This is a genomic window from Paenibacillus sp. TAB_01, assembly GCF_043945595.1.
Lineage (GTDB): Bacteria > Bacillota > Bacilli > Paenibacillales > NBRC-103111 > Paenibacillus_S.
Map to the genome: position 1 here is coordinate 4,414,226 of NZ_JBIFNP010000001.1, position 57,671 is coordinate 4,471,896.

Genomic DNA, 57,671 nt, shown 5'->3' on the forward strand with positions numbered 1-57,671 from the left:
CTACCGCTATCGTCCCGTCCGGCTTCGGGCCGACGTTTAATAAATAGTTGCCGCCCATCGCCATAATCTTATCGATGCTCTGCATAATGAACTTGCAGCTGTAATAATCCTCGTCCGCCTTATAGCCCCAGCTTTCGCGTCCCAAGGCCTGGCAGGCCTCCGTCGGCTTCGTAAACGAGCCGCCCTCGGGCACATGCCTCTCCGGCGTGCTGTAATCGCCTTTGCCGGGACCGCGGTCGTTGATGAGAATGCCCGGCTGCAGCTCCCGGATCATTTCATTTAAGCTGGCATCCTGGTGCTCCGCGACATTGACATCCCAGAACAGCTGGTAAATCGGGCCGTACTTCGTGCACAGCTCCGTAAGCTGATTGCGGACAAAAGCGTAATATTTGTCGATATCCGGCTCATCTCCCGGACGGGGGCCGAACATTTCATGATGCCTGCCCAGATTCGGATAGTTCGGATGGTGCCAGTCCGGGCAGGAGTAATACAGGCTTAGCGGGAAGTTTCTCCGGCGGCACGCCTCGGCCAGCATACCGAGAATGTCTTTGCCATAAGCGGAATTCATGACGTTGTATTCCGTATACTGCGTATCCCACATGCAGAATCCGTCGTGATGCTTGGTCGTGAAGCAGATATACTGCATGCCCGCCTGCTCCGCCATGTCGAGCCATGCATCCGGGTCGAAGCTGACCGGGTTGAACCGGTGGATCAGCTGCTCGTAATCCTTGCGCTTCATCTCGCCCCGCCACAAGATTTGTTCATGCCACGCGGGGATGGCATACAATCCCCAGTGGACGAACAGGCCGAACCTTCTTTCGAAAAAAACGTCGCGCGCATCCTTAAACCTTGGAATCATAGGGTGGCAAGCTCCATTCCTTATTTTTTCTTAAAGCTGGCATCGTAAGCGGCCTGATAAATTTCCAAATAACGCTTGAGATTCATATTATCCAGGTTTTTCACATAAGCGTCCCAGTTCTTGTCGATATCGGAATCCCCGGTAATGAAACGCGCCATCATCTCTTTCACGTGATCCAGAATCGTCTTCTCCAGGTCCGCAATCTCCGAAGCCTGATCGGCCGTGAAGAACACCGGCGGCATGACCTTATCGATGTTCATTTGGTAAGGCTCCATCCGCTCCTTCGTCTGGTTATACAGAATGACCTCAAGCGGCTGCTCCGGATTCTGCGCTTCGCCCAACCGGAAGTCGTTCGAGCGGTAGCTCGGCCCGGTTTGGCCCCAGTTGACGTTCTGAACGCCGCCCCATGGCGTCAGCTGCTTCCAGATCGCCGGCTTGCCGTTGATGCCGATTTCGCCTTTTTCCGCATAGCGCCATTCTTTGCCTTCTACGCCCGCATACCATCTCAGCGCCGTGTCCGGGGAATTGAACAGGAAGTCCGCCAAGCGGAACGCCGCTTCCGGATTTTTTGCATTTTTCGTAATAATGTACTGCCCATTGCCCACCACATACGGATGATAAGCCGCCGTTTGGAAGCCGTTTGGTCACTTTCAGCGGCGGTACCGCTTCATAGGTCAGCCATCTGCCGCTCGAGGCGCCGAGCGTGGTCAGCGAGCCCATATTGTGGCCGGAGGAAGCGCCGAGAATAACCGTATCGGGATTCTCGCCCAGCTTTTTCAACTGGTTATTGTCCTGCGTCAGAGCTTGCGGATCGATCAGCCCCTCGGCGTACAGCTTATGGATGTATTTGAGCCCTTCTTTCCATTCGGGCTTATTGTATGGCACCGTGACTTTGCCGTTGTCCAGATACAGCTTCCGGGTGTCATGGTCATAGATAAACGCGTTCATCAGGAACGAATCCAGCATTTGCGTATCGAACAGGTTGCTCGCGGAAGCTTGAATGGAGCCGGAGAGCGGAATTTCGTCGGCCTTGCCGTTTCCATTCGGATCTCTCGTCTTGAACGCCTTCAGCACCTCATAAAACTCGTCGGTCGTCGTCGGCATCTTCAGGCCGAGCTTATCAAGCCACGGCTTGTGAATCCACATTCTCTGCTTATACATACAGTGATAGCACTCATTAACCTGCGGCAGCGCATAAATGTTGCCGTCCGGCGCCGTAATCAGATCCTTATAGATCGGATTTTCCTTAAACATTTTCTGAATTTCCACGCCATACTTGTCGATCAGGGAGTTCAGCGGGAGAAAGACGCCCTGGCTGCCGTTAATCATCATTTGGGTTGGCGAAACGCCGAAGCCCATAATGACGTCGGGATAATCGCCGCTCGAGAGGACCAGATTCAGCTTCTCCGTTGCCGATTTCTCCGGCGCCACCTCCCAGTCGATATGAATGTTCGTTTTCTGCTCCAGCCATTTCGTAAATTCATTCGTCGCGAAATCCTCAACCGAAGCGCTGCCCTTCATCAGCACCTTGATCGTCGTCTTCTCGCTCGTAATCGGGAACTGGCCCGCCGGACTAACGGCTGCCGCCGAGGACTGGGAAGCATCGTCCTTGCCGCTGCCTTCCGGATCGTCTGCCCCGCTGCAGCCGCTTAAAGCGGCTCCCATGCCGAGCGTTAATGCGAGCAACCCTATCGAAATTTTTTTCAAATGAACCCCTCCTGAGAGTTTGAGTTGCACCGGTTATCCTTTTAAGGATCCGATCATAATCCCTTTGACAAAATATTTTTGGACGAACGGATATACAATCATTAGCGGCAGCGTTGCGACGATAATCAGGGAGTATTTCAACAGTTCGCGAAGCCCTTCTCGTTTCGCCGCTTCCTGCACATCCACAAGCATGTTCATGTCCACATCGTTCTGGACGAGAATATCCCGAAGCACCAGCTGCAGCGGAAAAAGCTTCTGGCTCTTCAAATAAATCAGCGCATTGAAGAAGGAGTTCCAGTGACCGACGGCATAGAACAAAGTGATGACCGCGATAATCGGGCCGGAAAGCGGCAGCACAATTTTCATCACAAATTGGAAATCGTTACAGCCGTCCAGCTGGGAAGCTTCCAGCAGCTCGTCGGGAATTGTCGTCTGGAAATACGTACGGGTGATGATCATATTCCAGACCCCCAAGGCGCCCGGCAGCACCATTGACCAAGTGGTGTTCAGCATCCCCAGATCTTTGACCAGCAGATAGGTCGGAATCAAGCCGCCGGAGAACATCATGGTGAAGACGAACAGAAACATGAACGTATTTTTGCCGAAAAAATCTTTCCGCGACAACGGGTACGCCGCCAGAATCGTCATGACTACATTAATGAGTGCCCCACTACGGTGAAGTAAATCGAATTCATGAATCCGCTTACAATTAGCTTGTGCTTAAAAACCGCTTCGTACCCCATCAGCGTCGGCTGCACCGGCCACAGCCATACACGGCCCGAGATGACCGCCTCCGAGCTGCTGATCGATGCGCTTGTAATATAAATGAGCGGGTACAGAATCGTAATAAGAAATAAGGAGAGAATGACATAGTTGCCTATGGTAAACAGCCGGTCCATTCTCGTTTCTTTAATTGTCGAGTGCTCCATGGCGCGCTCCTTCCCGTTCCGTTACCATAGGCTGGCCTGCTTCGTCTTTTGAGCGATTTTGTTCACCATCAACAGCAGAATCAGATTGATCACCGATTTAAACAAGCCAATGGCGGAGGAATACGAATAATTCATTGCCTGCGACGCTAAACCGACCTTGTACACGTACGTATCGATAACCTCGGACGTCCTCAAATTCAGAGGGTTCTGCATCAAGAGCACCTTCTCAAAGCCGACGTCCAGCATATGCCCTGTGTTCATAATCAGCATAATGATGGCGATGGGCATAATGCCGGGGATATCGATATGCCACATCCGCTGAAGCTTATTCGCCCCGTCGACGACCGCCGCTTCATGCAGGGAGGGATCGATGCTGGCGAGAGCCGCCAAATAGATGATACAGGAGAAGCCTACGCTCTGCCATATGCCTGACCAGACGTAAATGGACTTGAACAGCTCCGGCGTTCCCATAAAGCTGATCGGCTCAAAGCCCAAGCCTTTAATAATCGTATTGACAATTCCGTTTCTCGGATCCAGCAGCTCCAGAATAATGCCGACCATGACCACCACAGAGATGAAGTGTGGCGCATAAGTGATCATTTGCACCGATTTTTTGAAAAACTCGTTCTTCACATAATTGAGACTGAGCGCCAAAATAATCGGAAACGGAAAGCCGGCGACCAGGCTGTAGACGCTGAGCACGATGGTATTGATCATCAGCCTGCCGAAATCGTACGAATGGAAAAACCGGATAAAATATTTAAACCCGGCCCACTCGCTGCCCGTGATCCCCTTGGTGACGACAAAATCCTTAAAGGCGATTTGGGCGCCATACATCGGAACGTACTTAAAAATAATAATGTACAGAAGCGGCAGAGCTATAAGCACGTAGAGCCGCCATACTTTGCGGATTTTTTTGAGCGGTGACGGACTGCTCACTCTTGCTGCTGCTTTGGATTCGATGCCTGCCGTTTGTTTAAGCGCTTCCAAATGGTCACCTCCTTTAGCTCTGGCTTGGCTATTCCTCAGGAATAACCCTCAACAACCCTGCTTGCCTCCTTTCTTCAAAAGCTTATGCAGCTAACGATAACCCGGCGGCGATATTCCCGTAAATGTGAAAGCGTGCAGCTTTGTGTGCACGCCTTCAGAAACCGGATGTGCAATTGCGATTCCAATGTGCAATCATTAAGAATGCGCTTTCAATTTAGCGTTTAAACGGCGGTATTCCGTTGTGCTCACCGCATGGATCCGCTTGAATGCCCGGCAGAACGTATTGGAGGAGCTGTAGCCGACATGGCTCGCAATCTCGTATACGGCCATATCCGTATGAGCCAGCAGATCCTTGGCCTGCTCCATGCGCAGCTGCTCCAGGTAATCGGAGAAATTGACCCCTTTCTGCTCCTTAAAAAACTGGGACAGGTATCCCTTGGAAATATTCATCCGCTCCGCGACGGAATCAAGGCACAGCTCATGTTGGCCGTATTCTTCATGAAGCAGCCCGACGATCCGCTCCAGCAGCTCCTGGTTCTGGCTTTTTTTATGATCATGGACATATTCGCATATTTTCGAATACACAGCCTCAAGCGCGCGGTAATTTTTCTCCAGTCCTTCCAGAGAGGAAGGATCGCCGGACTGTCTCATCAGCTCCAATACCGTATCCTCCTCAATCCCTACCTGCGGGAGCAGCTTGATAATCGTGCCCCACATCTCGTTCTTGAACAGCCTCAGCATCGGTACCGTCAGATGCCGTTCCTCAAAATTAACCCGGTACAGCTCTTCCAGCAGGCCAGATACCGCCCCCTGCTCGCCTGCCTTCGCCAAATTGCCGAGCCGCTGCTCCAAATCGGACGGATAATAATAGCCGCTGCTTTCCTTCGGCAAATCTTCAAAGCGCATCATGCCGTTCATATTCCGCCAAGCCAAATATTCCAAGGCCCGCTTCGCTTCCTCGTACGAGCGCGAAACATCCAGCAGCCCGTCGTACATGCCGCCCAGGCCGAACCGTACCGTCATATCGAGCCGGGAGCGGATGACATCCCCCACATCGCCTATCAGCTCGTCGATATAAGCCTGCCGGTGGTCCGGACTTCCCGCCGCGTTCAACGCAAACACGAGAGCGATCTGATCCTCGGCCACATCGTGCCACCGTACCCTGCGTCCGATCTCGTCGCGCACAATGTCTTTGACCATCACCCGCTTGATCGCGAGCTTCTCCAGTTCGTCGCGGTCCAGTCCTTTGTCATAGCCTCTTAATTGAATGATCGCGGCCATAAAATAATCCCCTTGCATATCAATGCCGACATGCTGCATCAATACGGGCATATCATTCTGCGTCACAAATTCGCCCTTGAGCAGCCGCTCCATCAGCGCGGCCTGCAGCAGCGGCGCCTGCTTCTCCATCTTTTGCTGCAGCTCCTCGTTGTTGTCGAGAAGCCGGGATACCGCGCTGCGGATATAATGGAAGCCGTCAGAGCCGTTATAGCCTTCCCCGTTCGTCCGCTCGATGATCGTCTCCATGATGCTTTTCAGCGGACGGCTGTTCCGGTAGGCGAGGAAATAGGAGAGCAGCAGGCCGACTGCCAAAAAGACGAACGCCATGGCAAACGTCATTTTTTTGATATAAAGCACTTTTTTGAGCACAACATAAGCCGGCTGGGCAACCAGATAAGTCCAACCGTTATATTGGGACGTCGTATACGTCACCATCATCTTTTCTCCGCCGATCTCCTGCAGCATGCTTCCGCGCTTGCCCGCCAGGCTGCTTCGGTCGATCCAGTGCATCTGTGATCCGGGCGCAGATATCGAGCTGACCACCTCGCCGGCTTCGTTAATGATGTACGCCCAGCCGCCGCCGGACAGATCCAGCCCGCCCAGCAGCTTCTGAATCTCACGGTTGTCCACCGTAATCGCGATCGCTCCCTGCGGATAGCCCGGATAGCCCAAGGATTGGATATAGGTCAGCAGCGAATAAGGAGTCCCGTTCACCGTCACGTCCTGTGCCGGCAGCACCCTGCGCTGGTAATCATCCCCGATAAACAAGCTGCGCCAGGCTTGGGAGTCGAGACGATTATATGAAAAGTAAGACTGAAACTGCGGCAGCAGATAGGTCGAGCTCTCCGCCAGGACCAGCTCGCTGTTCTTGTATACGATAAAATAACTGAAAATAAAATTGTTCGATAAGCTGAAATTATAAATGCTTTTGCGGGTATCCAGCACCCGGAACGTATTCGCCCCCTCAAAGGGCTTGGTCACCGTGGTCAGCTGCATAATTCTCGTATCGTTAGCCAGCTGCAGCGCAATGGCCGATACTTCAGCCAGCCTCCGGTCCAGGATGTCTCCGGTCTGCTGAAGCAGATGCAGATTGGCGGTCGTCACTTCCTTCTCCATTTCTACCAGCGTTTTGTTATAAAAGACATATCCGATGGTAAGCGCCACGAGCAGCAGCAGCATATTCGGCACCAGCAGACGCACAAAAAAGCCATGCCCGCTCGTTTTGCCCGGTTTCCTACTCCACATATCGGTTCCCCCCAACACTGAAGCTTGATACCATTGTAAATGACTTCCTTTAGGGCAACAACGTTAGATAATGTCGTATTTTGTCTGTTGTAGAGGTTGAAGTACAGAACTGTATGCGTTTGTGCGCGAGGAGGGAATGGGGGGACGGCTAATTGGGACACAAAAAAGGCTCTCCGGCAGGAGAGCCTCAGGCTGTCGAGAAACCTTAAGTAAAAAAGGAGCACAGACGCAGGGAGGCCACTGAAAAAGGTATCGCTCCTAGTACGGAACATTCTTCCGATCGCTGTTGTCCCTGGATTTCTTTGATTATATACCGCTTGTAACGGTTGAAATCCAAGGACAAAGGCGAACGCATTCGCTTCTACAGAACGATTCCGCACTCTCCGCTAGTTTTTCAGTCGCCTCGACGCAGGTTGGGTATCTAAGCTTACGAAGCCCGTTTTTCTCCGAAAACGCTTAGTTTACGTCCGCCTTTGAAATCCGTGATCCTAACGCTAGATCAAGCTCCGCTCTTCGGCCTTGTCAGGCCAGCAGCTTGATTCCGGCCAGCACCAATCCGATCAGAAAACCGCAGATGGCTCCGTTGACCCGAATCCACTGCAAATCTTTCCCTACCTTGTCTTCCATCAAGGAAATAAGCGTCTCATCGTCGAACCGGTCGATATTTTCCTTAATCAGGGCGCCGAGCTTGTGATGATTGGCCTCGATCCAGCGCACGATCTGCTCCCGCAGCCCAAGCTCCAGCTTATTGAGCAACTCGGGGTCTTCCTCAATTCTGCGGAACAGACCGGACAAGAACGGAAGCACGGTCTCTTTCGCAAAACGTTCCTCGTTCACCCAGACCAGCGCCTGCTCTTGCACGCGCTGCAGCAGTCCGAGCAGCCGCTCCTCCAACTTCCAGCTTGCCAGCAGCTGCTCCTTCCAGCCCTCCAGCTCGGCGGACATGCGCTCTCTATGCTCCGGCTGGTTCAGCCAGTGGCGAACCGTCCGCATGACCGCTTGGCGATTCGCGTTGTCCTCCTGTCTCAAGCCTTCGATGCCCGACAGCATAAACTGCTGAATAAGGTTCCCCAGCTTCTCCTCATTGAAAAACCCGACAAACGCATTCAGCGCAAATTGCATCAGGCCGTTCGTATTCAAGCCGGTTAACGCTTGAGCAGCCATCTGTCCCATCCGGTCCCGAATTTCGTCCTTCGCTACAAGCTGCTGAGCCAGATCGAGCACAAAGTCAAATGCTTTCTCATCGTATTGTCTGGCGTACACCTGCTCCAACGCCTGTTCCAGCACATTGCGCATTTCTACGCTTTCGATCAGCTTCCTCAGCTCCCGCTCGGCGAATGCCGCGACCTTCTCAAGCGGGATTTGACGAATAACATAATCGCTTAGTGCAGCGATTCCTTTCTGCGCACTGTCAGAGGCAAGCTGCTCTTCCGCTCCACGGAGCAGCTTGGCCGCCAAAGGCAGCTGGGCCAGCTTGTCCGTAATACTCCGCTTGCTCAGCAAATCTTCCTGAATCGTCGTCACCAGCGCCTTGGATACCTTCTCCCGATTCTTCGGCAAAAGCGCCGTATGCGGAATCGGAATGCCAAGCGGATGACGGAATAAAGCCGTCACTGCGAACCAATCGGCCAAACCGCCGACAAGCCCCGCTTCAAAGCCGCTTTGAATAAACCGCACCCAAGGGGTGCCCTCCACAAATAAGGTACCGATAAATCCTGCCGCCATTACCCCAAGGGAAACGGTAGCCGTATGTTTTGAATTTCCGCTCACTGCCCTAATCTCCTCTGTCTGCAGCCATCCGAAATTTGGCTCGGTTCTAATGTCTCTATTATAGAACATATTAGGGGGCGAAAATCAAATAAAAGCAAGATTTTTGTCGAGCAGCTGTGACAGCGGCTGCCCGTATCTTGGAATAAACTAGTATAAAATGAGTACAGAGCATTTAGGCTAATTTGGTTAAGGAGGCGGTGTCATAGCACAATAACGACGGACGAAAGCCGGGCTGGACGGGGCGCTTACTTCGCCAAGCGTGCAGCAGGCGCTGGATGGTGCAGCTCAAGCGGCCCAGGCTTAGGCCGTCGAGCCCAGCCTAAGCCGCCTGATTGGTTTGGCTTTTCACCCTGTATTTCTTCTCCAGGTTGACGCCGTAGGCTGCGGCAAGCAGCTGCTGGAACAGCATCCCTGCAATAACAGGCAGCGCTACAGGCGGAGGGAAGAAGCTGATGGCGAGCACAGCCCCTGCGCTTAGATTACGCATGCCGGAATTGAAGGTCAGCGCCACCGTCACATCCCTTTCCCATCCCATCATCCTCGATGCAACCCAGCCGAGCACGTAACCGACGGCCGCACAGACAAGGGCGACGATAATAATCGTGACCAGCTTGAAATTAACCTGCTTCAAATAAGGCGCAACGACAGAGCTGTTGATCGATACGACGACGAACAAACCGATTTTCGTAAAGGGGGCGAGCCGCGGTCCCCATACGGTTTTAATTCTGCCTTTCGTGTATTGGTTAAGGAGCATACCGATAATGGAAGGAAGAACGACCATCCAGAACAGCCCCTGCATCAGCCCCCAGCTGTCCAGCTGCACCTTGGCTCCTACCATCAGCGACAGACTTAGCGGGACGATGAACGGCGACAAGAGCGTATCCAGCAAAATAAGGGCCAGCGTCAGCGCGACATTCCCTCCATAAATCGTGACCCATACCAGGCTGACCACGCCGGTAGGAATGGCGAACAGCAGAACGAAGCCGGTCTGCGTCAAATCGTCGCCCGGAAAAAACAGCGACCCTGCCCCCCAGCCGAGCAGCGGCATAAGCAGATGCAGAATGACGAAGGTGGCGATAATCGGCAGCGGATGCATCATCACCTTGCGCAGGTCCTTGAAGTTGGAGCCGATACTGCCCGCAAAGGTCATGACCGCGAAAATCCACTGTACCAGAAAACTGAGGGAATGCAGCCACGAAGCGCACAGCAAGCCTACCACGATTGCCGCGGGCGTGAGGAATGGAAGCACCTTTTCCAAGGTTTTGTTCAACCGGTTTAACATGAGGCAACCTCTTCTCCGTTGATTTAAGCAAGCGTTTACAATGACTCGTAATAAATGCAGAAAGCCGGATTTTAATTAGACAAGGAGGGAGTAACCAAGCTCGACCTCATTGTTAACGTGTGCATTACTCGATATATCTATTGTATCATACTTCCGGTAGCTGTAGAACCATGTTTGGAAAACTTCTGCCGCCTAAATACAAAAATCCGCCTCTTTCTGCGCGCCATGCGGCAAAAAGAGGCGGTCTGATTTTTTTATCGAAATCTGTCGCACCTGGGTTTAAATCGTAGGCGCCGTCATGCCGAATTCGCTCCATTCCTCGCGGGACGGCCCGTATACGCCGGGAACCCGAAGTCCGGCCTGACGCATCAGTACCGTGATTTGCCCGCGGTGGTGCGTCTGATGGGCTACCAGAATCGACAATGTCGTGTGAATGGGCCACTGCTCCCCATACATATCCTTCGTTTCGAGCAGCGAAGCATCGGTCCACTGCTCCCGCATGGCTGCAACCAAAGCCTGGCTGGCCTTGCGGTAGCTGTCGGCGATTTCCTTCGCGCCAGCAGGAACGCCGCTTTCATCCTCGACGGCCTCAAAGATAAGCCCTGTACGGGACAGCATCTCGTGAAGCGTGGTAACGATGTGCCATGCAATTCTTCCCAAGGTGCGGTCCTCAGGGGATACGGGCTGCTGCAGGGATGCGTCCGTCAATGCATCCAATATTTTTTGCGTTGAGCTGCTCTCATGCTGCCATGTCGCTACAAACTCATCAATCGTACGGAACATCTCGTCATTCCCTCCCGGAATTCAAATCCATTGTCAGCTTCCATGATTTGGATTCGCCATTTTGCAGATCGTTTCCTGCCGAAGCGCCTCATTTACAAAATATTTTCCATACGAGGCAAATCCCAGCCAGCATAGTATAACCTGTAGCAGGCGGACTTCATCCGGCCGGGAACCTCGTTATTATAAGTTTTTTTTCAGGAACAGTGATGTTAATTTGGGAGTTAATGTAGTAAAATAACATCACTTCATGTCTATTGTATAGGAGAATGAAACATGAGCAGAGAACAAGAAGCGGCTTCACTCTGGCGAAGCCTGCTGGATCTGAACCGCCAGCTGAAGCTGACATTCCAAGTGATGAATGCCGATAATCAATACAGCAACTCATCGATCGCCATCATTTTTCAACTTGAGCATAAAACAATGAAAATGAACGACATCGCCGACTACCTGGGCATTACATTAGGGGCCGCGACCAGTCTGGTAGACAAGCTTGAGCGTCAGAACATCGTAGAGCGGGTTCGCTCGGAAGAAGACCGGCGCATTATTTATGTCGGGCTCACCCCGCACGGCAAAGAAACGCTGGTAGCCATTCGGGAGCATTTCGCCAGCGAAGCGCGTATTATTTTCGAGGATGTATCCGATGAGCAGCTGGAGGCGTGGAATCAACAGCTGAAGCAGGTAGCTCATGTGGTCACGGTGTACAATCAAAGAAACGAGCCGACCAAATAAGCCTATCGCTGCCGTTGTCCCTGTGCTCTACGGCTTACGATGCTGTTAACATCCTTCGTTTCTTATTCGAGCAAGGAACCTCTGTCGTACCCGGATCCGTGACTGCGTTCCTCCCTTCCTGACATGCAGCCATTTGAATGAGCTGCAGCAAAAAATTACACCTGCTTGAAATCGTTATCAAACCTGGACGCCGCCGGCTGCCGCTGCCCCGTTTCAACGCGTGCGAATCGCAGGCTCGCACTGCACGCAGCGCGGCGGCCGGTCGAGTTACGACAAGCTTTGCGGTACTACAAACCTCCCCGTCCTTCTTATAATGAATAGAGAGTCGGAACGATTCCAATCCAATTAGAGGGCGGGATGAAGCGATGCCATCCGAAGAGCCAATGAAACGTACGGGAAGCTTGACTGCCGAGCAGTCGGCTTTTTACGAAGAGGAAGGATATCTTGTCCTGCCGGAGCTTTTGAACCAGGCCGATCTGGAGCCGGCGAAGGAGGCTATGGAGGAGAAGGTATCCCGGATTGCGGAGGAGCTGCTGGCAGAAGGATTGATCCGGGATAAGCTCGAGCACAGGCCGTTCCCTAACCGGCTGGCGGAGCTGTTCCGCCATCTGACCGACGCCGATTTTTTGAAATACGGCCGCAGCTGGAGAGACCGGATTCCCGGTTATTTCAAGCTGATGAGCCATCCGAAAATTCTCGATGCCGTTGAGTCGTTGATCGGCCCGAGCTGTTTGCCAACCCCGTCTACAACGTCCGGCCCAAGGTGCCGCGCGTCGCTGCAGGAGCGGTCCCTTGGCATCAGGATAAATCGTACTGGCCTGACGCTTCCGCCAACCCGGTCATTACCGTCTGGATTCCGCTGGTTGACGCTACCGAAGAGAACGGCTGCCTGCACATCAAGCCGCGTACGCACCGGCAAAGGGTGCTGGAATGGCACCGTGAAACGGTCACGGGAACCGGCTATACCGCCTTATCCGAGCATCAGCTCGGCCCCGCCCCGACGGTGGCCCTTCCTGTGAAGGCAGGCTCGGCCATCTTATTCAACGACCGCTGCATTCATATGTCCACGCCGAACCGGCCCGAGACCGTACGATGGAGCGTAGACCTCCGCTACCAGCCAACCGATCAGGATCCGATGCCCCAGCATGGTGCGGGCTTTTTGGCCAGAAGCGCGCAATTCCCCGGGAAGGTCGCTACGCTTGACGATTGGATGAAGGAGCTGCCGGAGCACGCGGAAGGCTGACGTCCTCCGCTTTGCCATGCTTTGCCATGATCGAACGGGCGCCTGATGCCATCCGTTTAGGGGATCAGGTGCTTTTTTTGCTGATACACTCGTACCCTAAATAAAGGATATGCGTCCAGACTGTAGAAAAAGTAAACCAACCGAAATGAACAAGAAATGAGTGATTAATTCTATGCTACGACGCTTTTTCTCGTATTACCGGCCTTATAGGGGGCTGTTTCTTCTGGATTTTTCCTGCGCGGTCATAGCCGGACTGCTGGAGCTCGGCTTCCCGCTCGCAGTCAATCAATTTGTCGACAAGCTGCTGCCGGGTAAAGACTGGGGCCTGATCCTTTGGGCCTGCATCGGGCTTCTTGCCGTCTATGTGCTCAATATGGCACTGCAGTATATCGTCACGTACTGGGGGCATATGCTCGGCATCAATATCGAAACGGATATGCGCAAAAAACTGTTCGAGCACATCCAGAAGCTGTCGTTCCGTTTTTTTGACAATAACAAAACCGGTCACCTGATCGCACGCATTACGAACGACTTGAATGAAATCGGCGAGGTCGCCCACCATGGACCGGAAGATATTTTTATCGCGGTGATGACGCTTGCCGGTTCCTTCATTCTGATGGCCTTCATCAATGTGAAGCTTGCCGTGCTGACCTTCCTCGTGATCCCCGTCATGGCTTGGCTCGCTTACTACTTCAGCCGTAAAATGACGGTAACCTACCGGCGTTTGTTCGGGGACGTTGCGAACTTCAATACCCGTGTCGAGGATAACGTCGGCGGCATCCGCGTCGTTCAAGCCTTCGCCAACGAGGAGTACGAGAAGCAGCTGTTCGCTGTCAACAACCGCCAGTTCCGCGCCACGAAGCTGCTCGCCTACAAAATTATGGCCAAAAGCTTATCCATCACTTATATGATGATGCGTTTCGTCTCCATGTTCGTCATGATCTGCGGCACCTGGTTCGTGATCCACAACGAGCTGACGTATGGCGAATTTATCGGCTTTTTGCTGCTGACCAACGTCTTCTTCCGTCCGATTGAGAAAATAAACGCCGTCATCGAAAGCTATCCGAAAGGGATTGCCGGCTTCAAAAGATATGTTGAAATTTTGGATACGGAGCCGGACGTGGCCGATGCGCCGGATGCCGTTGAGGTCGCGCATCTGAATGGAAACATCCGGTTCAACCAGGTATCTTTCGGCTATGAGCAGGATCGGCAAATATTAAAAGGCATCGACCTGTCGATCCAGGCCGGTGAAACGGTTGCTTTCGTCGGACTCTTCCGGCGCGGGCAAAACGACGATTTGCTCGCTGCTCCCCCGCTTCTATGAAATCAGCGGCGGCAGCATCACGATTGACGGCATCGACATCCGGCAGATGACGCTGAAGTCGCTGCGCAAGCAGATCGGGATTGTACAGCAGGACGTGTTCCTGTTCTCGGGCACGATCCGCGAAAATATCGCCTACGGCAAGCTCGACGCGACGCCCGAAGAGATCTGGGCAGCCGCGAGACGCGCGCGGCTGGAGGATGTCATCCATAAGCTGCCCGATGGCATGGATACGATTATCGGCGAGCGCGGCGTCAAGCTGTCGGGCGGGCAGAAGCAGCGGCTCGCCATTGCGCGGATGTTCCTGAAAAATCCGCCGATCCTCATTCTCGACGAGGCGACCTCGGCGCTCGACACCGAGACGGAAGCCGCGATCCAGCAATCGCTGTCCGAGCTGTCCGTCGGCCGGACGACGCTTGTCATTGCCCACCGTCTGGCGACTATCAAAAACGCCGATCGCATCGTGGTCGTCAATGAGAACGGCGTGGCGGAGCAGGGCCGCCATCAGGAGCTTGTCGCCGCCGGCGGTATCTACAGCCGCCTGCATCACGCCCAATTCGGCGGCAGCGCCGTATAAAATAAGCGCAGCTCCTAGGAGCAAGGCAAGACATCACAATCCGATGGATGCACCGTTATAGGAGCATCCATCGGATTGTTTTATAGACAGCTGTATTGGGCCGCTCAGACAGCTTCCTTCGCTTATTTGCCGGCCCTTTTCGAATAATCCGATCCAGCAGGATAACGATCTCCCACAATCTCGATCCGCGAGAGCGCGGCGTTCAAATCGGTTAGTTCCTCCTGAGTCATCTCAATATCAGCGGCTCCGATATTTTCTTTCAGGCGTTCCAGCTTACGCGTACCGGGAATCGGAACGATCCATGGCTTCTGAGCCAGCACCCACGCGAGCGCTATTTGAGCAGGGGTCGCCTGTTTCTCTGCAGCGGCCTGCTTGATCAGCTCGACCAGAGCCTGATTGGCTTCAAGATTTTCCGATTGAAAGCGGGGCTGCTTGCTGCGGAAGTCGTCGCTGCCGAATTTTGCATTTTTATCGATGGTTCCGGTAAGGAAGCCCTTCCCAAGGGGAGCAAACGGAACCAAGCTGATGCCCAGCTCCTCGAGAACAGGCAGCAGCTCCTGCTCAGGGCTTCTCCACATCATGGAATATTCACTTTCGACTGCCGCGAGCGGCTGCACCGCATGAGCGCGGCGAACCGTCTCCACCCCTGCCTCGGATAGTCCCCAATGTCTGATCTTGCCTTCCTTTATCAGATCTTGGATGACCCCGGCCACTTCTTCAATCGGTACTTGGGGATCTACACGATGCTGGTAGTACAAGTCAATCGTTTCAATCCGAAGCCGCCGGAGCGAGCCTTCAATAGATCTTCGAATGACCTCCGGCTTGCTGTCAAGCACCTGCTTGCCGTTCACAGTTTGTATGCCGAATTTAGTGGCGATAACCACTTTTCCCTTAAACGGGGCAAGCGCTTCGCCTACCAGCTCCTCGTTATGGTGTGCCTGCCCGTAAACCTCAGCCGTGTCAAAAAAATTAACGCCCCGCTCAACCGCCGCATGGATCAGATAAATCGCATCATTCTTGTCCGGCAGCGGACCAAAGCTCTGGCTCATTCCCATGCAGCCTAACCCTATTGCCGAAACTTCAAGGCCGCTTTTCCCTAATTTACGCTTTTGCATAAAGGATCTTCCTTTCGCATCCTATTTCATTTATTGCTTGTGCCATCCTCATTATCCGGCAAATGAACAAGCGAATGTTATCCTGATCCTCGCAAATGATTGCCTAATCCTCTCACATCCACTTACGCTGCGGATGCAAATGCATTATGATGGAACTACCGGAGCTGAGGGAACAAGGAGGAGCATATTTTATGTCCGAACAAGTATACAAACAGCGGGAAGCGCTCGCCAAGCTGATTGAGCGTCATTCCTTTCAAACCGGAGTTAACCAAACGGCTATCGCGCCTTTATTCTTTATTCGCCACTCTCAGGTGACGGACCGGGTTTATCGGGTTTACAAGCCTTCCTTATGCTTCATCGCCCAAGGCTTGAAGGAGGTATGGCTGGCGCAGGAGCGGTTTGAATACGGCCCTGCCGACTATCTGATTTCATCCATGGACCTGCCTGTGACGGGCCAGGTGATCAAAGCTTCCTCTGACGCCCCGTATCTGAGCTTCAAGCTGGAATTTACGCAAAACCAAATATTAGAGGTTCTAAAAGACGCCGACATTCGAATCCGCGCGCAAGAGCATACGAAGCGAGCTATGTTTATCGGTCCAATAGAGCCGTCTATACTGAATGCGCTGCTCCGCTTAGCTCAACTGCTGGATTGCCCTGAAGACATTCCCTTCCTTGCTCCCATTTATACGAAAGAAATTGTATACAGACTTCTTCAAGGACCGTATGGAGCGGCGCTGGCGCAAATCGCAATGGAAGAAAGCAGCACTTACCGCATCAGAGAGGCTATCGAGCAAATTATTCATCACTGCGATAAGCCGCTGCGGATCGAGGAGCTTGCCGAAATAGCAAGGATGAGTATTTCTACGTTCCACCGGCATTTCAAACAGGTCACCGCCATGAGTCCCATTCAGTTTCAAAAACAGCTGCGATTGCAGGAGGCTCGGCGCCTGCTATTAACTGAGTCGACGGATGCCGCCGATGTGGCGTTCCGCGTCGGTTACGAGAGCGCATCCCAATTCAGCCGCGAATATTCTCGTATGTTCGGATTTCCGCCAAGACAAGATATAAAGCATTTAAGGGAAAAATATGATCAGAGGGTAAGAGAGGAAGCTCCTGCTGATAGAGGAATTCAAAGCGTGCTTTAGAGGAATCGGATTATAAATGAAAGGCAGTCCGAAGACTTGAATCGGCGTATCGTTTGGAAAGGACAAATCAGTAAATGTAACCTTTTCGTTAGCATCAAGCTTGGAAACAACTACCTTGGCATCAGGCTTTATCACTTTCCCCGAAAGCTTCTCTTTGGTATCAATTCTATAAACTAAAGCTACGCTTTCAATAGAATTGCTTCCCGTATATTGCGCTTCGATATCATACTGCCGTTCGGCGAAATTATTTTTCGGTATGAGAGCTAACTTCCAGCGGTCCAGGTTTTGTTGTTTTATTAATTATTTACAATTCGATGTGCAGACGGGGCCACGAGGCTCTCCAGTTCTTCCCCTCAACTCTTGCTCGGTAATAAGCCTCGTCGGAAAATAACGGACTGCGCCGCACCCTCAGCTCGAACAAATCGCTCAAACCGTACGGGCACAGCCATGCGAGCCGGTCGTCCGATTCTAAACGTATGGCGACGGCGGTAACCGTTTCCGGCCAAAAGCTTATCTCATGCTCGACCGAGCTGTAAGGCGGATCGCCGTTTTGCACGTGCATGCGTGCCTGATTTTTAACGGACCAGAGGGAGCACCCCGTCGCTTCGCAAAGCTGCCTCTCCACCTGCTTCTCGTAATCTTCGTCCAGCCGCGAGCGGTCGTAATAAATGACATCAATGTCGTTCAACGGCGTCCGCTCCGTGTAGCCATGCAGCCGGTCCCATATGTAATTGCGGACATAGCCTGCGGCGACATAAGCTCCAGGCAGCTCCGTTTGCCGGATCAACCTCAGATCGTCCATCATCCCCCGATGGGAGAGGATCATTTCTTCAAAACGCTTCTCATACCCGATCAACCGGCTTCCTCGCCTTCCAAATGTATTTATGCTCTCTTAGAGCCAACCTGCCATTAATATAGCTTGCCGCGATCCGCTCCTGCAGCTGTGCGCTCCACTCCGGCAATGTATAGTCGGGATTACCCGGGGTGGAGGAAATAAACTTGGCGAATTCGGCTTCATCCGGAAAGCAGGTTACCGCCTCGTTAAATTCCTCGATCTCAATGTTTGTGTACCCACTGCGTGCCAGCCGTTCCTTGACTGCGGATACATCCGTATGGATGCCAAAAATCGTTCCGCCCGGCTGAAGAATGCGGATATGGTCAATGATGGACGTCTGGACCTCGCCGGTCATAGATCAGGTCGAACGCGTTGTCGCTAAAAGGCAGCTCCGTCTTCGTCGTTGCATATACAAACTCCACTTGGCCGGGAGCGCCGGCCTCCTGATGCAAGCTCCGCGCGATCCTCAGCAGCTCCGCTGAATTATCGAAGCCGGTAAGCTTCTTCGCATAGCGGGACATGTTGAGCGTAAACTCGCCATGTCCGCAGCCTGCGTCCAGTACGGAGCCGAACGCAGGCAGCATTCGAATCAGCCGCTCTTCAAAAACCGTTTCGGCCGATAAGCCTTCCACGGTAAAGACGGCGTTGCTTTGATAGCCGCCGTTGCGCAGCGCGATGCGGTCGTACCATTCCATTCCCATGCATTCTCTCCCGTAATAAATGGATCTAATGACAGCATTCTTCAATGTATCATATAATACAAAAAATGGAAATACCGGATATCGGTATTTCCAGGCTGTCGAGACACCCCTCACTAAGTGAACAACGTGCAAACGCAGGTGGGGTATCTAAGCTTACGAAGCCCGTTTTTCTTCGAAAAACGCTTAGTTTACGTCCGCCTTTGAAATTCGTGAAAATACCTTCAAATCTAATCCAATTCACGGATTTCAACAGCGGCTGGAGGAGGATACCCCACCGAAGTATCACTATTTCAGGGTTTCTCGACCAAGCTCGAAATACCGAATATCGGTATTTCCATCGCTGAACCAAGCTGCCGCTGGGCGGCTATCGTTACATGGAGGCGAAAAGAATGCAGACCGGCTCCGACACGGAGATGAACCGGCCCGGATCATGTGTCAGCTTCCCGCTGTCCGGATCCCGGTGAAATACTTCTATCGTATCCGTCTGCTGATTCGCTGCAATCAGCAGCTTTCCGCCCGGCGCGATCGCAAAATTGCGCGGAGTTTTGCCATGCGTGGATGTATGCTCCACATAAGTCAGCGCGCCGGAGTCCGCATCGATCCGATAGGTCACGATACTGTCGTGCCCCCGGTTCGAGCCGTAAATAAACTGGCCGGACGGATCCAGATGCAGGTCTGCGCTCGTATTCTCGCCCTTGAACTCCGGCGGAAGGGTCGGAACCGAGCCAAGCACCGTCAAGCGGCCCGCGCTTTCGTCAAAGGCATACGCCGTGATCGTATTGTCCAGCTCGTTGATCCCGTAAGCGTAAGGCTTGCTTGGATGAAAGACGAAATGGCGCGGCCCCGCTCCCTTAGCGGTATCCGTCTCGCTATGAAGAATCAGCTGCTTGCGGTCCGCATCCAGACGGTAGACGAACAGCTTATCCTTGCCCAAGTCGGACACCACCGCATAGGTCCCTGCCGGGTGCAGCACGACTGAATGCGTGTGCGCTTCCAGCTGCCGCTGGGTTGCCTGGCTTCCTCCTTCATGAGCGATAACCTGCTGAGCCGGCTCAGACAAATCGCCTGCGCCGCTGAGCGCAAAGGCGCTGATATTGCCGCTGGAATAATTGGTGACAAGCAGCAGCGCCGGCTGGCCGCTCTCCTCCAAGCTGACATAGCAGGGTCCTTGCCGCGGGTAAGCTGCCTGTCCAATTCCTTCAAGCTTCCTGTCGCAGGATCCGTCTCGTAGCTGACGATTTCTCCGCCGAGCTGCCCGTTCGTTTCCTGCACCTCGCTAACCGCGTACAATCTCGGGTGGCGGGCGCTTGCCGCCAAATACGAGGCGTTCGCAATGTCTTGCACCGTATGCACCCGCTCGGCCTCCCCTGTCTCCTCATTAAGGCGGAACAAGGTAATGCCCGCGTCGCTTTTATGCGTGTAGGCTCCTGCGTACATCCAGACAAACCGGCTGCTCTCGTCGTTCATGCTCATAGCTTCGGATACCTCCCTTGGTAAGTTCTATACTTCCAGCCGATAAAATTCAGCCGCATTGTTCCCGAATACGTCTTCAAGCTCCGCCTCGCTTAAACCTTGGGGAAGCGTGTGTTGAAGCAGGGTATACACCTCCGAATATTCGGCGGCCAGCAGACAGACAGGCCAATCGCTTCCGTACATAACCCGTTTCGGTCCGAAAATGCTCTACAATGTGATGAACATAAGGGAGAAACTGCTCTTCGCGCCACTTCTCGTGATCCGCTTCCGTTACCATCCCCGACAGCTTGCAGTATACGCCGGGAAAATCTTTGGCGATCCGCGCCATGTGCGTAGTCCAAGGCTCTTGCTCGCTGCGCGAGATCGCCGGCTTGGCGATATGATCGATCACCGCGCGCAAATTCGGTACCCGCTCCAGCAGCTTGTATGTATCTTCGACCTGATGGGACTTGATTAGTATGTCCACGGGAAACTGTTCCTTCTCCAAAAATCGCAGCGCTTCCAATACGGCCGGACGAAAAGCGTATTCCATGTCGATATCCTGGAGCATGATGCGGATGCCTTTGAAAAAACGGTTATGGCGAAGCCTTGCATAATCCTCCCGGCAGCCTGCGCTTTCCAGATCCAGCCACCCTACGACACCGGCGATCGTATCCGTACGCTCGCACAGGCTCAGCATGTAATCCGTCTCCGCCACCGAAGCTTCCGCTTGAACGACAACGGTCTTCTGAATGCCATGCGCCTGCAGGTGCGCTTCCAAATCTGCCGGCAAATAATTCCGGTACAACACCGGGACGTCCGGACTCAACCAGCCGTAATCCCCCCGCTCCAAATTCCAATAATGCTGATGCGCATCAATTCTCATCGGCGTGTTCCCCTCATCCTCCATTGACATATATTGCAAAATAACTCTATAGCAAATCATAATACAGCTGAACGGGATTCACAACCTTCAAGAGAATGTCAGTACGCTTGCCGTCAGGTCACTTTCTTGTCCAATCCCAGCCCTATCGTTTGAGCAGGGAAGGGAATAGATCGGGGCTCCGACCGCTGACAGCGATTGCAATTCGTATGACCGGAATCCCGTTCACTTGGTATTAACACCTGGCTGGAGGGAGTTAAACAGCTCAACAGCCGGTAAAATGTCATTTTCCATCGTGCATGATAAAATTAAAATAAACCGGCCTGCATTACCGCCAGCCGGTTTCTCGCATTGTTATAAGGAATAGATTAAGAGTCCACCAGCGAATCGCCGATCAGCTCAAGGCACACAATCGCGTTCAAGCACCACTGGGAAGCCGTATTGGTCGAAATCCACGGAATTTCGTGAAGCTCCCTGATATACTCATCCTCCAGCACGGAAATTCGGTCGCTGGCCAGCTTCAAATCTCCCATCCCTGCGTCTTTCAGCAGAATCGTCCACGCCTGCCGAGCCAGCGCCGGGTCTTCGTATCTCCGCGAGGCATAGGCCGCAATGCCGGTGGAGAACATCGGCCATGCATACCCGCCGCTCGGCATATCACCGACCAGCAGCTGCTCCTTCTGCTCCCGCGGCAGGTTATAGAAGGCGCCGATTTCGGCCAGCATTTCGTCCCATGACTCGTCCTTCAGCATAAGCGACAGCTCCATCCAAACCTGAGGCCCGCCCATGCATATCGCCAAGTGTCCTCCTGCATTGTTGCCCATATCGTAAAGGCGCCCGGTCTTCGGATCGTAGCCGTGCACCGCGAGATTGCGCATCCGGTTCGGCATCGCCTTCAGCGATTCGATCCCGGCGAGCAGCTTGTCGCGGTAAGCCGTATCCTCCCTCCGCTCCCAGCGGGTCATCCAGTTCGAGGAGAAGGCCGCCCAATCCGGTCCTACCCGGGCATGGGTCGGATACTCGTCCTTAGGGAAATAGTACCGCATCGGGTCCAGATGCACTGTGGTGTAATCGGCATCGACCACCTCATCCATGATGTCCCCGATCCGCTCGTCGGCTGTCAGGTAATAGTAATACCGGTGCAGTCCCGCCATGCCGATCCGCGCTTCCTTGCAGCCGCAGCCCCAATGGACGACGTTATGCCGCGAGCCCAGGCCCGCATATTCCCCGAAATGATACACGTCCACCTCGCTCGTATGCCGGGTCATGGCCTCCGCCATGCGGAAAATATCGGCGCGGCCGGAACGGAGAAACATAAGCCACAGCCACATGTTCGGCACGAGCTCGGTATTTTGCCACGCAAAGCCGCCGATATCGTAGCGCCATGTATGCCGCACCGGATCATAGGTGTGCATCACGTCGCCGTAATCCCAGAAGCCGTACCATCGGCGCTGCTCGATCTCCTCACGGTAAAAAGCGATTGCCGCATCGAGCTGATCCTCGACGGCAACCTTGACGAGCGAGCCGCGGTCCGGGAGGCTCCACACGCCGAACGCTTTCGTCCTGTGGTAATGCTCCGGCTCGCACACAAGCAGGGACGGCGACTGCGCCTCCTCGGCATAGGCCTGCAGCGCAGCATGACTCGGCGTCTTGTCGCAGCACCAGAGCGACAGCTCGCTCGTATTGGCGATGCCATACGGCGTACTGCGCATCTCGTCAAAGCCTTCATAGGCCGACTGCAGATGCGTAGCGGTATCGTAATGACGCAGATCCATCGCCTGCGCATCCGGCGACCAGAACCAGAGCGTCATCGACGCCGTCTCCCCGGATAAGCCGTTCAGCTCAAGCGAGGACGGATGCTTTTGCCAGAAATACCGGATGCCTGCCGCCAGGCCGCCCTGCTCCGCTCCGGCGTACGCAAGCCCCTGGGACCGGCAGCCTACGGCAGCTCGAATCCAGGCACAGCCCTCCTGCGTCCGTTTCGAAATCGTGTAGGAATCCGACGACTGCTGGACAAGCTTCGCGCTGTCCCACACAGCGGATTCCTCGATCAGGCCGAGAAAACGAGCGTCTTCCTCCGGATCGAAAGCAATGAACTCTCCCGCCGTCTGCCGGCGGAACAGCTCTTCATACTTGCCTGTCGTGCGTGTAGTTCTCAAATGCTTCGGAGATTCGCTGAACAACCCGGTATCTCCGGCGAAACGGTAATGCCGGTTATACAGAGGCCCCTGCATCGGCACATCGAATGTCATCCCGATTCCTTTGATGAAATCCATATGAGGGTTGCCGTCGTATACAAACGTATGCACCGCCCGGATCTGATGCTGTCCTGCATAAAAGTAGAGCCGCAGCGTAAACGGCAGCCACTCGCGGACGCCGGACGTCAGCTTATGCCGCCCTTCAAGCCGGACGACGGCGCGGAACTGGGCCGTCCTGCTCGATCACCGCCTTCGTCAGCTCGCTGATGTAGTCATGCTCCTTGATGGAACGCTGCCCCGAGGTTTTGTGCCGTTCTTCCACGATGCAGCGAAGCTGTCCGCCTGAGCAGACCAGCGCCTCTTCGCGGTATAAAGCCTGGATAAACGACGTCCCCCGCTTGTTCAGCACGCACCGGATCGGGCCTGCCGCCACTTCTATCCGGTCGCCGTGATCCACTGCCGTCACACGAGCACCGGCCGCCTCGTCAGAAGCTTCCTCAGCAGGCTGCAAGGCGTCCGTTTGGCCGTTCTTTCGAAGTGCGATGCCCGCTTGGCCGTTCTTCCGCAGCTCGAGGCTTACGGCGCGTTCCTCCGCGATGGAGGCCGCATGCGCCGACCACTTCACGGAGCCGTCAGGCCAATAAGCCGTAGGCCAGCTTTGAACGGGAATACTCGTTCCATGCTCATCAAGAAGCTGGAACGTATCCTCTCGGCTCAAGGCTCCTTCCGTCCATGGAACTCCCCAGGTCACTCCTGCAGGAAGACCGGCCGACTTCTCTTTCGTCTCAAGCCAATGCAGCCGAATCCCGCCTGCTTCCGTCTCACCGCTCATGTCCCTTATCCCCTCTTTCGCCGAATGCCTTGCGTAAGCTCGCGTAAACCTGCGTAAGCTTGAGGCAGCCGACAAGTGTATTGTTGCGTTCGCAAATCACCTGCACGCTCCGCTCTTTTTCAGCGGCCTCCTTAAGCTTAATTTCCGCAATGAGCCTATTCTATTTCCCTGCCAGCGTTTCGGTCAACAGCATAATAGCCAGCGCTTGTCCGTAGGCCGTCGGGCAGATCGGGATATTCAAATAATGCTCGTCGTTCATGCCGATAGCTGTCCCGTACGAAACCTGCAGGACGGTACCGTCCTCTGCAATATTGCGGATGACGGCTTGGACCGCTTTTTCCGCCGTATCGCGGTATTCCTCGCCCAGGTAGCCTTGACGAACCGCCTTCAGCAGACCGTAACCGAATCCGGCTGTGGCCGACGCTTCCGTGTAAGAGGCGGGATCGGTCAGAATGGTGTGCCACATGCCGTCGGATTCCTGCAGCTTTACAAGCGAGACGGCCTGCGCTTTCAGCGCCTCAAGCAAGTAACGCTTGACCGGACCCTCCAGCTCCGAAATTTCCAGAAACTCGACCACACCGGCAGTGAACCAGCAGTTGCCGCGGGCCCACAGCGTACGTCCGAAGTGGTGTCTGCCGATAAAGCTCCAGCCATGGAACCATAACCCGGTCTCGGGATCGTGCAAATATTTGATGTGCAGCAAAAATTGATATACGGATTCATCCACATAGGCCTGATTGCCTGTAACCTTGCCCATTTTGGCAAGAAACAGCACTGTCATGAACAAGGTGTCATCCCACAGCTGCTCCTCATTATCGTCAATAATTGTAATATGCTGGAGCCCGCCTTCCTCGGTACGCGGCATATCGTGCATCACCCATTCCGCCCATTCGGTGCATACCGCCAAATAGTTCTCGTTCTTCGTCTGCTCGTACAGATGTATCAGCGCCAGCAGCGGAGCGACGGAATTGACGTTCTTCGGAGGCAGCCCTTCCTCCAAATGACGGTCATACCAGTCGATCAAAAAGTCCGTATATTCCTGCTTGCCCGTAAAACGGGTATATTTGAACAAGCCGTACAATGCGACGCCGAGCGGCCATTCCCATACGTCAAAATCCATATGATCGTTGGCATTGTCTTTATTGGCGGAGATCAGGCGCTGAAATACTTTTTCCAGCAGCTCCGCCGTGTCCGGGGAAGTTACCTTTTGATTCGATTGCTGCATCACTTACACACTCCTTGATTCGGGATTAAGATGGATTGCGGGTAAAGGATAAATCTGCAGACAGCGGTCTGGCAAGCGTTTTCATGACTGTGCCCGCCTGCCATGCGATCCTCCCGCTTTATGATGAATTATAAAAAGGGAAAAGTTTACACCTTATACGATACCTTTATTTATTTTTGTTTTCAACCGTTTTCTTTTGAATTGACGCAGGATTGCAAAAAAAGAGACACAAAACCAGCTTGTGTCTCTTTTTCGCAGCTTTCCAGCCTTCTATGCCGCTCTCTATTAAGAGAGCTTTTTCAAACGAATCACGTTCCAGGACAGCTTCGGCAGCAGCGCTTGTACAAGACCGTCGCGGATTTCGGCATTTCCGCGGTTATGCGGTACGACGCGGTCCGGCTGCCGCTCGGTGTTGGCCGCCTTCACATCCTCATTTTCCAGTACCAGATGCTCAATAACCTTATAGCCCGCAAAGCCCCTCACGTCGCAGTCCAGCTGAAGCGGACCTGTCGTGTCCTTGTTGACAGCAAAGACGGTCAGCTCCTCCTGCTCCTCGTTATATACCGCGATCGATTCGAGATAAGGCACGTCGGTGAAATCCTTGCTATCGTACTTCGGCGAAGAAATGATCGGGTTGAGCGCCACCCCTCTGCCATAAACGGAGGTGTGCATATAAGGGTAGAAAATGCTCTGGCGCCACGCGCCGCCGCCGTTGCTTGTCATGATCGGAGCGATGACGTTGACGAGCTGCGCCATGCAGGCGATCTTCACCCTGGTCCGAATGCCGGAGCAGCGTAATCAGCATGCTGCCGACCAGCAGCGCATCCTCGAACGTATACACATCCTCGAGCTGCGGCGGCGCAATGGTTCACGACTCCAGCTTGCGGTCCGCCTCGTTGGAATGATACCAAACGTTCCATTCATCGAACGACAGGTACATCGTTTTCTTCGAGCGCTTCTTCGCTTTAATATAATCGCAAATTGCCGTGACCTCGCGAATAAAAGCATCCATATCGAGCGATCTCGCCAAAAAGTTCTCGATATTGTTATCCCGGTTCCCGTAATACGTGTGCAGCGACAAGTATTCCACATGATTGTATGTATGATCCAGCACCGTCGCTTCCCATTCCGCATACGTAGCCATGCCGCGGTTCGAGCTTCCGCAGGCGACCAGCTCAATGGAAGGATCGACCCACTTCATGACCTTCGCCGCTTCCTGGGCGATGCGGCCGTATTCATCCGCCGTTTTATGGCCGATTTGCCAAGGGCCGTCCATCTCGTTGCCGAGGCACCAAGTTTTGATATTGTGAGGTTCCTTATAGCCGTGCGATATGCGAAGATCGCTCCAATAAGAGCCGGACGCATGATTGCAGTATTCGACGAGATCGCGGGCCGCATCGATGCCGCGCGTGCCGAGGTTGATCGCCATATTGACTTCGCTGTTCACCCGTTTGGCCCACTGCATGAATTCATTGGTTCCGATGTGATTGGGCTCGGTCGTGCGCCAAGCCAGCTCAAGCCGCCGCGGCCTGGACTCGACCTGGTCCGACGCCGTCCTCCCAATTGTAACCGGATACGAAGTTGCCCCCCGGATAACGGATAATCGGCACGCCGATTTCATTGATCAGATCGATTACATCCTGACGAAACCCCTGCTCATCGGCCGAAGGATGCTCCGGCTCGTAAATGCCGCCGTACACCGCCCGTCCCAAATGCTCCACAAAAGAACCGTAAATGCGCCGGTTCACCTCGCCGACGCTAAAATCCTTCTCAAGCACCATCTTCGCTTTCTTCATTTCCGTCACGGCTGGTCTCCTCTTTTCATTTTATTTTAGATTTTACTAAAATAATTTAAACTTTTATTATTGCCAACCTTATTTTAAAAGATGGCCACTTCTGCTGTCAATCCTAAATTAATCCGCTTTCATTCACTTTATCGCTGAAGGGTTCGCTTTTATTTTCAAGTATTTTATTTTATAATTATTTAAAATAAATTAAAACAAGGAGTCTCTCCCTTTATGGTATATATCAAAGATTTGAAATCAGGCCTGAGTTTGTTCAAGGCGCTTAGTTCCGACATCCGGCTGCAAATGATCGAATTGCTGGCAGAGCACGGACATCTGAACCTGAATGACCTTGCCCAGAAGATGAGCTTGACCAACGGCGCCATCACGATGCACGTGAAAAAGCTGGAGGAAAGCGGGCTTATCGAAATTCAAACGGCGGTAGGCAAGCACGGCATTCAAAAAATATGCTACCTGAACGAGGAGAAGCTGATCGTCGATTTAAAAAACGCAGATAAAGGAAATAATGTGTACGAGGTCGACATTCAAGTCGGCCATTACAGCGCTTATGAGGTCAAGCCGACATGCGGAATGGCGACCCGGGATAAAATTATCGGAGAGTTTGACGACCCGAGATATTTTGCCGATCCCGAGCATATCCACGCAGACATTGTGTGGCTGACGGAGGGCTTTTTTGAATACCGGATTCCGAACTATTTGAAATCGAATCAGCAGTTTGAGGAGCTTCAGTTCATTATGGAGATCGGCTCGGAGGCGCCGGGCTACTGCAATAATTGGCCATCGGACATTTATTTCTGCATCAACGACCAGGAGCTGGGCTTCTGGACGAGCCCCGGCGATTTCGGCGGCGTGAGAGGCACCTTCAATCCGGACTGGTGGCCTATGAGCTTGAACCAATACGGCCTGCTCAAAATGATCCGGATCAACAAGGAAGGAAGCTTTATTGACGGGACCAAGGTTTCTTCCGTAACGCTGGACAGCATCGGTCTCGACTACAAGAGCGACATCAAGCTGAAGATCGGCGTCCCCGCCCATGCCAAGAACACCCACGGACTTACGTTATTCGGAAAACATTTTGGCAACTATAACCAAAATTTAACGGCGCGTGTGCTATACTTTTAACAATGACCATGCTGTGACGGCATCCTGTTTCATAACCTAATCTTTGGGGTAATGACCCTGGTCATTCTCTTACATTCTTAAAATCTAGTAAATCATGGATATTTCGAGCGAAAAAATAGATTATGTAGTAAAATTGTAAAACTATTTTAATGTTATTTTAATAATCGTAATATATCCTATTTACATATCCAATATTAGGTTGGTGATTGATTATGAAACTATTTATTACTGTTCACAACAAAAAAGTTCCCGTTTACACCGATGAAAAGACGAATAAGAAATTTAACTTACTGAAGACCGCCCTCGAATCCAAGCTCGTGAAAGGAAGAAAGGCCGTCAAAAAATGCCTCGATTCCTTGATCAGCATTGAAATCGTCGGCTGCGAAGCGATTCTGCATTCGTTGAACGAACGGGACACGCTCGCTTTGTCGCTTTACTAACATCACGCTCAAACGAACGACACCTAATAAAACAAATCCAGCCTCTTCCTTCGCGGAGAAACTGGATTTGTTTTTTGCTGTTTCCAGCGGAGAACGGGCGCTTAACGGCTGAAATCTTATTTGCTGAAATAACGCTCCTTCAATACAGCCAGATGATGCAGCTCATGGCCGAAGATCACGCAGGCCAAAGCAAGGGGGGTCATCGGTCCGCCGCTTACCGTCCCTTTTCTCTGCCTTGCTTCACCGCCAAGACCGGCCAGCAGCGACAGCGTAGACTTTCTGACAACGTGCAGCTCGTGCAGCAGCGCCTCTTCCGTCAAGTCGTCGAACGGCGCTCCCGGCACATAAATATCCTGGTCGAAGCCCGGCAGCGGGGCCGTTTCGCCGCGCGCAATGCACAGCAGCCGGTAGGCCATGATCCGCTCGGTATCCGCGATATGGCCGACAACCTGTTTGACGGACCATTTGCCCGGCGCATAGCGGTAGGCCCACTGCTCTGCCGGCAGCGCCCGCAGCAGCGATACAGCTTCCTCGTGCTGCTGGTTTAGCAAGGTATGCAGGGTCCCCTGCGGCACCTTCTGAATATACGTTTCATAGTACGGGTTATAATCTCCCTGCTGCGGTCTTTCCTGCATCGAAATCGTCTCCCTTCACCTGATCGGATACTTGACCAATTCGACGGCGCACCGGCCGCAATCCTTCCATTCCTGCTAGATTCGGCAGGGCTGACAAGGTACAATAAGGCCAATGAACGCGAGCGTGTCATTCAAAAAAAAGCCGCTGATGGAGTGAGATACAACTTATGACCGAATTACCGATTGATGCCGCTCTGCCGGAGCTGACCGCGTCGCTCCGCTCCCGGACCGGCGCCGTGCTTGTAGCGCCGCCCGGCGCCGGCAAAACAACCCGCGTGCCGCTGGCCCTGCTGCACGAGCCTTGGCTCGCCGGCCGCAAAATACTGATGCTGGAGCCCCGCCGTTTGGCTGCGCGCTCCGCCGCCCGGTTTATGGCGGCTTCCTTGGGAGAACAGGTAGGCCAGACGGTCGGCTACCGGGTCAAGCTCGATACCCGGCCAGCCCTTCCACACGGATCGAAGTCATCACGGAGGGCGTGCTGACCCGCCTGCTGCAGGACGATCCGGCGCTGGAGGAGGTCGGACTCGTCATCTTCGACGAATTCCATGAGCGCAGCCTGCATGCCGATGTGGGACTGGCCTTGTGCCTGCAGTCCCAATCGCTGCTGCGCGAGGATCTGCGGCTGCTCGTCATGTCCGCGACACTTGAAGCCGAGCCTGTCGCGGCGCTGCTGGGCGATGCCCCCGTTGTCCGCAGTGAAGGGCGCAGCTTCCCTGTGCAGACCGTCTACCTCGACCGCCCCGCCGAAGGCCGGGTGGAGCCGCACGCCGTTCGCTGCATCCAACAGGCGCTGGCAAGCGAGCCGGGAGACCTGCTCGTCTTCCTGCCCGGCGAAGGAGAGATCCGCCGCCTCCAGGCAAGGCTGCAAGAGCTTCGCCTTGGCGCAGGCATCCTCATAGCGCCGCTGTACGGCAATCTGCCGCAGGAGGCGCAGGATCAAGCCATCGCGCCCAGTGTGCCGGGCGTCCGCAAAATCGTCCTGGCCACCTCGATTGCCGAATCGAGCTTGACCGTTGAAGGCATCCGCATCGTGATCGACTGCGGTCTGATGCGGGTGCCCCGCTTCTCTCCGCGGACGGGCATGACCTCGCTGACGACGGTCCAAGTCTCCCGTGCGTCGGCGGATCAGCGCCGGGGCCGTGCGGGACGGCTCTCTCCCGGCGTATGCTACCGCCTCTGGACCGAGGCGGAAGACCGCCGCCTGGCGGCCGAAACGACGCCGGAGATGCTCGAGGCCGACCTGGCTCCGCTCGCGCTTGAGCTGGCGGCCTGGGGCACGGCGGACCCGTCCGAGCTGCTCTGGCTCGACCCGCCGCCCGCCGCGGCGTATGCGCAGGCGCGCGAGCTGCTCCGCCAGCTGGGCGCGCTCGGCCAGGACGGCGCCATGACGCCGCACGGCAAGCGCATGGCGGAGCTCGGACTGCATCCCCGGCTCGCCCACATGATTCTGCAGGCGGAGCCCATCGGGCTGGGCGGGCTCGCCTGCGAGCTGGCCGCGCTGCTGAACGAGCGCGATATTCTGCGAAGCGGGCCGATGCAGCCGGCCAACGCCGATCTGCGGCTGCGGCTGGAGGCGCTCCAGCGCGTCGGGCGGGCGGCCGGCGGCGCTGGCAATGCGACAGCGAAAGGCGAAGCGGTCTACGACGGGTTCGCCGTCGACACCGCCGCCTGCCGGCGCATTCTCGCGGAAGCGGCTCAGTGGAAGCGCGCGCTGCGGCTGCCCAAGGAGGAGCCGCGGGACGCCGATGCCTGCGGCAGGCTGCTGGCTTTCGCTTACCCCGACCGCATCGGGCAGCTGCGGACGACGGGCCGCTTCTTGCTGCGAAGCGGCCGCGGCGCCGCATTCAGCGAGCTGCAGCCGCTGTCGTCCTCGGCCTATCTGGTCGCGGCCGCGCTAGACGATCAGGGCCAGGACAGCCGGATTCACCTGGCCGCGCCGCTTACGCTGCAGGAGCTGGAAGCCTGCAGCGGCAGCCAGATCACGGAGGAGACCGTGATCGAGTGGGACCGGCAGGCGCAGGCGGTGCGCGCCCGCAAACGAAGGCGCCTCGGCGCGCTGACGCTGCAGGAGCTGCCGGTCGCGCAGCCCGATCCGGACGCTGCGCTGGCCGCTCTGCTGCAAGGCATCCGGACAGAGGGCCTGTCTATCCTCCCTTGGTCCAAGGCTTCGCGGCAGCTGCAGCTGCGCATGCGCTTCATGCATTATGCCGGACCCGGCGAATTGGCCGGACGCGGAGGAAGAAGCGCTGCTTCGGGAGCTGGAGACATGGCTTGCCCCGCATCTGTATGGAATGAAGAGCCGCAACGACTTGGGCCGCCTGAATCTTCACGATATTCTTGAAGGGGCCTTGACGTGGGAGCAGCGCCGGGAGCTGGATGCTTACGCGCCGACTCACCTGACTGTGCCGAGCGGCTCCCGCATCGCGATCGATTACAGCGATCCGACTCAGCCGCTGCTGTCCGTGAGGCTTCAGGAAATGTTCGGGCTGCTCGATACGCCGCGGATCGGACGCGGCAGGATGCCGCTCACGCTGCATCTGCTCTCTCCCGCCCAGCGGCCGGTTCAGGTCACCCAGGATTTGGCCAGCTTTTGGTCCGTCACCTACTTTGACATCAAAAAAGACCTGAAAGGCCGATATCCCAAGCATTATTGGCCGGACGACCCATTAGCTGCGCCGCCGACCCGCCGGGTCCGGCCCAACAGCTGACGGCCAGCTTGGAGCATCAGTATCGTCTTACGCTTGCGGATATCGAATATGGGATATCGGGCTTCAAACGGGCCTTCCTTACACATAAAACCGCCGGACTCCATTCGTCAAATGGATGAACTGCACCTCAACCGTTAGCTGGTGTCTAACTATTGGAGTGCAATTCAATTCATTGAATGGAACCCGGCGGTTCTTTTTTATCGGTAAGCTGCCTCCATCAAGCCCTTGATATAGCCGACCCCGTACAGCCTGCCCAGCGTTTCGTAGCCTGGGTGTTCGTTGCTCTCCCCGTCCATCGTCGGAACATGATCGGGACGCGCCGGGCCGTTGAAGCCGCATTCGGCATACGTTTTCATCGCCGCATACATATCCGTCTTGCCGTCGTCATGGAACGTTTCCTCGAATTTCTCCGCCGTACCGCGCACGTCTCGGAAATGAACGAAGAACAGCTTGTTCTGCTTCGCAAACCGGCGGATCACAGCCGGAATATCGTCGCCTGCGGTCGCCAGCGTTCCCTGGCAAAGGGTAATGCCGCTGTACTCGCTCGGCACCAGATCGATCGCCCGCTGGAGAGCGTCCGCGCTCGTCAAAATGCGGGAAACGCCGCGGATCGGGGAAATCGGCGGGTCGTCAGGATGAAGCGCCAGCTTCACCTTGGCCTCCTCCGCAACAGGCACAATCGCTTTCAGGTAATAGGCCAGGTTTTCCCACAGCTGCTCCTCGCTGATCGGGGCGTTTTCCGTAAACGGAGCTTCCTTCATCAGAGAATGGTCATAGCTTGAGACGATTGCGCCTCCGCGCGTCGGCGTCGTCGTTGAAGTGCGGAACCAATTGAATTCGGCCATGAAATCGTAGCACCAAACCGGAATCCCCACCTTCCCCATGTTGCGGATCAGCTCTTGAATCACGGCGATTTCTTCGTCTCTGCCGGGCAGCCCCAACTTAATCTTATTGGCCGGCGGACGGGATTCGATAACCTCCACCTGAATGCCGTAGTTTTCGAAGCGCTGCTTCATATGCAGCAGGTTCATGAAATCCCACGGCTTATACCCGTTCTCTTCCCTCGGCAGTCCGGCCACGGCGTAATCGACGCCCATCTGCTTGGACAACGTCCATAATCTCGATTTGTGCGTTCCCAGCATCTCCGCTAATTTCATCTTCTCCGCCCTCCCATGCCCGTGATAGCCTCAGGCTGTCCCTCTTCATAGGCCCCAGCCTGCAACCGCTACACTTCCGGCTCCATCGTTATCCTGCTTTATGTATAATGTATCGGGGCGGAGCCCTGCCTGCCTACGCGACAAACTTATGATTTTGTTTGTTTTCTTAGACGGCTTGCGGGTGCAAGATTTGTCGTCCTTGCACGGCTTCTCTTCCATTCTTCGGATCGGATGCGCCGGAAGGCTGCGGCACTGCAAATCGCATAAGCTCAGCGATCATGACCATCGCAAAAACCTGTACCGCCCGATAGGGAACGATACAGGAGAGCATATGGAGCGTTTCAGATCCAATCAATGACAGGGGCGGCCGGCGCAGCTGTGCGGCTGTACAGCCATTCCCGTGCCATAGCGGCCAGCCGTTCTATGCCAAGAGCGATCTTCTCCTCATCGGTCCTGATCACGCTGATCCGGACCGCATTATCTTTGGGCGTCCCTCTCAAGTAACAAGGGTCCGTAGGCATGACCAAAATATGCTTCAGCTTTAACGCGGCGGCAAATTCCTTGGCCGGGATGGCATCCGGCAGCAGCAGCCTTGCGAAGATGCCTCCATCGGGCACGCTTGCGCGCATACCCTGAAGCGCTTCATCCTGATGGATATAGCGCTCGCATGCTTTGCGCAGCGCATCCATGCGGCTGCGATATCTTTGCCGCATCTGCTCCGCATGCCTATCGAACATCCCGCAGCTGATATACATTTCAAGCGCGCCTTGGGAGAGCGCGGCCGTACTGGAATCGCAGGAGGCTTTGAACAAGCGGAACGTTTCCAGCAGCGTCTTGGGCACAACGGCCACGGCCAGCCTGAGTCCCGGCAGCATGACTTTGGAGAAGCTTTTCAAATACACCGTACGGCCTGAACGGTCTTCAGTATAGATCGGGTCTTCCTTCCGGTTTAAAGCCAAATCCCCTACATAATCGTCCTCTACGATGTAAACGTCGTATTTTTCGGCAAGTCTCGCAATCTCCCGCTTCTGCTCCTGCCGGTAGCTCGTACCCAGAGGATTGTGAAGCCGGGGCACGGTATAAAAAAACTTGATCGGGTTGCCGCGAAAATGACGCTCCAGCTCGTCCAGATCGATGCCCTCCTCCGACCGGGCGATGCCGATGGCAGTCGCACCGAGCAGGTCGATCGAACGCAGCATCCCGAAGTAGGCGGGCTGTTCTGCCAAAATAACCGATTTGCCGTTCGGAAACGGCATCGCTGTCAGCAGGTGCAGCGCCTGCTGGGAACCCGACACCACACAAATCCGTTCCGGCTCCGCAAATACTTGATCGCATGCGAGATGTCTTGCCAGCTCTTTGCGCAGGGAAGGAAAGCCCTGCGGATCGGAGTAGGCAAACAGCTGATCCCGATACAGCTCGATGGCCCGGTTCAGACAGTGCTGAAAATCACCGTACGGCATCACCTCGGGGTCCGGTGCGGCGGAAGAGAAATCGATCCATGCTAATGGCGAAGGAACCTCGGTGACGGCAGACCGGACAACGGCATAATAGCCGCTTTTGGGAACCGAATAAATCCAATGCGCCTCCTCCAGATCACGATAGGCATGAATTGCCGTGTTCATGCTGCATGAAAACTGCTTGGACAGCTCCCGGATAGAGGGCAGTTTTTCTCCTGGCTTGATGCTGCCTTCAACCAGCTGTTTTTTGATCTGCTCCATCACAAATTGATATTTATTCTCCAATCGTCATCCCCCTCTCTGTATGGATACAGATGGGATAATTTTAACTGTATCCCTTTATTTGTATCCATTATACTCATTACAAAAGAAATCCAAAAGCACAGGAGGATAACAGATGACCGTCGATCAGCCATTTCTTGAATACCGAATCAGCGATAATAAGGCTTTACTTCAGCTGGATGACATTTATTCCCTGCTTCAAACCAGCTATTGGGCCGAGCACCGAAGCAAGGAGCTTATCGCTCAAAGCTTGGAAGCTTCCCTGTGCGTCGGAGTATACCATGGCTCAAAACAAGTCGGGTTTCTGCGAGCCGTCACGGATGGAGCGACTTTTTCCTGGATCTGCGATGTCATCGTTCATCCTGAGCATCGCGGGAAGGGGATCGGGAAACGGATGATGCAATACATTGTCGATCACCCTCAGGTCCGCCGCACCAGCATGCTGCTCGGCACCCGTGACGCGCACGGTTTATATGAGCAGTACGGCTTTATCCGCAGGGAGATGATGATCCGTCGTCCTAAGTAACTTTCACGTGGCGTGAGGAATCGGAACGAGAAACCGCTGAGTTCGTTCACGCAGCCGAACAGCCGCGGCAGTGCAGTTTCAACTACAACTTATTGGTTGAATCATAGATTTCAGCTGCACTCATTCGCTAGATCGTAATTCCAGCCTGCACCTCCATTCACGTTGCAGGTTCAGCAAATTGCAGCTTCGCTTCGCATGACAGCTTATAAAATAGAAAAGGTATTCCCGAAAAGCAACCGGGAATACCTTCTCCACTTCGTTCGACTTCATATTATCCTTACAAATAAGGCTTCACAATCCGGCCGATCCGGTCCAGCCCTTCCCACATATCCCCCGGCCCGTCATAAATAAGCACGACCGCTCCGTTATATCCGGATGTGCGCACCGTTTCCAGACACCGGACATATTCCTCCGTATCCGGCAAGCCGGCTTCGTCATAATGAGCCTTGGCATGCACGGAGACGCTGTGCGGCAGAGTGACCAGAAACTCGTCATATTTGCTCGGAGACTTGAAATTACCGAAGTCGGTGATGATGCCAACCCGATCCCCGGCCTGCTGAAGCAGCTTCGCGCAGCTTTCTCCTGTCGAGGTCAAGGATTTGAAGTTTTCGGTGATCACGCGTACATTTCGCTCAGCGGCATAATCGGCCAATGCCCGAAGCGCTTCGGCCGATTGGCGGATCGCCTGCTCATCCGTCGGCTGGGCTTCTCCGGCCACGATGCGGATCTGTTTAGCTCCCGCCTCCGAGGCGGCATCGATCCAGCTGCGCATCAGGCTGAGATCAGCTTCCTTCCTCGTCTCGTCCTCCGTCGTCAAGTTGCCGTAATCGAGCAGCAGCGTATCGAAGGAGATGCCTGCCGATGTAAAGGCGCTGCGCAGCCGATGTAAGTAGTCGGGCTCTGTGGACGGGAAATGGAAGTGGCAGATCTCAACCGCCCGGTAACCCCGGCGAGCCGCTTCCTGGGGCAGCTCCAGCAGCGTCAGCACCTGCGGCTGCTCCTGTTCCCGCGTCCTGTGCGCTTTCTGCTCCGCATCCCACTCCGTCCAGCGAAGCGGTCCAAGCAGGCGATGTAAGCTCCAGGTACTAACCGATAAATAAGACATGAATCGGGCCTCCTCTAGTCGTCATAATGGCATTTTCCTTTTTTTACTATATCACAGTGTAAATGGGTAAAACTACATGTCCGTTTTTCATTGGATAGGCGCCCCCAAGCCCTGTTCATATACCATGGAAGGCGCAGCGCAAAGAAAAAAGCCTGCTCATCGCTGAACAGGCGGATCGTTTTTAACATTGGAGAAGGGATTTGGAGCAAACAGCTAATCCGTCACTTCTGACTCGGAATCGCTTTCTTCCGGATCGTCGCCATCTTCCTCCGCATCATCATCTTCTTCTTCGTCATCGTCATCGTCGTCATCGTCGTCTTCGTCGTCTTCGTCATCCTCGTCATCCTCAGCTTCGTCTTCAGCTTCTTCCGCCTCTTCTTCGGCTTCTTCCTCAGCTGCCTCTTCCGCCTCTTCTTCAGCTTCTTCCTCGTCCGGCTCATCGCCATCCGATTCTTCTGCGTCTGTCTCCGCTTCTTCTACTTCATCATCGTCGTCATCGTCTTCTTCCTCTACGTCCTCTACGTCCTCTTCCTCCGTTGCGGCAATACGCAGCCTGGCTTCCTCTTCCATCCACAGCTGATCCCGTTGCTCTGCTTCTCCCATAGCAATCCCTCCATTTGCCACTTAGTTTCCCTAAGTGTAATTCTATTCTATGAAGCGAGCCCGTCCTTTAGCATGCGGCTCTATTATTTTTTTTACGTGAAGGAAGACCGGCGTACGTGTCGAATACCTTTTTATGAAAGCGATATCATCCCTGTCCTTAAAGGAGGAACCACAATGCTGCAGCAGCAGGAATCCGAGCTTGGCTTTAAAGAAATAGAAGACCGGATCAAAGCGAAAATCGATAGTATGATCCCCCGTTTAAAAGGGAAGAGTCCGCATACGGCACCGCCTAACGGAATCTATGACGATAACCGTACGGATGCCTGGACCTCGGGCTTTTGGCCGGGCCTCTTGTGGCTCATGTATGATAGAACAGGCGAGGAAAAATATAAATCGGAGGCGTGGGCCTGGGACGCTCGCTTCGAGCAGCATTTTATCGAGCCTTCGCAGTTTCATCACGACGTCGGCTTTCAATTCCTTCCGACCGCTGTATTTAAACACAAAGTGACAGGCGACGAAGACGCCAAGCGGCGCGGGCTGGAGGCTGCCAATTTCTTGTGCGGCCGCTTTAATCTGGCCGGCAGCTTTATCCGGGCCTGGAACCCGAAGCCGGGCGAATGGAACGACGGCAACGAGGGCTGGGCGATCATCGACTGCATGATGAATCTGTCGCTTCTATTCTGGGCCAGCGAAGAGAGCGGCGATCCCCGCTTCAAGCATATCGCCATAGCGCATGCGGATATGGCGCTGCGTCATTTTGTGAGGGAGGACGGGTCGACGCGGCATATCTGCTGCTTCGATCCGGAAACGGGAGCGTATACGTACGAATTGGGCGGACAAGGCTACGCGCCGGGATCGGCCTGGAGCCGTGGAACTGCGTGGGCCCTGTACGGCTTCGCCAATACGTACCGGTTCACGAAGGAAGAACGCTACCTGCAGGCCGCCAAACGCATCAGCCATTTCTTCCTCTCCCAGCTGAACGCCGATCCCGTGCCGCTCTGGGATTTCCGCACCGATTCCCCGGCGCAGGAGCCTGTCGACACGTCGGCGGGAGCCATCGCCGCCTCCGGCTTGATTGAGCTCTCGAAGCTCGTGCCTGCAGCCGAGTCCGGCTTGTACCTCGAATCCGCCAAGCGGATGCTGGCGGCTTTGTCGGAACGGTATGCTACCTGGGATCAGCCGGAGCACGAGGCGATCCTGACGCACGGTACAGGCAATAAGCCGCAGAACAAAAACATCGGCGTCTCGCTCATCTACGGCGATTATTATTTTGCCGAGGCTGTTGCCAAGCTGAACGGCTGGGACCGCGATATTTTTTAAGAAAATCTTTTTTTCAACATGAGATAACCGCCGGAAATTCCGGTGAAAAAAGAAAAAACGGCTCCTGTGCTGCTTCCAGCGCAGGAGCCGTTTTTTTGAGCTGCATATCAATTCGTCCTCAAGGCTAAATCCAATCCAAACTTATTCGATCCAACCGTTTGGGCTCCAAGGCTTCCCAGCAGACTCAGCTGGAAGACGGCAAGCGGGCAAGAACTACACCTGGCTTACTCCTGGCACTCGTACGCAAGCACCTTCAGCTGTCCATGCTCGTGTTCTTGGACCGCCTCGATAAGAGGAGACGCTTCCCCCGCTTCCGTCATCCGGCGGATGAGCCGCTTGCGCAGCACCTGCTTCACTTCCCGGTGCGCCTCGCTCGCGATCAGGTTATTCAGCTCCCATGGGTCGGCTTGCAGGTCATACAGGAATTCCTCGACGTAAACCTCGCTCGCGCTATCCTTAATCGCATCCCGCTGCGGCGCGCTTACGCTGTATTTCCAGCGCTTGGTGCGAACGGCTCTTCCAACCTGGGACTCGCTGATCTGAACGAATACTTCGTTAGGCCACACCGTCTCCTGCCGGTTGACCAGCGGCACAACGGAGCGTCCCTGCATCGCCTCCGGCACCTCCAGCCCGGCTGCATCGAGCAGCGTCGGCGGCAGATCGATCAAGCTGACAAGCTCGCGGATACGCCCTCCGCCGTCGAAGCCCGGCCCCCAAACAGCCGCCGGGATACGTATGGAGCTGTCGTGGCAGGACCGTTTGTACTCCCCGTTGCGCGTTTTGAAATGGCTTCCGTGATCGGAAGTGAACAGAACGATCGTAGAATCCGCCAAATCCAGACTGATCAAGGCATCCATTAATCTGCCCAGCGCTTCGTCCAGCCGCTTGACCATCGCATAATACCCGGGCAGGTGCCGCTGCGAGGTGCCGCCCAGCGCCGCCAAATCCGGCGGCGTCCAAGCCGAGACGTAGGAAGCCTCTTGACCGGACGGCGCCGGATAGTCGTCTCTGCGGTTCTGATGATGCGGTTCCAGATAAGAGAGGAACAAGAAGAACGGTTCCTCCTGATGGTCGTTCACATAGCGGACGGCAGCGTCCGTCAGCGCATCTACCCGGTACCCCGGAAGCTTGAGCCGTTCGTTATCGTTATTATACAGGACGGTATCGTACGCATCGGACGTATGCTCCAGGGAATCGGCCGCAAGCCAGTATTCATAGCCGCCGCGAAGCGATTCCGGGACAGGCTCCGTCTTGGTGGACGCTAAATGCCATTTGCCGATATATCCTGTCGCATAACCGGCCTCACGAAACCCGTGAGCCAGCGTACGAGAACCTTCCGGGAGAGGAATCCCGTTGCGGTAGCATCCGGTCGTCGTTGCATACAGCCCAGTTTGCAGGCACGATCTTGCCGGACCGCAGACCGGCTGGCATGTAAAAGTGTTGTATAGATGCGTTCCTTCGGAGGCCCACCGGTCGAAATGCGGAGTAAGCCCCAACGGATTGCCGTGCAGGCCCGTGGTATCCCAACGCTGCTGATCCGTAAAAAACACAATGACATTCGGTTTGCGCTCCTGCCGTTTCTTTGATTCCATCGTTCACATCATTCCTTTGCTGGTTTCCCTTATTCCTAATTCCTTCAAGCGCATTCCTTCAAAGCGCAAGCAAACTAGCCTTTGATCCCTGTCGTGGCAATGCCTTCTACAAAATACCGCTGGAACAAGAAAAAGATCAGCAGCGGCGGCAAAATTGCCAGCACGGACATCGACATGATCTGATTCCAAGCTACCGTTCCGCCGGTCGAATCTATAGTCATGCGCAGCGCGAGAGAAACCGTATATTTCTTGACGCTGTTGATGAAGATGAGCGAGTTGAAAAAGTCGTTCCACGTCCATATGAATTGGAAGATGGCTGCAGAGAATAAAGCCGGCTTGCACAGCGGAAGCAAAATACGGAACAAAATCGTAATCGGATTGCATCCGTCCATAACCGCCGATTCGTCCAGCTCTCTCGGCAGGCCGCGGAAAAACTGGATCAGCATAAAGATAAAGAACGGGTAGCAGGCGAAAATGGCAGGAACGATAAACGGCAAGTAACCGTCAAGCCATCCCAGATTGCGGAAAATCAAATACCTCGGAATAATAATCACCGCTTGCGGAAGCATCAGCGTCGAAATCATCAGGGCGAACAGCGCGCCCTTAAGCGGGAATTGAAACCGCGCGAAGCCATAAGCGACAATTGCGCTGGAAACGACGGTAAAAAACACAGTCGGTACGACAAGCATTACCGTGTTCAGAAAGAAGGTGCTGTAAGTAAACTGGCCTGTCCCCTGCCAGCCCTTGCTGTAGGAGTCCCAAACGAACGTTTTGGGGATCAGCGACAGCGAGCCGAACAGATCGATATTCGTCTTGAACGATCCGAAAAACAGCCAGATCAGCGGATAAATCATAGCCAGGCCGAGAGCCAGCAGCACCATATTTTTGATGACTCTGCCTGCGAGTGTCGGTTCCTTTCCGTATTGCAGCATCATCGTTATTTCCCTCCGTCTTCATAATGCACCCATGATCTGGATGAGCGAAAGATGATCAGGGTTAAGATTAGAATGATGGCAAACAACACCCAGGACAAAGCGGAGGCATAGCCCATATGCAGCAGCTTAAAGGCGTCGTCATAAATTTTCATCCCGATCAAATAAGTCGATTTCATCGGCCCGCCGTTCGTTACTACGAACGCCGCGGTAAATTCCTGCAGCGCGCCGATGGTCTGCATGACCAGATTAAACAAAATGATAGGTGTTAAGAGCGGAACGGTAATGGAGACGAACATCTTCAATCTGCTCGCGCCGTCCACCATGCCGGCTTCATACAAATCGGCCGGGATCTGCTTCAGCCCTGCGAGAAACAAAACCATGGACGAACCGAACTGCCACACCACGAGGAAGCTGATCGTCCATAAAGCTACGTTCGGGCTGCCCAGCCAGTCGACCGACGGGATATGCAGGAACGACAACAGCTGATTCACAATCCCTTCGCGCATAAATAAGAACCGCCACAGAATCGAGATGGCCACGCTTCCGCCCAGAATGGACGGCAAATAGTACATGGTTCTATATACGTTGATGAATCTCCCTTTGGAATTCAGAATGATCGCTATAAATAGTGCGAATGCCAGCTTGAGCGGCACCGCCATTAAGGTGTACAGGAGGGTTACCCGCAGAGACGGGAAGAAGTCCTTATCCTCCTTGAACATGGTCACGTAATTTTGCAAGCCGATAAAGTGCGTCGCCTTCACGATCGAATAATCCGTAAAAGAATAGTACAACGATAACAACAGCGGATAAAACTGAAACCATGCAAATCCGATGATCCATGGTGAAATGAATAATAATCCCCAAGCGGCATTCGTAAACCTCATTGACTGCTTCACTATGCTGACTCCTTTCCTGTCACGGACATGCCGATGTACGGATCATGGAAAGAATGCCGCCCTCTCAGGCGGCATCTCTTTTTAAATGACCCTGCTTTTCCTCTGATGCCAAACTTCTATTTCTTTAGGGACGCCAGCTTGGTCCCGTAGGATTTTGAAATTTCATCCGCCGTTTGCTCAGGCGTCTCCTTTTGGTAAATCAGCTTTTGCAGCGAATCCTTGGCGATTTGCGCCAGATCCGCATTGATGCTGATGACGTTTGGAGCAATCGTTTTCTGCTTGCCTGCCAGATCGAGTCCCTTCGTGATGTTAGGATCGAGCTGCTTCGCATCCTCAAGAGCCTTTCTGGCCGTGCTCGTTGCCGGAATGCCGCGCTGTGCGCCAAGGATAAGCGCCGCGTCTTTATCGTTAATCATCCAGTTGATAAATTTCACAGCTTCTTCTGCGTTCGCGGAGCTTTTATTTACCGCAAAGCCGGTTCCTGCCGCGATCGGATTGCCGGACTGCAGCGCGTTCGGAGCCATCGGATAAGCGGCTACGCCCAGCTTGCCGTCGGGCACCGACTGCTTATATTTATCGAAAGCGGAGATATAGTCGAACAGGATGCCGATCTGGCCTTTAATCCACTTCGGATTCTGCTCCATCTTCCCGACGAACGCGGAGCTGTCCCCGAACGGCTCCAGGACTCCGTTTTTGTACAAATCGGAAACATACGTCAGCCCTTTCGTCAATGCGACACTGTCGAATGCAGGAGTAAAGTCGTCATTGATCCAGTTCTTCCCTGTGATCTGGGCCACATATGGCTGCAGAATCAATTTGTAAATGACGTCGATATCCGCACTGAGCAGGTACGCATTCGGATCCTGGGCATGTACCTTCTTCCCGGTATCCATCAAGCTGTCCCAAGTCCATTCCGTATTTTCCGGGATGCCGAATTTCTGCAGGAAGGCTTGATTATAGAATAAGGAGGTCGCGGTTGCGCCAGCCGGCGCCATAATCATTTTGTCCTTATAGGTACCGAAATTCTGAAGCACGGAAGGATCGTAGCCGCTCGTATCCAGCGATTTCGACTGCTTTAAATCCAGCAGAAAATCATACATGTCGTTATCCCATTCGTAAGTGAACTGGAATAAGTCGGGCGCGGTTTGGCCCGCGAACTGCGTCAGCAATTTGTTGTAAAAGCCGTCAAAGCCCGTATATTCCGCTTCGATCTTCACATTCGGATGCAGCTTCGTATAAGCGTCAATCGCCTTCAGCGTTGCCTGATGACGGGTATCGTTCCCCCACCAGCTGAATCTTAGAGTAACGGGCTTGGTGCCGTCCCCGCCGGCTGCGCTTCCATTCTGCGCTTGCGGATCGGCTGAATTCCCGCATGCTGCAAGCGAAAGTCCCACGATGGAACAAAGAACGAGACTTGCGATGCCCTTGATCGATTTCTTCATTTTGATTCCCCCTATTTCTGTAGTCCTGATGATTACGCTTTCAATCATAGCATTGAAAACAAAAACAAAAAAAGTTGCTCTCTTATTGATTACGTTTACATTTTTTTGTCTCATTGGGAAAAGGTATCATTATTTTGGATTTTCCGAATCATTGTAACGCGATTAGCTGGGATTTTGTCGATTTTCTGCTATAATGACACGTGAGGTGAACCGGATGTATAAACTTTTGGCTGCAGATGACGAAGAGGATACACGAGATACGCTATGCAACTGCTTCCCGTGGCAATCGGTCGGGTTCACAGTTGTGAAGCAGGTCAGCAATGGTTTGGAGGCGCTGTCATACCTGGAATCGAACCCGGTAGATGCGCTGCTCTGCGACATCCGAATGCCGGTGATGTCCGGGCTGGAGCTGTGCAGACAAATTCACGAGCGCAAAATGGGCGTTCGGGTTGTGCTGCTGAGCGCATACCGCGATTTCGAATATGCCCGTGAGGCGATGAGCTACGGGGTCACCCACTACATGCTCAAGCCTGCCAAGTATGACGATATTGTCCATGTTTTCAGCCAGCTCAAGGACGCGATGGACGAGTTGAAAAATGGCCTGACAGCCGGAGGAACGGCAAGTGAGGCACCGCTTCAGGGCTTGGGCGATCCCGTGATTTCCAGCATTGTCAAATGCGTGAATCAGGACTACCGCACGATTACCCTGCAGCACGTAGCCGATCTGGTGGAGATGAACGCAAGCTACGTCAGCGTCTATTTTAAGAAGAAGACGGGGATTCATTTTTCAGAATATATCCTGAAAGTGCGGATGGAGAAAGCGGCGGAGCTGTTAAAGCACGGACATATGAAAGCGGTTGAAGTAAGCGAAGCGGTAGGCTATGCCAACCCCAAAAACTTTATTCGGGCGTTTAAGCAATTTCACGGCACAACCCCGGGGCAGTTTAAACATGGTCGTTAATTTAAAAAAGCCGCATATCGGCCGGTCGCTTAAAATCAAATTTTTCTTCAACAATTTGAGAAATATTTTGGCGCTCTGCTTAATTCCTCTGCTGCTGCTCGGCTCTTTATCGATAGTTATATCGCAGCGGTACACGCGCATAGATGCCGAGCAAAACCAGGAAAAGCTGCTGAATCAATACAATGAGCTGTTTCAGGTGGTCGCCTCGGAGCTTGATTCTCTCAGCTTGTCCTTCAATACGAATCCCAAGATTGCCGATAAGCTTTTCGACATCCTTTCCAAGCCCAATTATTCCTATGAGGATGCGGAAGCCTTATATTATCTGCGGCATATTATCGATGTGTCGGCCAATTCCAGGCCCTATGTCCATTCCATTTATGTCTATTACCCTAATGAGCAGCAGCGGTTTCTCAGCTCGCGCGAAGGGCTGGTCAAACTGCCGTCCTATCTGGATAAAAGCTGGTATGACAGCTACAGGAATCATTTGGATACGCCGGCGCCGGGACTCTTAACGGAAGTACGAAGCTTGTACAACTATGCTTTCGAAAGCGCGCCGTCTCAAGTCGTGAGCATTTATAAATTAATTACCGTACGGAACAACGGCAGCGAGAAAGGCGTTATTGTCCTGAATTTGTATCCTGATTACTTTGTCAAGTCATTCCCGTCCTTAAACGAATATCCGAACCGGGGCTTCTATATAACGGACGATCAGAACCAGGTTATCATGCAGTCGGGAGACGCGGAATACGATCAGATCCTTCCGTCCTTGAAGCTGCCCGAGCAGTTCGATACACTCCAGATGGACAACGGAATTTACCATTTAACGGTTAAAAAAGCCCCTCGGCTCAATTGGAATTTAATCTCGATCGTACCGCGCAAGTCGCTGTACAGTCTATCGTTTACCTTAATCATTATTACTTGTCTGCTGTCGGTTGCCGCTCTAGCCTTGTGTGCGCTTGCCGCCTTATGGCTGACGGGGAAAAATTACCGCCAAGTATACGGGATTATTCATACTCTCGAATCCGCGGATGCTCCCGACCAGCTTGAAGCCGTCCCGAATCAAGAGCAGGATATTTATGCTTTTATCATTACTCACATTCTGGAAAGCTTTCTTGAGCAGAAATATTTGAAAATTCAGCTGTCCGAACGGTTATACCGGATGCAGGCTCTCGAATTCAAAGCGCTGCAGTCTCAGATCAACCCTCATTTTCTGTATAATACGCTCAATTCGATCTACTGGAAGACATTTCAATTGACGAATTCCACCAATGCGCCCAGCCATATGATTGAATTATTAACGGCTATTTTACAATATACCCTCGATTCCTCGACGAAGGTGGTCAGGCTGCAGGAAGAAATTGCGCATATCCGCAGCTATGTGGAAATTCAGCAAATCCGGTATAAGGATAGGATACAAGTCGTTTGGGATCCAATAGAGCCCTTCGGCGAATGCGAAGTGCTGAAGCTAAGCATGCAGCCGCTGCTGGAAAATAGCATTCAATACGGATTGGAGCATACCTCCCGTCTGCTTGTAAAGTTCAAATTCCGAATGCAGGGAGGCAGATTGAAGGTAACGATTATTGACAACGGGGGCGGAATCAATAAGGAGCGTCTCGCTCAAATCCGCTCCGCGCTCGCTTCCGACGAAGATCCGATCCGTCATATCGGACTTAGCAACACAAACAAGCGAATCATACTGCAGTATGGGGAACCGAATAAAATCAAGCTTCTCAGTAAAAAAGGATGGGGCACGGCGGTGACCTTGCATTTCCCGCAGCTGCGGCTGGAGAGCCTCCACCGGCGTATCACACAAATTCAAGGTTCTCAACAAGCTAAATAAAAGCTTGGCTCGCGCCAAGCTTTTTTTCGCTGCTAGATTATCGGAGCTTCAAGCTCGATCTAAGCAAATATTAAAATAAAGGCTTGAATAAATATAAACTCACTTCTCGTTTGAGCCCGAAGCATCCGCCTTCAAATGAAACAATTGGCTGCGGAAATCGCCTTTCCCTGCAGGCAGCTGCAGTCCGATATGCATAAGCTCGTCCCCGCCGAAGCGGATGCCGCTCTCTTCGTCTTGGGCGGAAAGACCGAGTGTGACCGTATAATCAAGCTCAGGGCCGAGTCCCTTCAATCGAAGTCTGCTAAGCGGCGCGTTCGGCTGCGACAGCACTTGAAAGTGCGCGACAAGCGCCTCGGTTCCGGTCCCTCGGAGACGAACATCCAGGCCGTTTCATTGCTTTCAAAAGGATTCAGCAGCCGATAAAACTCGCCGAACTGAATCAACGGACGGAGCTGCTTGTACTCGGCGATCTGCCGTTTGACGATTTCTTTCTCCTCTTCCGTAAATACGGTTAAGTCCAGCTCATAGCCAAAGTTGCCGGACATCGCCACATGGCCGCGCATATCCAGAGAAGTCACACGGTTCACCTGATGATTCGGTACCGCCGATACATGCGCTCCCATGGAGCTGATCGGGTAGACCAGGCTGGTGCCGTATTGAATTTTCAGCCGTTCCACCGCATCGGTGTTATCGCTCGTCCACGTCTGCGGCATATAATACAGCATCCCCGGATCGAACCGGCCTCCCCCGCCGGAGCAGCTTTCGAACAAAATATGCGGGAACGCCGTTGTTATCCGCTCCAGCACCTCGTACAAGCCGAGCATGTACCGGTGAGCCGTTTCTCTCTGCCGCTCCGCAGGCAGCAGCGCCGAGCCGATCTCCGTCATGTTGCGGTTCATATCCCATTTCACATAGCGGATGGGGCAGCTTGACAAAATGTCGCTCATTACCCGGACGATATACTCCCGGACATCAGCGCGGGAATAATCCAGAATCAGCTGCTGCCGCGCTTCCGTACGCCGGCGGCCTGGAATATGCAGGCACCAGTCCGGGTGCGCCCGGTACAGCTCGCTGTCCGGCGACACCATCTCGGGCTCGAACCAGAGACCGAACGATAGCCCCAGCTTATTGACTCTTGCCGTCAAATCCCCCAGCCCATTCGGCAGCTTGTTCTTGTCGACGAACCAATCGCCGAGCGAGCTGTTATCGCTATCCCGCTTGCCGAACCAGCCGTCGTCGAGCACCAGCAGCTCGATCCCCAGCTCTTGGCCTGCGGCAGCCAGCTGCTCGATTTTCTCCGCATTGAAATTAAAATACGTCGCTTCCCAATTGTTCACGAGTACGGGTCTTGCTTTATCGCGGTATTCCCCGCGGCAAAGCCGGGTACGGTACAGCTTATGATAGGTCCGCGACATGCCGCCCAGGCCTTCGGCCGAATGGACGAGCACCGCCTCCGGCGCCTGGAACGACTGTCCCGGCTCCAGCAGCCAGGAGAAGCCGAACGGATTGATCCCCATCACGACCCGTGTCGTGCCGTAGGGATCGACCTCCGCCTGTGCCAGAAAATTGCCGCTGTACACAAGGCTGAAGCCGTATACGTCCCCGTGATCCTCGTCCGCGCCCTTCGCGAGCAGCGCCATAAACGGATTCAGCGAATGGCTGCTTGCCCCGCGGCGGCTTTCGATGACGGAAGCGCCCGGCACGAGAGGCCTCTTTTGGATATGGCGTTCCCGCGCCCATGACCCGGACAAATGAAGCATATCGAACTCCGCATGCGGCAGATCGACGCCCAGACTGAGCGCCCTCAGCAGCTTCAGCGGCTCGCTGCCGCGGTTTTCGTACCTGGACCGAGCGGATCACGGCGTCAAACTCATGAAAGACCGTGTAGATTAGAACCGCCTTCAAGCCAAGCAGGTCATCGGTCAGCACCAGCTCCAGCGTCTCGGCCTCGTCTTCGCTTTCCGCATACACCGCAGGCAGGCCTTCCAAGCTAGGTTTGCCCGCGTAAATACGGTGGGACTCATAAATAAATTCATTCGCCGCCGTGCCGTCCGCAGCCTGCGTCTGAACGGCGGGCACACGAAAATCACTGGTGCCGTAAGCCGGCAGCTCCTGAGGCAGCGTATCCAGCGACAAGCTCAAACGGTCAGGGTCCGTAGACGGTGTGAAGGAACAGCGCTCCTTAAGCGTAAGTATACTTCCCGGATTCGTTCCTCTTACGCGGCTTCCCCAATATACATGGGCCAGATAGCCGGCCCCCGCCAGCTGCATGATGTAACTGGACCGCCGGGTCTGCAGATGAAAAATTTGCGTATCTTGATCAAAAAAAATGCCCATAACTGCCTCCTGTACATAGTAAGTGTTGTTTACTATTATAAGGAGGAGCCTGGACATTCCATAGGGTGAAAACCCACTTTTATATGGACAAATGTATTATTTTATCGCTGAACCTGCGTTCACCGGTACCCTTGTCCCCGTTATACGGGAGGCGGGAAACGCATTCCGGATCGGAATTGCGATCAAAGCTGCAACGACGGCCTTCACGGCATCGCCTATCAAATAAGGATAGCAGCCGACCAGCAGCGCCTTCTGAAGCGTAAAGTGCGCCGCATGCGCAAGCCAAGGCACTCCGGGCACATACAGCAATAAAGAGCCGAACAATTCCATCACGATAAAAATAAGTACGAATGCGGCCGTTCCCCGGCCCTTGATCCGCTGGACGAACCAGCCGATCAGCAGGGCGGCGAAAGGATAAGCCCAAATGAAGCCGCCCGTCGGGCCCAGCAGCAGCGACAGGCCCCCGCTCCCGTGCAGCAGCGGAATGCCGAGGCCTGTCAGCACGACGACCAGAGCGATGCTGAGAAAGCCGTACAGCGGGCCAAGAATCGCGCCGGTCAGCATGACGATCAGATTTTCAAGCGAAATCGGGATGGGTGTAAAGCCGAGATGGATGTTCAAATAGCTGGACGCTACCAGAATGGCTGCGAAAAGCGCGCTGAACACCATACCTCTCATAGATAATGTCGTTTTCATTGCAAGATCTCCTTTTATTTGTTAACCTAAAATAAATTAACGAAGTTGACAATAGGATTGTAGCACAACAGATTTCGTTTGGAAAGAGTGGAAAATGATGAATATGGACGCGAATATTCCGGCTATCGAATTGAAGCAGTTGTCCTGCTCCATCCCGGTGCCTGATGGGATCAAGCGGCTTCTTCGCGGTATTGAGCTGACGGTTGCTCCGGGCGAATGGCTCGGCATCGCCGGAACGAATGGAAGCGGCAAAAGCACGCTCGCCAAGGCGATGGCATGGCTCATCCCTCCGGCCTCGGGCGAAGTGCTGTACCGCTGCGACAGGGTACACACAGCCGGCCCCGCGCAGGAGACGGAAGCCGGGACGAAGCCTTTTGTCCAGATGATTTTTCAAAATCCGGACACGCAAATGCTCGGCGAAACCGTCTATGAGGACGTCTGCTTCGGTCTCGACAATTATGGTTTTCCCGTTGCGGACCGGCATCGGCTGGCCATGGATGCGCTGGAAAGAACGGGACTGGCGGCTTTGGCCGATAGCCCTGCCCGCTTTTTGTCAGGAGGCCAAAAACAGCTGCTGCACGTTGCCGGCTGTCTCGCCGTTCAGCCCGATGTGCTGATTTTTGACGAGGCGACCGCCATGCTCGATCCGCTGTCTCGGCAGCGGCTGCTGCAAACCGTACGTCAGCTGCACTCGGAAGGAACGACCGTCGTGTGGATCACCCAGCTGATGGATGAGCTGTCCGAATGCGGCCGCATTGTTGCGATGGACGAGGGACGGATCGTGTTCGACGGCTCGAAGGAAGCCTTTTTCTATGGAGAAAGCGGCGCAGTTTTCTCTGGTGCAGCTGCCGGCGATGAAAAAGCCCAGCTCCCTGCGGTACTCTGGGAAGACGGCTCCGAACCGTCTTCCGCGGCATCAGCTGCCAAAGCGGGTGCAACCGTATCTGCTGCTATACCAGGTGCGGGGGTATCTGTAACCGGTCCGGATGCAGCCGTATCGGCGGCCGATCCGGCTTTCCCGCCTGAAAGCCGCGGTAGTACTGATGCGATGATTGGGAAAACATCCGCTGCTGCAGAGGATAAGAAGCCGCCGCTTCCGGTTTGCGAGCAGCTCGGCTTTCCACTCCCTTATGCCGTTCGCGTCGCACAGGCTATGATCCGGCAGGGCTGCACCATGCATCCCCTGCCATTTACAATAGAACAGCTCGGAAAGGCAGTTAACTTATGACCAGGTCACAAAAGTTCAATTCAGCAAGCCTGGATCCCTCCCCGGCTTCCCGCTTCAATGACGGCATAACCGTCGAGCAGGTCAGCGTACTCCCCTCGGCGGGAAGCGCTCGCACCCGGCCGCTGCTTCAAAACGTGAGCTTCCGGCTGGCTCCCAATTCGGTAACCTTGATCGCCGGACATACCGGCTCGGGCAAAAGCACGCTGCTGCACGCCCTAGCAGGCCTCCTGCAGATCGAGCAGGGGCGGATCGCCTACGGCGATCAAGAGCTTCGGCCGCCCAAGCAGCAGGTAAACCCGGCTGTCTTTAAAGCCATCGGGCTCGTATTTCAATACCCGGAGCGCCAGCTATTTGCTGAGAGTATAGACAAAGAACTGCGGTATTCGCTGCGGCCTTACCGTCTTTCCAGAGCTGAGCAACAGGAACGCATCCACCATGCGCTGCGCCGGATGGGCCTGCCGGACGCGTTTCTGATGGAATCATTCCTCACGCTGTCCGACGGCCAGAAAAGAAAAGCGGCTATCGCCTCCACCATCGTGACCGAACCGCAGTGGCTTCTGCTTGATGAGCCGACTGCCGGGATCGATCCCCAGGGGATCGGCCCGCTGCTCCGTCTGCTTGAGGAGCATAAGCATACGCCCGGCGGCGGCGTGATCGTAGTCAGCCACGATCTGGACACCTTCCTGCCATTGGCGGACCGGGTGCTCCTGCTGCAGGACGGCAGACTGGCGGCAGACGGGACGCCCGAGGCGCTTCTGTCCAAGCCTGAAGTATGGCTAAACACAGGCGTAGGGCTCCCTTCCGCTCTCGCCTTGGCTTTGACGCTGGAAAAGCAAGGATTGGCGTTAAGGTTCGGACGCCGGACAGCGGAAGAGGCTGAGAGCGGGAGTGCCGAGCGAGTGATGGACGACGAAGGGGAAGAGAGATGCGCTGGCCGTGTTATGGACGAGATCCAAACACACGGGTACGCCGGGCGTGTTACGGATGAACTCCAATCTGACAGGAAGGCCGGGTACACAGGCTTTCCTCTCGAGGCGGAAGCGATGGCAGAAGCGATTTTACAGGAGCTGAGGTCCCAAGGCCGGTTGCCTCAGCAGAGGAAGATAGATTCCGATCAAGCATATGGATTAACTTGGGAAAAAGCTTTGAGCAGCGACGGTCCGCTGCCGGAACCTGCTGCCTCATCCGGCGGTGCGGACGATCCTCTACTAGCAGCCGGATCGGAAGTGCCCGCTTGCGCGGTGCCTGTTGGAAGCTTACCGCCGCTTGCGGAGCAAACCGGGCATGGCATCGGAGAGAACAAAAGCAGCGGCCGCGCAGCCCCGCCCGGCCGCATCACATGCTCTGCCGAAGCTGCTGCTCTGCTAGGGCAGCTTCCCGCCGCGGAGGAGCACGGCGGCTTCGTCGGAGCAGCGACTCCGCATCGGGCTGCGGCTTCGCCAATCGAGGATGGCGAAGCCTCTCTTCCCTTACGGGATACGCCCTCTGCGGCGTCCGGAATCGTTAACCGGATGCACCCCATCGCCAAATGGCTGGTGTACATGCTGCTGTCAGCAGGGATTTTGCTGCAGCACAGCTGGAGCGGCCTCGCCGCGGCCGCTCTTATCACTGTTCTATGTATCCTTATTTCCGGCAGCCCGTACCGGAGCTTATGGAAGCCTGCCAAGCCCTTTATTTATTTTATCGTCATTTCCACACTGATTTCCGGCTGCGGCGTCAGCTGGGAAATGGGCTCCTGGAAGCCCGAGCGGTTCTATTTCACGGCAGGCCCAGCGCTGCAAACGCTGCAGCTGCTGTTCCGTTTTCTGCTGGTCATGCTTTTAGGAGTACTGTTAGCGGTCACCACCGGGACCAAAATGATGCAGGCCGGACTCGAGCAGGCCTTCGCCCAGCTGGAACGGCTGCGCATACCGGTTGCGGCATTTACGTTTTTCGCTACCCTGCTCGTCCGTTTTCTTCCGATGCTGCTTCAAGAGCTGGACCGCACCGCTCTGATCGTTCAAGCCCGGGGCAAGACCACGGGCAAGCGGGGACTCCTCCGCTTGCGGGAGGTGCCGGTGTTTCTGATTCCATTTCTGCTGTCAATGATGAAGCATGCGGAGGATCTGTCGTTGGCGCTGGAAGCAAGAGGCTATCAGCTGAAGCGCCTTCGGGGGAAGGAAGAACCAGGCTGCGCTGGACAGGCCGCGAATGGCTGGCAGGCGCCGCCGGAATTGTCCTTTTCGGCGTATTGTATTGGACGGGCCGCTAGACTTACAGCGGTCCGTTTTTTCATAACAAGAGGATGCCCGGATAAGCTGGCGCTACCATTTAAAATATCCCGGTTTTCCTTGAAAACCGGACTGCACTTCAATGACAAGACGGTGCGGCGTCATGACCGAGGGGACGAACTCATGGCCTTCGGCGTCATGAAACGCGGACAGCGGAATGCTGCTCGCCCCTCTTGGCAGCAACGGCGTTTGATACTGATAGTCGTCATTGAGACGGATAGCTACCTGCTGCCACACAAAATCATTGCCGTTATCCACAATAACGTGCTGGCCCGGAAAACCGAGGCTGACGATCAGCTCTGTCGGAGAAGCCGCCGTTCCGCCAAGCTTTCCCTGCATGATCTGCAGCGGAGAAGAACAGCCCGTCAATCCCGCCATTAGCAGTACAATAACGAGGCAAACAAGCGGCGGAATCCGCCGAAAACAGCCCTTAAAGCCGTACCTATATCTTTCTCTTTCCCATTCTCTTTCCCTTATTTCAATCCTTTCGCTCTCCGGCCCTTGTTCGCTTCCTCTTCCGCTCATGTCATTCTCCTCCCTTCTGCCGCCCTATTCCTGCTGCCGTTCTATAGCGTGCCGAAAGCATCGCTATTTACGATAGGACAAGCTCGCGTCAAACCACATTTCCGGCGATGCCGGATGGCTCGTGTGCACCTCGAGCGTCAGCACATTGCGTCCTTGCACCAGCAGCGTTTCGTGTCCCCGCAGGGAAAAAGCTTCGTACCCGCTGTAATCGTGCGGGCTCGCCAGGGTGCGGTAATCGACGAAGCCGTCCCGCATGGAATCCCGGGCAATCTCGTTGCCGTTCAAATAAGCGATGAAGCCGTCCTCAGCGGCCACATGAAGCGTCAAATCCTTAAGGCCCGCGGGATCCTCATTCAGCACGAACGTCTGGCGAAAATAATACGCCGGCGACGCCGCCTGCTGCGGCAGCGGCGTTTGAAGCAGCCGCTCCTGCCCTGCGTCGCGCGTCCGGCCGAACGGCGCCCGGGACGCCGTTGCAATCCGCGTCCGAGTACGCCGGGCTGCGCCAATCCTCCGGCGGCAGCTGCACCCGCTCCTCGAGCGGGCGCTCGCCGGTCGGGTCCGCCCCCGGCGGGATCACCGCGCGTACCGCGGGACTTCCCGCGCGGTAGCGCCACACGGCGCCGATCGCCACCGGCGCCTGCTCCTGCCCCGCGGCCGCCTGGCGAAGCCCGGCCGCGTCCAGCACCAGCCGGCCCGCTGTGCGGCCGGCAGTCTGCGGGGCCTCGGCCGTCAGCCGGCTGCCGAGGCCCTTAATCTCGAGCAGCGGCGATGCCGCAGCGCTGCTCACGGTCGATTCCGCCCACCCGCTGTGGGCGAGCCGGCGGTAACCGGCCTCCGGCTGGACGGTGACCGCTGCCTCGGGCGCGTATGCCCGTCCGCCGATCAGCACCAGATCGACGCCGCTTGCCGCAAGCCCAGCCCAAACCTCTGGCTGCGCCGGCTCCTGCTGCAGCAGCACGATCCAGTGCAGCCTGGATGACGACACGGCCGTATGCGCCAGCCATTCGAGCTGCGCCGAAGGCTCCTGCGCGAGCCGCGCCCCGTTCAAAAACCACAGCCGCGCTTCGCCGTAATCGACGAAATAAGCGCTTCTTCCATATCCCGGCAGCTGCTCCTCGGGAATATAAGGGAATTTTACCGCATAGGAAGAGGCAGCATCAGCAGCGGCCGCCTCCTTTTGTCCCCATACCGGAAAAAACGTCCTCGGCGCCGGACGATTCCCCTCTCCCGCGAGCTCAGCCGGACCGGCCACCAAGGTTAGATCCGGCCGAGCGGCAAGCCGTTGAACCAGTGTGCCTGCCGCTGTGTCTGCCTGCGAACCTGCAACGTATCCGACCGACCAACCGGCCTCCTGCCGCCGCTGCTCTGCCACACCCGTCACAGGAGGCTTGGACCAGAAAAGGGCTGCAGCCAGGATAAGAAATAAAATGCCGACCGAGAGAGGCAACCCATAGTTTCTCCATCCTCCCGGTTGTCGTCTGCGCTGCTGCATAGCTTGTATCCCTCCCTCCTTCATTCGATGTGTTAAATGTAGTTGATTAACCCCCTGCTATGCCTTAGTACTCCGGCATCTCCGTCCCTATTTTCCGCACAGAGGGGCCGCTGCTCTATCCTTTTGTCTATTACTATCCGTGTTACTACTACCGTTTCTATTACATATTAGTGTTACCATTTCTATTTTTGTTCTATTACTAGTTCTATTATGGTTTGCTATTGTTCTTACTTCCTCTATCTATTTTGTACCCATCCAGCCCTTTTCGTAGTTTTTCACACAAGCTAAGCAGGCCATCCGAACATAGCATGATATATAGGAGGCCATAACAGTACCAGCATAAGAAGCACAGCCGCAATAAAACCATACAGCCAACGCTGCAAAGAAACAGCCCTCCCGCGCAGGAGGCTGTGCAGCAGCGCCCAGCTGACCAGCCATACGAGGCCGGCTGCCACTTCCTTGCCGGCATAAGGTCCGATGCGCAGCCCGCTCGGGACCCAGGACGCTAACCAGAGCAGCTTGGGATTAGCTGAGGACGGTGCCGCTGCGCTCCACCAATGGGCTGCGGTCAACGCAGCCATGCAGAGCAATATTGACAGCAGCACGGCTGCCGCCCCGCCCGATGTGCCGCTCCTGCTGCCGCTGGGAAGCACGGACACGTCGGCACGACCTTTTTCAGCTGCTTCTTCTATAATTACACTTTCCCCGGAATCATCAGAATTGGGGCTGCTACCGTCCCGATGGGCAAGTCTGTTTGACCTCCTGGATGCATACCGCTTCCAGGTGTATTTTTTACGCGATTTCCTCGGGCCGAGTTCAGAGTCTTCCTCCAGCCTCATTTCCGCTGCACCCTCGAAAGGATCTGTGCTTGTACCTGCAGTAGCAAGGTTCAACCTTTGATCTCTATTCTCTGCATCCCGCATGGGACTTCCTCCTTCACATTCACTGGCCAAGGGAAGAAAAGTTCTGCCTTGCCTTGCTTGCTTTCCGTTCCAGCGGCGCCATCCTTTTCGTACTTAAGCGAGCTTCCATTTGGCCAGCATGAGACCGAAGGCGAAGCCGATCAGCAGACAGAGCCACATCAAGGTAAGCAGGACTCCAATCGTCCTCTTCATTTCTTCACTGCAGCTTCCCCCGCTGACGCATCGCCGCAGCAGAACGTTCGCTCCGATTCCGAACGGAAGGGTCATCAGCGAGACGAATTCTTTATATTCCATGACGACCCAATGAGCGAACGGCGTATGCAGCTTGAACCATTCCGAAGCTCCGTCCGGCGCCTGATACCCGATATACAGCCAGTTGCCTGCAACTACTGTGGCCGCTGCCAGCACATTGGTCATCAGAAGCCGCCAAGCCAATACGCTTGCCGCCTGATCCCTGCCGCGGGCAAAGCTGTAGTAAGCGTGCCACATATAGGTCGCCACGAGCAGGGTCAGCGATGCTCCAAGTCCGTGCAGCACACCGGCCAGCCGATGCGCTCCGGCGGGGGCGAACGTATTGGCCAGCGGAATCATGAGGAACAGGACGATGGCGATTGCTCCCTGCGTCATGGCCAAATCCCGATAGGGGCTCCTCTTTTTCATAAGTCACTCCGTTCTACCGTGAAGGAATCGATTTCATTTTGCTGCAGGTCATATGCCTTAAAGGTTGCGCGCTTTCCGGCGACATCGACAATCATATAATGATAACTCGCTTTCGGGCCGGCAACGACCTGCTTGCTGTCCTGGCTTTCGGAATACAGCGGCGCGCCTGCTCCGCCGAGAGTCAGCTGGTAGATCGCATGTCCGAAATGATAGCCATTCCCGTCGAAGCTGCTGTCTACAAGCCTCCGATTGTAGTTATGCTCATGTCCGACAAAAACCGCCGTTACCCGGTAACGGTCGAGCAGCGCCCACAAAGCATCCCGCGAAGCCGGATCGCCGTCCAGAGAGCTGCCCAAATGAGCACCAACCGGATAGGCCGGCATATGAAACTGGACAAACACGTGCTTGTCCCCGCTCGATTTTAACTGCTGCTCCAGCCAGTTTCTCTGATTTTCATCGATCACATACCGGTTATCCTTATTTTGCCGATCTGAATTTAACGTAATGAACCTAGCATTCCCATAATCAAACGAATAGACGGTTTTCCCATAGCCCGTCAGCGACTCCTTAGGCAGATTGGAGAAAACATCGGAGAACAACTTCTCGTTATGCTCATGATTCCCAAGCGCCGGATAAACCGAGGTCATAGGAAAATAATCGTCCACCAAATCCTTCCACGTCTCCAGCTGGCTGTCCAAATTAGTGCCGCCTGTGACCATATCCCCGGTAAATAAAATAAAACTGGGGACCGGGGACAGTCCCTTTACTTTTTGCATCAGATTACGCAGCACCGCCTCGTTCGTCCCCTTGGCATTGCCACGGCTGTCTCCCATTACAACAAACCGGAACGGCTTCGGTTCCTCTGCTGTGCCTCCGCCCGAAGTAGACGGAGCTGTTCCGCTATCCTTTCCTGCAGCTCCCGGATCCCCCTGATTCGGAGCGGATGGCGCAGATGGTTTGGGGGCAACGCCGGGATTGGTGCCTGCGGTATTCAAGCATCCTGCCAAGGCCAGCATTAGCGAGACGAGCACGATAAGCCTGGCAGCACAGACAAGTCTTAACACAGCGAAGCTGTGTTTCATGGCACACCACTCCTTTCGTACACGCTTCCTCTTCTCTATTTCATTACCCAAATGTAGAAGCAGGCGAGTACAAGTGCCTATTTTTTCTATAAAAATAAGATTCGTAACATTTTCGTCATATATGGCGGGTAAAAGGTTCCAAGCCGTTCTATTTTGCGGCTAATTACAGAGAGAAATGAAAAATAGGAGATGAAAGGTGGAAAACCGATGAATCGCATACTGAAGCTGATGATAACCTGCGTATTCGCTTTAGGGGCGTGGCTTCCCTCCATGACTGGCGCTGCTTTCGCCGCATCGGCCCCAACCGAGGAGTGGACGAAATATCCGTTGATTGCTCATGCGCTTGGAGGCATCGACGGCGTAGATTATACAAACAGCCTGGAAGCGTTCAAAACGAACTATGACAAGGGGCAGCGGGTCTTCGAGGTAGACTTGTCCTTGACCCAGGATGGCCAGCTGGCTGCGCGTCACGACTGGGAAGGTTATTTGGCTACCAAATTCGAGCAGAACATTCCTGCCGATCAATT

The 57,671-nt window shown here is 54.5% G+C and carries 41 protein-coding genes and 8 pseudogenes (2 of these 49 running past the window's edge); 14 read left to right on the plus strand and 35 right to left on the minus strand.

From position 1 onward, the window contains the following. The 9 genes and pseudogenes from ACHHV8_RS21540 to ACHHV8_RS21580 all read right to left on the minus strand — a co-directional run. A protein-coding gene (locus ACHHV8_RS21540; RefSeq protein WP_395161434.1) for an alpha-L-fucosidase crosses the window boundary here: on the minus strand, positions 1-859 show its 5' portion. 410 nt of this gene lie to the left of the window's left edge; 859 of the gene's 1,269 nt are visible here — the first part of the coding sequence; its start codon is at positions 857-859; its stop codon lies beyond the left edge, outside the window. A gap of 20 nt (positions 860-879) precedes the next feature. Beyond that, positions 880-1,200, minus strand: coding sequence for a hypothetical protein (locus ACHHV8_RS21545; protein ID WP_395161436.1), 321 nt, complete (start codon positions 1,198-1,200; stop codon positions 880-882). Beyond that, complete coding sequence (locus ACHHV8_RS21550; RefSeq protein ID WP_395161438.1) at positions 1,166-2,566, minus strand: extracellular solute-binding protein; 1,401 nt, start codon at positions 2,564-2,566, stop codon at positions 1,166-1,168. Before ACHHV8_RS21550 ends, ACHHV8_RS21545 begins: the two co-directional genes overlap by 35 nt. Before the next feature lie 33 nt (positions 2,567-2,599). Further along, a pseudogene (locus tag ACHHV8_RS21555) lies at positions 2,600-3,495 on the minus strand (carbohydrate ABC transporter permease). Between the two features lie 21 nt (positions 3,496-3,516). Beyond that, positions 3,517-4,485: an ABC transporter permease gene (locus ACHHV8_RS21560; protein WP_395161440.1), complete on the minus strand. Its 969-nt coding sequence runs from the start codon at positions 4,483-4,485 to the stop codon at positions 3,517-3,519. A gap of 195 nt (positions 4,486-4,680) precedes the next feature. Beyond that, on the minus strand, positions 4,681-7,011 hold the full coding sequence (locus tag ACHHV8_RS21565; protein ID WP_395161442.1) for a helix-turn-helix domain-containing protein: 2,331 nt from the start codon (positions 7,009-7,011) through the stop codon (positions 4,681-4,683). Between the two features lie 522 nt (positions 7,012-7,533). After that, positions 7,534-8,781, minus strand: a complete 1,248-nt coding sequence (locus ACHHV8_RS21570) for a DUF445 domain-containing protein (RefSeq protein ID WP_395161444.1) — start codon at positions 8,779-8,781, stop codon at positions 7,534-7,536. Positions 8,782-9,100: 319 nt separating this feature from the next. Further along, positions 9,101-10,063, minus strand: a complete 963-nt coding sequence (locus tag ACHHV8_RS21575) for a bile acid:sodium symporter family protein (RefSeq protein ID WP_395161446.1) — start codon at positions 10,061-10,063, stop codon at positions 9,101-9,103. 279 nt (positions 10,064-10,342) lie between these two features. Further along, positions 10,343-10,846 (minus strand): DinB family protein, encoded by a 504-nt coding sequence (locus tag ACHHV8_RS21580; protein WP_395161448.1) that lies wholly within the window; start codon positions 10,844-10,846, stop codon positions 10,343-10,345. A gap of 273 nt (positions 10,847-11,119) precedes the next feature. On the opposite strand from ACHHV8_RS21580, the gene ACHHV8_RS21585 reads away from it, so the two are divergent. The 3 genes and pseudogenes from ACHHV8_RS21585 (at position 11,120) to ACHHV8_RS21595 (ending at position 14,716) form a co-directional block, all read left to right on the plus strand. Then, positions 11,120-11,575 carry a MarR family winged helix-turn-helix transcriptional regulator gene (locus tag ACHHV8_RS21585; protein ID WP_395161450.1) on the plus strand — a complete coding sequence of 152 codons (456 nt, stop codon included), beginning with the start codon at positions 11,120-11,122 and terminating at the stop codon, positions 11,573-11,575. Between the two features lie 763 nt (positions 11,576-12,338). Continuing rightward, the gene (locus ACHHV8_RS21590) at positions 12,339-12,818 is read left to right on the plus strand and encodes a phytanoyl-CoA dioxygenase family protein (protein WP_395161452.1); all 480 of its coding nucleotides are present in this window, start codon (positions 12,339-12,341) and stop codon (positions 12,816-12,818) included. Between the two features lie 172 nt (positions 12,819-12,990). Next, a pseudogene (locus ACHHV8_RS21595) lies at positions 12,991-14,716 on the plus strand (ABC transporter ATP-binding protein). Positions 14,717-14,838: 122 nt separating this feature from the next. On the opposite strand, the gene ACHHV8_RS21600 reads toward ACHHV8_RS21595, so the two are convergent. Next, on the minus strand, positions 14,839-15,831 hold the full coding sequence (locus tag ACHHV8_RS21600) for an aldo/keto reductase (protein ID WP_395161454.1): 993 nt from the start codon (positions 15,829-15,831) through the stop codon (positions 14,839-14,841). Between the two features lie 191 nt (positions 15,832-16,022). Here ACHHV8_RS21600 and ACHHV8_RS21605 point away from each other — a divergent pair, with 191 nt between their 5' ends. Next, complete coding sequence (locus ACHHV8_RS21605) at positions 16,023-16,976, plus strand: AraC family transcriptional regulator (protein WP_395161456.1); 954 nt, start codon at positions 16,023-16,025, stop codon at positions 16,974-16,976. A gap of 304 nt (positions 16,977-17,280) precedes the next feature. Here the strand turns inward: ACHHV8_RS21605 and ACHHV8_RS21610 are convergent, their stop codons facing one another. The 9 genes and pseudogenes from ACHHV8_RS21610 to arfA form a co-directional block, all read right to left on the minus strand. Then, positions 17,281-17,832 carry a nucleotidyltransferase family protein gene (locus ACHHV8_RS21610; RefSeq protein ID WP_395161458.1) on the minus strand — a complete coding sequence of 184 codons (552 nt, stop codon included), beginning with the start codon at positions 17,830-17,832 and terminating at the stop codon, positions 17,281-17,283. Further along, on the minus strand, positions 17,819-18,166 hold the full coding sequence (locus tag ACHHV8_RS21615; protein WP_395161460.1) for a hypothetical protein: 348 nt from the start codon (positions 18,164-18,166) through the stop codon (positions 17,819-17,821). Before ACHHV8_RS21615 ends, ACHHV8_RS21610 begins: the two co-directional genes overlap by 14 nt. Continuing rightward, positions 18,135-18,512 carry a class I SAM-dependent methyltransferase gene (locus ACHHV8_RS21620; RefSeq protein WP_395161462.1) on the minus strand — a complete coding sequence of 126 codons (378 nt, stop codon included), beginning with the start codon at positions 18,510-18,512 and terminating at the stop codon, positions 18,135-18,137. Before ACHHV8_RS21620 ends, ACHHV8_RS21615 begins: the two co-directional genes overlap by 32 nt. Positions 18,513-18,882: 370 nt before the next feature. Beyond that, positions 18,883-19,985, minus strand: a pseudogene (locus ACHHV8_RS21625) (lactonase family protein). 27 nt (positions 19,986-20,012) lie between these two features. Beyond that, positions 20,013-20,168, minus strand: coding sequence for an amidohydrolase family protein (locus ACHHV8_RS21630; RefSeq protein ID WP_395161464.1), 156 nt, complete (start codon positions 20,166-20,168; stop codon positions 20,013-20,015). A 76-nt stretch (positions 20,169-20,244) separates the two neighbouring features. Next, positions 20,245-20,910 (minus strand): annotated as a pseudogene (locus ACHHV8_RS21635) (amidohydrolase family protein); the annotation flags it as partial. Positions 20,911-21,215: 305 nt separating this feature from the next. Continuing rightward, positions 21,216-23,877: pseudogene (locus tag ACHHV8_RS21640) on the minus strand (exo-rhamnogalacturonan lyase family protein). 160 nt (positions 23,878-24,037) lie between these two features. Continuing rightward, entirely contained in the window at positions 24,038-25,102 is a 1,065-nt protein-coding gene (gene bglB, locus ACHHV8_RS21645; protein WP_395161466.1) for a beta-galactosidase BglB, read from the minus strand. Between the two features lie 285 nt (positions 25,103-25,387). Next, positions 25,388-26,898, minus strand: a pseudogene (gene arfA / locus ACHHV8_RS21650) (arabinosylfuranosidase ArfA). A 222-nt stretch (positions 26,899-27,120) separates the two neighbouring features. On the opposite strand from arfA, the gene ACHHV8_RS21655 reads away from it, so the two are divergent. Beyond that, positions 27,121-28,029, plus strand: a complete 909-nt coding sequence (locus ACHHV8_RS21655; RefSeq protein WP_395161468.1) for an ArsR/SmtB family transcription factor — start codon at positions 27,121-27,123, stop codon at positions 28,027-28,029. Positions 28,030-28,241: 212 nt separating this feature from the next. Beyond that, positions 28,242-28,469, plus strand: a complete 228-nt coding sequence (locus ACHHV8_RS21660) for a 3-dehydroquinate dehydratase (protein ID WP_395161470.1) — start codon at positions 28,242-28,244, stop codon at positions 28,467-28,469. A 116-nt stretch (positions 28,470-28,585) separates the two neighbouring features. Here the strand turns inward: ACHHV8_RS21660 and ACHHV8_RS21665 are convergent, their stop codons facing one another. Further along, positions 28,586-29,104 carry a DinB family protein gene (locus ACHHV8_RS21665; RefSeq protein ID WP_395161472.1) on the minus strand — a complete coding sequence of 173 codons (519 nt, stop codon included), beginning with the start codon at positions 29,102-29,104 and terminating at the stop codon, positions 28,586-28,588. A gap of 167 nt (positions 29,105-29,271) precedes the next feature. Here ACHHV8_RS21665 and hrpB point away from each other — a divergent pair. After that, positions 29,272-31,812, plus strand: a pseudogene (hrpB, locus tag ACHHV8_RS21670) (ATP-dependent helicase HrpB). A 197-nt stretch (positions 31,813-32,009) separates the two neighbouring features. On the opposite strand, the gene ACHHV8_RS21675 reads toward hrpB, so the two are convergent. Beyond that, the gene (locus tag ACHHV8_RS21675) at positions 32,010-32,969 is read right to left on the minus strand and encodes a mannonate dehydratase (RefSeq protein ID WP_395161474.1); all 960 of its coding nucleotides are present in this window, start codon (positions 32,967-32,969) and stop codon (positions 32,010-32,012) included. 341 nt (positions 32,970-33,310) lie between these two features. After that, positions 33,311-34,711, minus strand: coding sequence for an aminotransferase-like domain-containing protein (locus ACHHV8_RS21680; protein WP_395161476.1), 1,401 nt, complete (start codon positions 34,709-34,711; stop codon positions 33,311-33,313). Positions 34,712-34,823: 112 nt separating this feature from the next. Between ACHHV8_RS21680 and ACHHV8_RS21685 the strand changes: the two genes are divergently transcribed. Further along, positions 34,824-35,234, plus strand: coding sequence for a GNAT family N-acetyltransferase (locus ACHHV8_RS21685; protein WP_395161478.1), 411 nt, complete (start codon positions 34,824-34,826; stop codon positions 35,232-35,234). 277 nt (positions 35,235-35,511) lie between these two features. Here the strand turns inward: ACHHV8_RS21685 and ACHHV8_RS21690 are convergent, their stop codons facing one another. Continuing rightward, positions 35,512-36,339: a sugar phosphate isomerase/epimerase family protein gene (locus ACHHV8_RS21690; protein ID WP_395161480.1), complete on the minus strand. Its 828-nt coding sequence runs from the start codon at positions 36,337-36,339 to the stop codon at positions 35,512-35,514. A 213-nt stretch (positions 36,340-36,552) separates the two neighbouring features. Continuing rightward, the gene (locus ACHHV8_RS21695; RefSeq protein ID WP_395161482.1) at positions 36,553-36,942 is read right to left on the minus strand and encodes a hypothetical protein; all 390 of its coding nucleotides are present in this window, start codon (positions 36,940-36,942) and stop codon (positions 36,553-36,555) included. 174 nt (positions 36,943-37,116) lie between these two features. Here ACHHV8_RS21695 and ACHHV8_RS21700 point away from each other — a divergent pair, with 174 nt between their 5' ends. Then, on the plus strand, positions 37,117-38,262 hold the full coding sequence (locus ACHHV8_RS21700; protein WP_395161484.1) for a glycoside hydrolase family 88 protein: 1,146 nt from the start codon (positions 37,117-37,119) through the stop codon (positions 38,260-38,262). Between the two features lie 224 nt (positions 38,263-38,486). Here ACHHV8_RS21700 and ACHHV8_RS21705 read toward each other — a convergent pair whose 3' ends face one another. The 4 genes from ACHHV8_RS21705 to ACHHV8_RS21720 form a co-directional block, all read right to left on the minus strand. Beyond that, positions 38,487-39,854 (minus strand): sulfatase family protein, encoded by a 1,368-nt coding sequence (locus ACHHV8_RS21705; protein WP_395161486.1) that lies wholly within the window; start codon positions 39,852-39,854, stop codon positions 38,487-38,489. Positions 39,855-39,928: 74 nt separating this feature from the next. Beyond that, complete coding sequence (locus ACHHV8_RS21710) at positions 39,929-40,789, minus strand: carbohydrate ABC transporter permease (protein ID WP_395161488.1); 861 nt, start codon at positions 40,787-40,789, stop codon at positions 39,929-39,931. A 2-nt stretch (positions 40,790-40,791) separates the two neighbouring features. Further along, entirely contained in the window at positions 40,792-41,685 is an 894-nt protein-coding gene (locus tag ACHHV8_RS21715) for a carbohydrate ABC transporter permease (protein WP_395161490.1), read from the minus strand. 116 nt (positions 41,686-41,801) lie between these two features. Beyond that, on the minus strand, positions 41,802-43,127 hold the full coding sequence (locus tag ACHHV8_RS21720; RefSeq protein ID WP_395161492.1) for an ABC transporter substrate-binding protein: 1,326 nt from the start codon (positions 43,125-43,127) through the stop codon (positions 41,802-41,804). A gap of 214 nt (positions 43,128-43,341) precedes the next feature. On the opposite strand from ACHHV8_RS21720, the gene ACHHV8_RS21725 reads away from it, so the two are divergent. Together ACHHV8_RS21725 and ACHHV8_RS21730 are read left to right on the plus strand one after the other, a co-directional pair. Next, the gene (locus ACHHV8_RS21725) at positions 43,342-44,088 is read left to right on the plus strand and encodes a response regulator transcription factor (protein ID WP_395161494.1); all 747 of its coding nucleotides are present in this window, start codon (positions 43,342-43,344) and stop codon (positions 44,086-44,088) included. Then, a complete protein-coding gene (locus ACHHV8_RS21730; RefSeq protein WP_395161496.1) occupies positions 44,078-45,928 on the plus strand; it encodes a sensor histidine kinase in 1,851 nt (616 codons plus the stop codon). Before ACHHV8_RS21725 ends, ACHHV8_RS21730 begins: the two co-directional genes overlap by 11 nt. Before the next feature lie 99 nt (positions 45,929-46,027). Here ACHHV8_RS21730 and ACHHV8_RS21735 read toward each other — a convergent pair. Beyond that, positions 46,028-48,265, minus strand: a pseudogene (locus tag ACHHV8_RS21735) (alpha-galactosidase). Between the two features lie 96 nt (positions 48,266-48,361). After that, positions 48,362-48,961, minus strand: coding sequence for a biotin transporter BioY (locus ACHHV8_RS21740; protein WP_395161498.1), 600 nt, complete (start codon positions 48,959-48,961; stop codon positions 48,362-48,364). A gap of 94 nt (positions 48,962-49,055) precedes the next feature. On the opposite strand from ACHHV8_RS21740, the gene ACHHV8_RS21745 reads away from it, so the two are divergent. Both ACHHV8_RS21745 and ACHHV8_RS21750 read left to right on the plus strand, forming a co-directional pair. Next, the gene (locus tag ACHHV8_RS21745) at positions 49,056-50,189 is read left to right on the plus strand and encodes an energy-coupling factor ABC transporter ATP-binding protein (protein WP_395161500.1); all 1,134 of its coding nucleotides are present in this window, start codon (positions 49,056-49,058) and stop codon (positions 50,187-50,189) included. Next, a complete protein-coding gene (locus tag ACHHV8_RS21750) occupies positions 50,186-52,840 on the plus strand; it encodes an ATP-binding cassette domain-containing protein (RefSeq protein ID WP_395161502.1) in 2,655 nt (884 codons plus the stop codon). Before ACHHV8_RS21745 ends, ACHHV8_RS21750 begins: the two co-directional genes overlap by 4 nt. Before the next feature lie 207 nt (positions 52,841-53,047). On the opposite strand, the gene ACHHV8_RS21755 is transcribed toward ACHHV8_RS21750, so the two are convergent. From ACHHV8_RS21755 to ACHHV8_RS21775, 5 genes are all read right to left on the minus strand, one after another. Further along, positions 53,048-53,311, minus strand: a complete 264-nt coding sequence (locus tag ACHHV8_RS21755; protein WP_395161504.1) for a hypothetical protein — start codon at positions 53,309-53,311, stop codon at positions 53,048-53,050. Positions 53,312-53,333: 22 nt separating this feature from the next. Continuing rightward, positions 53,334-54,479 carry a hypothetical protein gene (locus ACHHV8_RS21760; protein ID WP_395161506.1) on the minus strand — a complete coding sequence of 382 codons (1,146 nt, stop codon included), beginning with the start codon at positions 54,477-54,479 and terminating at the stop codon, positions 53,334-53,336. A gap of 284 nt (positions 54,480-54,763) precedes the next feature. Next, a complete protein-coding gene (locus tag ACHHV8_RS21765) occupies positions 54,764-55,138 on the minus strand; it encodes a hypothetical protein (protein WP_395161508.1) in 375 nt (124 codons plus the stop codon). Between the two features lie 357 nt (positions 55,139-55,495). Then, a complete protein-coding gene (locus ACHHV8_RS21770) occupies positions 55,496-56,062 on the minus strand; it encodes a hypothetical protein (protein WP_395161510.1) in 567 nt (188 codons plus the stop codon). Further along, on the minus strand, positions 56,059-57,144 hold the full coding sequence (locus ACHHV8_RS21775; protein WP_395161512.1) for a metallophosphoesterase family protein: 1,086 nt from the start codon (positions 57,142-57,144) through the stop codon (positions 56,059-56,061). The genes ACHHV8_RS21770 and ACHHV8_RS21775 overlap by 4 nt, the downstream gene beginning before the upstream one ends. A gap of 207 nt (positions 57,145-57,351) precedes the next feature. On the opposite strand from ACHHV8_RS21775, the gene ACHHV8_RS21780 reads away from it, so the two are divergent. Next, positions 57,352-57,671, plus strand: the start of a protein-coding gene (locus tag ACHHV8_RS21780; protein WP_395161514.1) for a phosphatidylinositol-specific phospholipase C/glycerophosphodiester phosphodiesterase family protein. 721 nt of this gene lie beyond the right edge of the window; the window shows 320 of its 1,041 coding nt (coding positions 1-320); it begins with the start codon at positions 57,352-57,354; the stop codon falls past the right edge of the window.

Excerpts from the sequence above, each read along its gene's own strand:
- ACHHV8_RS21565 (WP_395161442.1), bottom strand. The coding sequence starts at position 7,011 with ATGTGGAGTAGGAAACCGGGCAAAACGAGCGGGCATGGCTTTTTTGTG.
- ACHHV8_RS21575 (WP_395161446.1), bottom strand. The coding sequence starts at position 10,063 with ATGTTAAACCGGTTGAACAAAACCTTGGAAAAGGTGCTTCCATTCCTC.
- ACHHV8_RS21580 (WP_395161448.1), bottom strand. The coding sequence starts at position 10,846 with ATGTTCCGTACGATTGATGAGTTTGTAGCGACATGGCAGCATGAGAGC.
- ACHHV8_RS21585 (WP_395161450.1), top strand. The coding sequence starts at position 11,120 with ATGAGCAGAGAACAAGAAGCGGCTTCACTCTGGCGAAGCCTGCTGGAT.
- ACHHV8_RS21600 (WP_395161454.1), bottom strand. The coding sequence starts at position 15,831 with ATGCAAAAGCGTAAATTAGGGAAAAGCGGCCTTGAAGTTTCGGCAATA.
- ACHHV8_RS21605 (WP_395161456.1), top strand. The coding sequence starts at position 16,023 with ATGTCCGAACAAGTATACAAACAGCGGGAAGCGCTCGCCAAGCTGATT.
- ACHHV8_RS21615 (WP_395161460.1), bottom strand. The coding sequence starts at position 18,166 with ATGACCGGCGAGGTCCAGACGTCCATCATTGACCATATCCGCATTCTT.
- ACHHV8_RS21620 (WP_395161462.1), bottom strand. The coding sequence starts at position 18,512 with ATGGGAATGGAATGGTACGACCGCATCGCGCTGCGCAACGGCGGCTAT.
- ACHHV8_RS21630 (WP_395161464.1), bottom strand. The coding sequence starts at position 20,168 with ATGTACGGAAGCGATTGGCCTGTCTGTCTGCTGGCCGCCGAATATTCG.
- bglB (WP_395161466.1), bottom strand. The coding sequence starts at position 25,102 with ATGCAGCAATCGAATCAAAAGGTAACTTCCCCGGACACGGCGGAGCTG.
- ACHHV8_RS21655 (WP_395161468.1), top strand. The coding sequence starts at position 27,121 with ATGGTATATATCAAAGATTTGAAATCAGGCCTGAGTTTGTTCAAGGCG.
- ACHHV8_RS21660 (WP_395161470.1), top strand. The coding sequence starts at position 28,242 with ATGAAACTATTTATTACTGTTCACAACAAAAAAGTTCCCGTTTACACC.
- ACHHV8_RS21665 (WP_395161472.1), bottom strand. The coding sequence starts at position 29,104 with ATGCAGGAAAGACCGCAGCAGGGAGATTATAACCCGTACTATGAAACG.
- ACHHV8_RS21675 (WP_395161474.1), bottom strand. The coding sequence starts at position 32,969 with ATGAAATTAGCGGAGATGCTGGGAACGCACAAATCGAGATTATGGACG.
- ACHHV8_RS21685 (WP_395161478.1), top strand. The coding sequence starts at position 34,824 with ATGACCGTCGATCAGCCATTTCTTGAATACCGAATCAGCGATAATAAG.
- ACHHV8_RS21690 (WP_395161480.1), bottom strand. The coding sequence starts at position 36,339 with ATGTCTTATTTATCGGTTAGTACCTGGAGCTTACATCGCCTGCTTGGA.
- ACHHV8_RS21695 (WP_395161482.1), bottom strand. The coding sequence starts at position 36,942 with ATGGGAGAAGCAGAGCAACGGGATCAGCTGTGGATGGAAGAGGAAGCC.
- ACHHV8_RS21700 (WP_395161484.1), top strand. The coding sequence starts at position 37,117 with ATGCTGCAGCAGCAGGAATCCGAGCTTGGCTTTAAAGAAATAGAAGAC.
- ACHHV8_RS21705 (WP_395161486.1), bottom strand. The coding sequence starts at position 39,854 with ATGGAATCAAAGAAACGGCAGGAGCGCAAACCGAATGTCATTGTGTTT.
- ACHHV8_RS21710 (WP_395161488.1), bottom strand. The coding sequence starts at position 40,789 with ATGATGCTGCAATACGGAAAGGAACCGACACTCGCAGGCAGAGTCATC.
- ACHHV8_RS21720 (WP_395161492.1), bottom strand. The coding sequence starts at position 43,127 with ATGAAGAAATCGATCAAGGGCATCGCAAGTCTCGTTCTTTGTTCCATC.
- ACHHV8_RS21725 (WP_395161494.1), top strand. The coding sequence starts at position 43,342 with ATGTATAAACTTTTGGCTGCAGATGACGAAGAGGATACACGAGATACG.
- ACHHV8_RS21730 (WP_395161496.1), top strand. The coding sequence starts at position 44,078 with ATGGTCGTTAATTTAAAAAAGCCGCATATCGGCCGGTCGCTTAAAATC.
- ACHHV8_RS21740 (WP_395161498.1), bottom strand. The coding sequence starts at position 48,961 with ATGAAAACGACATTATCTATGAGAGGTATGGTGTTCAGCGCGCTTTTC.
- ACHHV8_RS21745 (WP_395161500.1), top strand. The coding sequence starts at position 49,056 with ATGATGAATATGGACGCGAATATTCCGGCTATCGAATTGAAGCAGTTG.
- ACHHV8_RS21750 (WP_395161502.1), top strand. The coding sequence starts at position 50,186 with ATGACCAGGTCACAAAAGTTCAATTCAGCAAGCCTGGATCCCTCCCCG.
- ACHHV8_RS21760 (WP_395161506.1), bottom strand. The coding sequence starts at position 54,479 with ATGCAGCAGCGCAGACGACAACCGGGAGGATGGAGAAACTATGGGTTG.
- ACHHV8_RS21770 (WP_395161510.1), bottom strand. The coding sequence starts at position 56,062 with ATGAAAAAGAGGAGCCCCTATCGGGATTTGGCCATGACGCAGGGAGCA.
- ACHHV8_RS21775 (WP_395161512.1), bottom strand. The coding sequence starts at position 57,144 with ATGAAACACAGCTTCGCTGTGTTAAGACTTGTCTGTGCTGCCAGGCTT.